The sequence below is a fragment of the Sphingomonas brevis genome, assembly GCF_023516505.1.
In the GTDB taxonomy this organism is placed as follows: domain Bacteria; phylum Pseudomonadota; class Alphaproteobacteria; order Sphingomonadales; family Sphingomonadaceae; genus Sphingomicrobium; species Sphingomicrobium breve.
Genome location: NZ_JAMGBB010000001.1, coordinates 554,301 through 610,730, shown reverse-complemented (window position 1 = coordinate 610,730; position 56,430 = coordinate 554,301). Strand labels below are relative to the sequence as shown.

Here is a 56,430-nt window from a genome sequence, read left to right as displayed (position 1 = left end):
AAATGGTCGCGGTCATCGTGGTCGCGGTGATGATCGCTTCGGTACTGCGCGCCAAATATGGCCATCGCCATCGGGGCGACGGCTCGGCGATCTCGGCGGAAGACAAGGCGGAAACCCTCCGGCTTCGAGACGAGGTCAAGCAGCTCAAGGAACGAATTAACGTGCTTGAGCGGATCGCGGTCGAGAAGGAAGACACGCTGACTCGCCAGATTGACGAGTTGCGCGACCGCTGAGGCTAGCGAAGGCGGGTACCACCGCCTAAGTGGCCAACAATGACCGCCCTCCCTGCCCTGTCCGATCTTGCCGGCGAATATGAGTTTCTCGACAGTGAGGACCGCTACCGGCTGCTGATCGAGCTAGGCCGCAAGCTGGAGCCGATGCCCGACGCGCTCAAGACCGATGCAACCAAGGTGCGCGGCTGTTCCTCGTCCACCTGGGTTTATCCAACCCGCCTGCCCGACGGCCGGCTTCACTTCCTTGCAGACAGCAATGCCGCCATTACCAAGGGCGTCGTGGCGCTGATCCTCTCGGCTGTACAGGACAGGCAGCCCGACGAAGTCGCCGCAATGGACGTCAGGGCGCTGCTGGAGCCGTTCAACCTCACCCGCGAATTGTCGTCCAATCGCACGCAGGGCGTTCCCAATATGATCGCACTGGTGCGCGAGACCGCCGCCCGGCTGGCTGCGGCATGAGCGAGACGCCGGAAAGCGACGCTGCCAAGCGCGAAGCGTTCGACCCCAAACGCTTTTTCGAGATTGTCCGCACCCTGGGCCATGGCCGGGCACTTGCGCTCGAGTATCGCAATTCCGCGGACAACTGGATCGAGCTCGCCTTGCCGTGGCGCGAGGAGCTGGTGGGGATTCCGGACCAGGGCATATTGGCGTCGGGTGCAATCGTCAGCCTTCTCGACACGTGCGGCGGCGCGTCGGTGTGGATGGCGCTCGGCCATTTCCAGCCGCTCGTCACGATCGACCTGCGCCTCGATTACCTCCGCCCCTCCCTGAAGGGAGAAACGGTGATCGCGCGCTGCGAATGCTACAAGCTGACCCGGCAGGTCGCCTTCATCCGCGGCACTGCCCATGGCGGCGATCCGGGCCGGCCGATCGCCCAGGCCACCGGAACCTTCATGCTGAACCCTTAAAGCTTGGTCCCGGACTTCCGAGAGCGGTGCTCGGCCGTCAAGCCGGACGGCCTGTGCGCCGCTCTTCAGCTTTGCGAAGGACTTCATAGGCCGCCTGAACCGCATGGAACCGCTTGGCCGCTTCCTTGTCGCCCTTGTGCCGATCGGGATGATGTTCCTTGGCGAGCCGGCGATAGCTGGCCTTGACCGCTTTGAAGTCGGCGTCGGCCTCCAGTTCGAGCATATCCAGCGCGCGCATTTCATCGCGGGTGCGGGTGCCATCGCCGGGACCGGCCCATTGATAGTGGGCGCTCTTGCGATAGGCGTTGGCGCCGCTTTCTTCCTCGGCCGCACGCTTGGCGGCTTCCTCGGCGGAAAGGCCGGCGAAGTAATTCCAATTCTTGTTGTATTCGGCCGCATGCGCCTCGCAGAACATCCAGCGCTCTGGGCTGTTAGGCGCCTTGGGCGCGGGCCGGTCGCCCGGCTCGTTGCAGCCCTCGCGATCGCACAGGCGCACCCGGGTCGCGGCACGACTTTTGGCGCCATAGGGGCGCCAGCGGGGAAATCCCCAGTCGTCGGATCGGGTCGGCTTGGCCATCACTTCCTTCACTAGACACAGTCTGCCGTCATTGCGAGCGGAGCGAGGCAATCCAGGGAAACGTGGATTGCCACGTCGCCTTCGGCTCCTCGCAATGACGAAAAAGCAATTTGCCAGGGGACCTGTAAGCCGGGTTCTGTATCTCCGCTTGCGCGGAGATGGCGACCATTCCTCTAGGACGAAGGTTACCCTTCGCCTCCAGCGACCAACCCGGGCGACGAGCCGGAACAGGCCCATGTGCCGCCCCTATTCGGTCTTGCACCCGGTGGGGTTTACCGTGCCGCCACTGTTGCCAGTGACGCGGTGCGCTCTTGCCGCACCCTTTCGCCCTTACCCGCCCGAAGGCAGGCGGTATGCTTTCTGTGGCACTTTCCCTGATCCCGACCGAAGCCGGAACCGCCGGGCGTTACCCGGCACCGTTATTCCGTGGAGCCCGGACTTTCCTCGCCCCCGCATCAAGTGCGGGGCCGCGGCCGCCCGATCCCCTGGCGGCGCGCGATATGGGCTATTGCGGCCGTGGCAGCAAGAGCGCGAGCAACTTGGCGGCATGCCCCGTCGACGATCCTGTCCAACAGGTCGCAATCAGATCGATCAGCGCGAAAAGACGGCGCCGTGAGGGCTCCCTTCCCCGGTCCAGCCCGTCGGCCAGGTTCGCTTCGCGAAGCTGAAACCCACCTGGCCATCGATATCGCGGAACGTTTCGTCGATTGTCAGCGCGCCCGTCGTCCCGTCGAGCTTCAGCAGGTACATCCGGTCGCCGGATTTGCCTGACGTTACAACCAGCCGCTTCGCTTTTGCGTCCCACCCGGTCCAGTGCGGATCATATTTGTCGTTGATCACCAACCGGGACACCTCGCGCGCTTTTGCACCATCGGAAATGTCGAGCACGATGTAACCGTGGATACTCGGCACGCTCTGCACCAGGTAATGGCCAACAATGGTCGGCACGCCGCAGAAGTCGCCGGGGAATTTGTGGACCATCCTGGCCGACGGCGACGGCCCGTCCATGCCGGTCACGCGCTGGATGCCGCAAGACAGCGTCTGGACGTAGGCCGCGCCGTCCGGGCCGATCCGGGCCTCTTCGGGCGCGATATGGCCATTGAGCGTTGGGCCGGGGTCGAGCCGGTAAGTGCCTAGCAACTTGAGGTCCGACAGACGGAACAGCTGGTAGCTGTTGCTGCTCAACAGATAATCATCGCCCATTGGCGAGTTTGTAACGATCACCCGGTCGATCTTCGGCAGGACGGCCAGGCTATAGGGTAGCAGGCCTTCGTCCGCGAGGGCTGGGTCGGCATTGCTGACCGACCGCACCACCTTGCCGCTATCGTCAATCTCGACCAGCCCGCCGGTCTTGCCGCTCATCGTCATATGGTCGCCGTGAGCGGCGAACTGGAAGGACGCCAGCACGTGGCCATTGGGCAGTCGCAGGAAGCTGTGCGGCATGCTGAACCTGTCCATATTTTCGAACGACGCCGCGATCCTGGGCTCCAGCGGTTTGCGGAGGTCGAAGATGAACGTGCGGTTCGCACCATGGTCATTGGCAAACAGCATGCCGCTTGCGGGCATTTCATATTCGGTGTGGTGGATGCGCACGCTCTTCTGATCGGTGGCAAGGCCGGTGAGCAATTTGCCATAGGTCGGCGACACCGGGTCCGCGTCGATAACGATCAGGAAGTCATTTGCTTGCTTGGCCTGATCCCCCGTCCATACGAATAGATAATGGCCGGAATTGCGGGCAGTTTGCGCCGGTGCGGCGGCCATAGCCAGCAAGGTCGCGGTTATTCCGATCAGTCCGCGCAGCATCGCCCCTGTCTCCCCCCGGTTGGTGCCCACTCCCTGGATTACGCGAAACAAGCCTATTGCGGCCGAGGCAGCAAGAGTGCGAGCAACTTGGCGCGGCATTCGCCGTCGACGATCCCGTCGATGAGATCGGGCCGGAAGCGCCGCTGAAAGGCGATCACCGCCTTTTGCGTATCGGTCACGTCATAGCCGAACCGCTCCAGCGCCAGCAGGAAGCCGGCATCGGTCCAGTACGGGTCCATCAGGTCGCGTGTCGGGCTGGGCAACGCCAGCCGGCGCTTGGCCAGCGCTGCCCAGGGGAACAGCTCTCCGGGGTCTTCCTTCCGGGCAGGCGCGATATCGCTGTGGCCGACAACATTGCCGCGGCCGATACCGTGCCGTTCCTTGATATCCGCCACCAGCGGGATGACCGATGCGATCTGCTCGTCGGGAAACGGGCGGTAACCAAATTCATGGCCGGGATTGACGATCTCGATCCCGACGCTCGCGCTGTTGACGTCGGTAATCCCGCGCCAATAGCTTTTGCCGGCGTGCCAGGCGCGCTTTTCCTCATCGACCAGCTGGAACACCTCGCCTTCCTCGCTGACCAGATAGTGGGCGGATACCCGCGCATCCGGTGAGGTCAGGCGGTTCAATGCCCCTTCGGCGTCGGGCATGCCGGTGTAATGAAGGACAATCATCGAAACCGGCAGTCCGCGCTCATCGAAGTTGGGCGAAGGGCGGCGCGTCACGTCCATTGCCGCATGGCACATGGGATTGGGTGCGGGGTCAAGCCCCTAGACCTTGATCGTTTCAGCTACGGCTGAAACGTGAATCAAGGTCTCGATTAAATTGTTGACTGATTCACGCCTCGATCGACCGACTTCGGCCCGGTCGAGGCGATCAGGCAACCGCAATTCCCCGCGGTTCCTCCTGGTCGACCATACGATAGAGCCCGCGCGAATCCGGGTCGGCCCAGAAGCGCCTGGTCTGCCCGATGACCGTCTCCCCGGCGCCGAGCATCAGGGAGCCGTCGGGCGCGATCGCATCGGCGATGCGGTCGAACACCTGGGCCCGGCGGTCGCCGTTCAGGTAGAGCAGGACGTTGCGGCACAGGACGATGTCGAACTTGCCGGGATGCGGTGGCGGTTCGAGCAAATTATGCACCTGGAAGCGAACCATCCGGCGTAGCGGCTCGACCGCGCGCCAGCCATTGCCGGTTTCCTCGAACCAGCGGATCATCTGGGTAATGCCAAGGCCTCGCTGCACCTCGAACTGGCTGTAGGTCCCTTCGCGGGCACGGCGGACGACGCATTCGCTGACGTCGCTGCCGAGGATGTCGATCGTCCAGCCAGCCCATTTCACCGGATCTTCCGCAAACAGCATCGCCAGCGAATATGCTTCCTGCCCTGTCGAACAGCCGGCCGACCAGATCGACAGCCGCTTGGTCTGTTGGCGGCGCTGGGCCAGCTTGGGCAGCGTAGACTTGGTCAGCAGATCGAACGGAGAGCGATCGCGGAAGAAGTAGGTTTCGTTGTTGAGCAGCGCTTCGACGACCTGAGTGGCCAGGCTTGGTTCCCGGCCCATCACCAGGATCGTGATCAGCTCGTCCAGCGTCGGAATGCCGCGTTCGCGAAGCAGCGCGGCAAGCGCTGTTTCGATCCGCCAGCGGCGGCTCATCGTCAATTGCTGTCCGGTACGGGCCTCGAGCAGGCCGGCGAGGATTCGGCTCGAACTATCGCTTACTTGCACGAGGCCTCCTCGCTCCGCACGCCAACTCGCCGCGCCAGCTTTTCGGGCGGAAGCACGGCACAGGCCAGGCCGGCCTCGGCAACGGCGCGCGGCATACCCCAGATTGCCGAGCTGGCTTCATCCTGCGCCATGACGGCACCGCCGGCTTCGACCAGCCGCCTGGCACCCTCAGCCCCATCACGGCCCATTCCGGTAAGCACGACGCCGAGGGCGGCCGGACCGAGGATCGCGCCGGCCGAGGCCAGCATCGGGTCGACCGACGGCAAGCAGCCGCTGGCGACCTTGGTCTTGAGCAGTCGCGCGACCAACCGACCGTTGACTTCGTCCACCAGCAAATGAGCTTCGCCTGGCGCAACCACGATCCGGTCGGGAAGCAGCTTCGTTCCGTCTTCGGCGACCACCGCTTCCCGCCCGGCCACGGCCGACAATTGGCGGGCGAACACGGTCATGAAAGCCGGCGGCAAATGTTGGGTTACCAGGATCGGCACACCGATCCGCTTGGGCAGCGCATCGAAAAAGGTAGCAAGCGCATGAATGCCGCCGGTCGACGCTCCGATCGCCAGCAATCGAAGCGGCGTATCGCTTTGAACCGGCATTGGCCGATGCGGGATGGTAACCGGCCTCGCCGGGATCGAACTGCGGTCGGCATAGCCAAGCTCTCGAAGCTTCCCGAGCAGTACTTCCGAGAAGCGCCCATTGAACCGGCCGGTGCCAGGCTTTGGCAGCGTGTCGGCGGCACCCAGCGCCAGGGCCGCGACCGTTTCCTCGGCGCCTTCCTCGGCAAGGGACGAGACGATCAGCACCTTGGCGCCCTTGGCCGCCTCAAGGATATGCGGAATCGACTTCAGCCCGCCAGCACCAGGCATTTCCAGGTCGAGCAGGATGGTATCGACCATTACCTGGCCGAGCGCTTCAACGGCGTCCTCGCCAGTGCCGGCAATCGCCGCGATTTCGAAATTGCCGTCGGCGTCGATCATCCGGCTGAGCACCGCGCGGGCGACCATCGAATCGTCGACGATCATCACCCGGATCGGCCGGCGCAGTTGCCGGCCGGCCCCAGCCCGATCGCTGGCCCGGGAAGTGGCGAGCGCCCCGCTCATCGGATTCTCAGGCTACGCCGACGAGTTGCAGCTTGATGTGCAGCGTTTCGCGGTCGAACGGCTTCATCACATATTCGTCCGCGCCCGCTTCAAGTGCCGCGCGGATATGAGCCATGTCGTTTTCCGTCGTGCAAAACACGACCTTCGGCTGGTCCGCATGTCCGCGCTGCCGAAGGAGCTTCAAAAACTCCATTCCGCTCATTACCGGCATGTTCCAATCGAGCAGCACGACGTCGGGCATTTTTGCTTCGCAGCGGTCCAGCGCCTCGCGCCCATCACCGGCTTCGTCAACCTGGAACTCAAGCGTTTCCAGGATATGCCGCGCAACCTTGCGGATGACCTTGCTGTCGTCGACGATGAGGCAGGTTTTCATAATATCAATTCCGTCAAATGTTAGCGCAGTTACTAAGCGATAAGGGTAACGAACCTCTTAAGCCGCGCGGGCCTCCGAGACTGGGCCGGCGATGATGGCGGCAATGTCGACGAGCAGAAGCGGGCCCTCTTCGGTTTCGACCATCCCCTTGGATACTCGCTCCCAACCTTCTCCCATGGCGGCGCGGATCGGGGCCGCTTCGGACAGGGCCTCGACGACATCCTCCACCGCATCGACCGTCAGGGCATAGTGATGGCCGTCGAGCTCAACCACCGCGGCCTCATGAAGGTCGCCATTGTTAAGGTCGGTCGTGCCGAGCTGGAGCGAACGCTGGCAATCAATCACGGTCAAGACGCGGCTACGAAGCGCCGACAGGCCGGCGAGATGATCCGGCGCGCGAGGCACCGGGATCAGCGCCTCCAGCTCGACCACGCTCTCCACTGCCACCGCGGGCAGTGCAACGCGGCTACCGGCAATCGACACGATTAGCAGCAACTCGTTCATCAACGCCTCCCTGCGCTCGCGCTCGATGCCTTGAGCGCCATCAGCAGGCCGGCCCGATCGTAGCGATAGATACTGTCCTCGCCGTTGGCGGCGTCCGGATCGGCCGCCAGGCGCAAGATCCGTCCGCCCTGGCCGGGTTCGACGTCCTTGCCTTGCGAGACGATGGTTACGTCGGCTGCCAGTTCATCCTGCTCGCCGATCACCAGATAGCCAGCGGCCTCGACGATCGGGCGCAACATATTCTGCATCCAGGCGTCGTTTTCCGGTAGCCGGCAGACCAGCTGCGCGTGCGGCCGAACCGCAGCGCCGAGATGCTCGGCAAATAGCCAGTGGGCGTCGATCAATTCGGCAGGTTCGCCATCGATCAGGGTGACGCCGCTGACCGCTCCCGGCACGTCGGCGGGAATCACGTCCCGGTCGATCGCCATCAGGTCGATTACCTCGCGGAAGGCGTAGCCAAGCTCATGGCTACCGTCATTCAGACGGAAAACGCGGATCTTGCCGTTGATTTCCTCCGCATTGGCAACACCGGCCAATGGCAGGATTGCTTCGCCGAGCTGGACCCGCAATTGCCCGGCGGTAGTGCGGATCGCATCCGGCTCGACCTCCTCGATCCGGTCGACCACGCCCAGCCTCAGCGCGCGGCGTGCGCCATCGAGGCCGCGGAACAGCAGCACTGGTACTTCACTGGAATTGATTGCGACCGGCGCATCGACACCTCGGCCGGCCCGCTCAATCGCCTCGAGCTTGACTCCGCCGACCTGCGCAATGCCGGCAGGATCGAACAACAGAATCGGGCTTCCGTCGTCGGCCAGAGTGGTACCGGCATAGAGTCCGGTCGCCATCACCGCCGGAGCGGCCGGCTTCACCACCAGTTCCTCATGGTCGTGGATCTTGTCGACGGCCAGCGCGTAGACATCGCCGCCGGCCGGACGGAGCACGACCAGGGTGCGGTCCTCGTCGGCCATCGTGTTGGGCAGGCCAAGTACATTGGCCAGCGCGACCTCGGGGACGCGGCGACCGCGGATCGTTGCGACCCCCGCGCCGCCAATCTGCTCCAGCGTCACGCTGCTGCCGTTGGCACGGACAATTTCCTCGATAGCCGAACGCGGAATTGCAAAATGCTGCGACCCGATCGACACCGTAAGCGCCGGGATGATGGTCAGGGTCAGCGGCACTCGGAGGATCATCCGCGTGCCCTTACCGGGAGTGGAATCCACTTCGACCAGCCCGCCGATCCGCTCGACGTTGGATCGAACCACGTCCATGCCGACGCCTCGCCCGGAAATGGCGGTCACCGACTGAGCGGTCGACAGTCCGGCCTCGAAGATCAGCGCCAACTGCTCGCCGCGAGACATTTTCTGGGCCGCTTCGCGCTCGATCACGCCGTTGGCAACGGCCTTCTCGACCAGCTTCGCGCCGTCGATGCCTTTGCCGTCGTCCGCAATTTCGATCAGGATCTGATTGCCGGACTGGCGCGCCGACACGGACAGTAAACCGATTTCGCGCTTGCCGGCTTTGATCCGGTCAGCCGGCGCCTCGATGCCGTGGTCGACGGCATTGCGGATAATGTGGGTCAGCGGATCGCGGATCATTTCGATCATCTCGCGATCCAGCTCGACGTCGCCGCCGTCGATATCGACAAGCACTTGCTTGCCGAGCTCCGCCGAAAGGTCGCGGACCATCCGCGGCAGCGCGACGAACAGATTTTCGATTCGCTGCATGCGCGTGCGGGTGATCGCATCGCGCATCTCGGCAATGATGCCCGACAGCCGTTCGAAGGCGCCGTCGACCGCAACTTCGGTCGGTGCCTCACGCAGGCGGCGAGCTAGCTCGTTGCGGGCCAGCACCATGTCACTGACGCCTGACATCACCCGGTCGAGCAACTCAACGGAAAGGCGGATCGTGCGGGGCGCGGCCCCGGCCTTGCCCGTCGCATCCGTCATCACCGTTGCGCTGGCCTGCACCGCAGGGCCTTCTGCACCGGGAGCCAAGGCTTCGATCAACTGGGTGTCGTCGCCAGCCGGCACACCTTCGCCGGCATCGATCGAGGCAATCATCTCACCAATGCGGTCGATCACCGCCAGCACGGCGCTGACCAGTGCGGAATCCGGAGTCCGGCGCCCGGCGCGGCAGTCGGCGAGCGCGTCCTCGGCGGCATGGCTCAGTGCCTCCAGGCGCGGAAAATCGAAGAAGCCGCAGTTGCCCTTCACGGTATGGACGAAGCGGAAAATGCTATCGAGGCGGGTGCGATCGTCGGGATTGGCTTCCCAGGCGACGATTTCGCCGCCCAGCGCTTCAAGCATTTCCCGGCACTCGGCCACGAAATCGGCAATTAGGTCATCCATCGGCGGCGGGGCCCCACGCAAAATAGTTGCTTGAGTCCTCTATGCCGCCAAGGAGTTAACGCCCCGTTAGCCCTGTCCTGAGTTTATCGAAGGGCCTGAACCATCAGATGTTGGGCAGGGTGACGCCGATCAACAGCACCTGGTCGGCCGGATCGCTGAGCTGGATCGTGCCGCCGGCTTCCGCCGCCAAGCTGTGCGCCAGCCATGCGCCCGCCGCGCGCGGTTCGACTTCTCCGCCCGATTGGCCGGTCGCGATGGTCTCTCGCAGCTTGGGGTCGAGCAAGATCCGCTGGCCTTCTGCGCGGATCACCATTTCCAGCTTTCCGTCGCGGCGTTCCGCGCCAACATCCAGCCGGCCGCCACGAACCAGCGCGTCCCCAGCGATCATCGCCAGGTTCAACAGCAGCTTGATCGCTCCCTTGGGCAGCTTGTCGTCGGCCACCATCCAGCCGAGCTCCGTCTTTCCCTCGGAGCCGTACAATCCCTCCAGCGCCGTCCTGGCCTCCCGCGTGTCGATTTCGTCGCCGAATCCGCCACCCGCCCCGAATGCCAGGCGAAAGAATTTGAGCTTGTTGGCGCTTGCACGGGCGCTTTCCGCCAACAATTCGAGGCACTTTTCGCGCATTTCCGGGTCTTGCTCGTCGGCGAGCAGCTCGATCCCGTTGTTCAGCGCACCGACCGGCGACATCAGGTCATGGCACAGGCGGGAACACAACAGGCTGGCAAGTTCGATCGCGTTCATGGGACGCTGATGCGCGAGAGTTTAACCTGAAGCAAGTGTCCCCCGGCCCCATTGAAACTCGACGGTCAAATCACCATTTCCTGGCTACATGTCCGGGGGGGATATCAGCATCGCAATAGCGCTCGACGCCAGCCATGCCGGCTGGCGGCTCGACAGGGCATTGGCCGCACAGGTTCCAAGCCTCTCGCGTGAGCGATTGAAGGTGCTGACCAAGGCCGGCGCGCTGACCCGCGACGGCAAGGCGGTGCGCGACCCCGCGACCAAGGTGAAAGGCGATGAGCGCTACACCTTGGCGGTGCCAGCCCCTGAACCGGCCCACAACGAGCCGCAGGAAATCGCGCTTCCGATCGTCTTCGAGGACGAGCATTTGCTGGTGGTCGACAAGCCGGCCGGGCTGGTAGTCCATCCGGCGGCGGGGAATCGTGACGGGACACTGGTCAACGCCCTGCTACATCATTGCGGCGGATCCCTGAGCGGAATCGGCGGAGTCGCCCGGCCAGGCATCGTGCATCGCATCGACAAGGACACCTCGGGCCTGCTGGTCGTCGCCAAGCATGACAAGGCCCATGAAGGGCTGGCCAAGCAGTTCGCGGCCCATTCGATCGACCGCCGCTACCTGGCCATTGTGTCAGGTATTCCGCGTCAAGCCGAGGGAACGGTCGATGCGCCGCTGGCGCGGTCGCCGCAGAACAGGAAGAAGATAGCAATTGTTCAGGAAGGTCGTGGAAAACGGGCTATAACCCACTGGAAACGGCTAAAACTTCTCGACGATGCTGCATTGGTCGAATGCCGGCTGGAAACCGGACGGACCCACCAGGTGCGGGTGCATATGGCCTCGATCGGCCATCCGCTGGTCGGAGATCCCGTCTATGGTCGCGGAAAAACCGGTCACAGAAAGTTGCTTAATCAATTGGACTTCAAGCGCCAGGCACTGCACGCCGCTCACCTGGGCTTCGTCCACCCCGTCACAAAGGGTCGTTTGTCGTTTGACAGTGCCCTTCCGTCGGACATGCAGGAACTGTTCAACAGACTTGGTGTATAAGGATAATACAGCTAAGGGGCGTGCCCCCTTGCTGAGGGAGTGAACGAAACGATGGCTAATGGTGCTTCCACGCGTGTTGTGTCGATCCCCGCTTCTGGCGGGGAGGCCGGCCTCAACCGTTACCTCAGCGAGATCAAGAAATTCCCGATTCTCGCCCCGGAAGAAGAATACATGCTGGCCAAGCGGTGGACCGAACATGGTGACACCGACGCCGCCGCGCGCCTGGTCAATTCGCACCTGCGCCTCGTCGCCAAGATCGCGATGGGCTACCGCGGCTATGGCCTTCCGGTCAGCGAACTGATCAGCGAAGGCAATATCGGCCTGATGCAGGGCGTGAAGAAGTTCGAGCCGGACCGGGGCTTCCGCCTCGCCACATACGCAATGTGGTGGATCCGCGCCTCGATCCAGGAATTCATCCTGCGCTCGTGGAGCCTGGTAAAAATGGGCACCACCGCGGCGCAGAAGAAGCTGTTCTTCAACCTGCGCCGGATGAAGAACCAGATCGACGCTTTCGAGGAAGGCGACCTCAAGCCGGAGGCGGTCACCAAGATCGCCACCGACCTCGGCGTGACCGAGGAAGAGGTCATCAGCATGAACCGCCGGATGGGGATGGGTGGCGACACCAGCCTCAACGCGCCGCTGCGCGATACCGATGGCGAGGGTCAGTGGCAGGACTTCCTGGTCGACAATGGGCCGCTTCAGGACGAGGTGATCGCCGACGACGAGGAGCGGCGTGTCCGCCACGACCTGCTGGTCGAGGCGATGGACAGCCTCAACGACCGCGAGAAGCACATCCTGACCGAGCGCCGGCTGATCGACGAGCCAAAGACGCTGGAAGACCTGTCGCAGGTCTATGGCGTCAGCCGGGAACGCATCAGGCAGATCGAGGTGCGGGCGTTCGAAAAGCTCCAGGCGGCATTGATCCGCCTGGCCGGCGAGCAAAGGTTGCTTCCGGCCGCTTAACAAGTCGTCATTGCGACCCCGGATCCAGTCCGGGGGAAGCAATCCAGCGACGTTCTGGATTGCTTCGTCGCGTCTGCTCCTCGCAATGACGGCTGCGCTTCGTTGCACCCTCTTGCCTTCCTGACCAAAGAGTCCGACGCTGTGCGTTTGGAGAGCGCTGGCCGCTCGACATGCGACTCGCGCCCCCGTCAACTCGGAGGAAGGGAGAGTCGCATGCCTGGAGAAACCAAGGGCACGAGGGTTATCGCGCTGGTCGGTCCGGCCGGCGCGGGTAAGACTAGCCTGGCGGAGGCCTTACTTTTCGCCAGCAAGACTACCGACCGGCAGGGTTCCGTCGCCAACAAATCGAGCATCGGCGACAGCTGTGAGGAAGCCCGCTCGCGCGGCGGTTCGACCGAAACCAACCTCTACAATTTCACCTACCTCGGCGACAAATATGCGATCATCGACGCGCCCGGCTCGATCGGTTTCGCAGCCGACGGCAATCGCGGCGTAGCCATCGCCGACGTCGCAATCGTCGTGGTCGATCCGGATCCGGCCCGCGCCGCGCTTGCCGCGCCGGCCCTCAGGATGCTCGACGAGCTCGGCATCCCCCACCTCCTCTTCGTCAATCGCATCGACCAGGCGCATGGCCGCATCCGCGACCTGTTGACCGCGCTTCAGCCGATGAGCGTGTCGCCTCTGATCGCCCGCCAGATTCCGATCCGCGACGGCGAAAAGGTCACCGGCTTCGTCGATGTCGCATTGGAGCGCGCCTATCATTATTCGCCGGGAAAGGAGGACGAGCCGATCGCCCTTCCCGACGAGCTGGCAGAGCGCGAGGCCCAGGCCCGCACCCAGCTCCTCGAACAGCTCGCCGACCATGACGACAATCTGCTCGAGCAATTGCTGCTGGACCAGGTACCTGAGCCCGGTACGATCTTCGCGGACCTCCGCCGCGAGACGAGCGACAACCTCGGCGTGTCGGTGCTGTTCGGCTCCGCCCAAAACGGCTGGGGAGTTGGGCGCCTGCTCAAGGCGCTGCGCCACGAAGCACCGGGACCGGAATCAACCGCGGCCCGGTTGGGAGTCGATTCCCCTGCCCTATACGCCTTCAAGATCTACCATGGCGGCTCGGTCGGACGGCTCGCACTGACCCGGGCTGTCGGCGGTGCGGTTCATGAAAATAGCGATTTCAAGAGCAGCAGCGGCGAGCATGGCCGGCTTGGGGCGCTATTCGCGGTCCAGGGCGACAAGACCAGCAAGATCGCCGAAGCCGCCAACGGCGACGTCGTCGCCGTGGCCAAGGCGGATGCGGTCAAGTCCGGCGACTGGCTCGGTGCCGGAAAGCTGCCGCCCCCGGTCGAAACCGACCTGCCTTCGCGCAACTGCGCGCTGGCGATCGAACCTGCCGACCGAAAGGACGACGTCAAACTGTCGGGTGCTCTCGCGCGTATCCTTGAGGAGGATCCCAGCCTGACTTTGGAGCAGGATGAAGCGAGCCATGAGATGCGGCTGCGCGGCGTCAACGACGAGCATTTGAAGACGGCGCTGGCCAAGCTCAAGCGGCGCTACGGCGTTGAGGTCAAGCACCATGCTCCATCGATCGGCTATCGGGAATCGATCCGCCGGCCGGTTACGCAACGCGGCCGCCATAAGAAACAGTCAGGCGGTCACGGCCAATATGGGGATGTCATTATCGAGATCCGGCCGTTGCAGCGCGGCGAAGGCTTCCAGTTCGACGAGAAGATCCATGGCGGGGCGATCCCCAAGCAATGGATCCCGGCCGTCGAGCAGGGGGTCAAGGACGCGATGCAGAAAGGCCCGCTCGGATTCCCGGTGGTCGATGTCGCGGTGACCTTGACCGACGGCAGCTACCATAGCGTCGATTCAAGCGAACTCGCGTTCCGCCTGGCGGGGCGCGTTGCGATGCAGGAAGCGCTTGGCGGCGCCGTTCCTCACCTGCTCGAGCCGGTGCAGAAGCTGGTGCTGGTTACGCCCGCTTCGGCGACGAGCCGCGTCTCGTCGGCGGTCGCAGGGCGCCGCGGTCAGATGCTCGGCATGGGACCGCGCGACGGCTGGGCCGGCTGGGACCGGATCGAGGCGCTGATCCCCGAAGCCGAACTAGGCGGGCTCGAAGCGGAGCTGAGGTCGATGAGCCAGGGCCTCGCGAGTTATGAGGCCGAGTTCGACCATCTGGCTGAGCTAAGCGGGCATTTGGCGGAAAAGGTAGTCCAGCAGCACGAGGCCGAGCCGGCCTAGGCCAGGCTTTCAACGGTCAATATCGGCCGCCAGCTTCCCAGCCCGTGGCCCGACGCAAAACCGTCGGGCACGGGCTCGCCGGCGTGGATGCCGTGGCTGACATAGATCGCATCGATCCCGTAGCTCGCCGCCCCCAGCATGTCGGTCGGCAGGCCGTCGCCAATTGCCAGCATGGCTGATTTGGGTGGGTTGCCAGCGAGCGAGCGAGCATGGTCGTAAATCGCCGGATATGGCTTTCCATACCATAAAACCGTGCCGCCCAATTGCTCGTAGATGTCGGCCAGGGCACCGGCGCAGGCTTCGCGCCGGCCGCAATGGATCACGATGCGATCTGGATTGAGGCAATGCATGACAACGCCCGCCCCTGCCCACGCCTCCAGCCGCGGCCGATAGTCGGCGGGTTCATCGCCCCAATCGTTGAGGCCGGTGCAAGCAAGCTCGGTGAAATCATCGGCCGCAAGGACGACTCCGCCCCGGACGAGGTCCAACCGGTCGTCGTCTGTACCTAGAAATCCGACGGCACGCGGGGGATCGGTCAACTCGGCAATGCCCGCCTCGCCGCTGCTTGTGATGGCGTCGTAGGCGCCGCGCGGCAGGCCCAAAGCGTCGAGATGAGCCTGCACGGTGTCGGCAGGGCGCGGCGCGTTGGTGACCAGGATGATTCGGCGGCCTTCGGATTTCCATTTCAGCAGCCGTTGCGCGACGCCGGGCAGGATCCGGGCGCCGTCGTGGACCACGCCCCAGATATCGCACAGGATTGCGCGGTAGCGTTGATCCAAACCATCGAGGTCGTTCATTCGGTGCCGATGGCCCGCCGACTGCTGCGTTGGCAAGCCTTGACGCCGCACGGGTCAGCGGCTTGGGTGACGCCGCCATCTGAGGAGCGCTGCGTCTTGGCCAAGAATCTTACCCGCTACATATTGTTCGCACTGGTCCTCGGAATCGTTGCCGGTTGGGCAACAAACACGGCGATCGACGACGGGTCTGCCCAATCGGCGGCCCAACTCAAGGAAATCGCCGACTATCTTTCGATCGTTACCGCGCTGTTCCTCCGCTTGATCAAAATGATCATTGCGCCCTTGGTTTTCTCGACCCTCGTCGCCGGCATCGCCCATATGGGCGACATCGCCGCCCTCGGCCGTGTCGGCCTAAGGTCACTGATATGGTTCATCGGCGCCAGCCTGGTCTCGCTCACGCTCGGCCTCATTCTGGTGAACCTGCTTCAGCCTGGTATCGGCCTCAACCTGCCAATTCCGCCGGTGACGGCTTCCAGCGGGGTCGAGACGGCGGCATTCAATCTCAAGGATTTCATCACCCACCTTATCCCTGCCTCGATTTTTGACGCGATGGCGACCAACGAAATCCTGCCGATCGTCATTTTCTCGATCTTCTTTGGGGTGGCGCTGACTGCCGTCGGCGACAAGGGCAAGCCAATTGTCCGCGGCGTCGAAGCGCTGGTGAGCGTAATGCTGCAGGTCACCAACTACGTCATGCGGTTCGCGCCCTTCGCGGTCTTCACCGCGGTGGCCAGTGCGATCGCCGAAAAAGGGCCAGAGATCCTCTATACCTTCGGCAAATTCGTCGGCAGCTTTTATCTCGGCCTGGCACTCCTTTGGCTGCTGCTGATTGCGGCCTGCTTTGTCATCGTCGGTCCGCGCACCCGCCACCTGCTGCGCTACATTCGCGATCCGATCGTGCTCGCATTTTCGACCGCTTCGAGCGAGGCCGCCTATCCGCGCACGCTCGAAGCACTCGACCGCTTCGGAGTCCCGCCGCGGATTGCCAGCTTCGTCCTGCCATTGGGCTATTCGTTCAATCTCGACGGGTCGATGATGTACATGACCTTCGCGACGATTTTCATCGCCCAGGCTTATGGCATCGACCTCAGCATCGGACAGGAAATCACCATGCTGCTGGTGCTGATGATCACGTCGAAGGGCATGGCCGGCGTTCCGCGCGCCAGCCTGGTGGTCATCGCCGCGACCATGGCGATGTTCAGCATTCCCGAAGCGGGCCTGCTGCTGATCCTGGCGGTCGACCATTTCCTCGACATGGGCCGATCGGCAACCAATGTGGTCGGCAATGCGATTGCCTCAAGCGTGGTGGCGCGCTGGGAAGGCCATCTCAATCCGGAAGAGCCGGCCGACATCGAGCCGGCACATGCGCCATCGCACGTCGCACGGGACAAGCCGATCGACGATCATTTCTAGTGCCGATCAGCCGAACGGCCGGTCGATACTCGGCGGGGGCGTGGTAAACCATTTCGGCCCCGCCTCGGTCATGTGGAAGCAATCCTCGAGCCGTACCCCAAACTTGCCAGGCAAGTAGATGCCCGGCTCGTTGGAGAAGCACATGCCAGGTGCCAGCGGAGTCGTCTCTCCGTGCACCAAATTGACCGGTTCATGGCCTTCCATGCCGATCCCATGGCCGGTCCGGTGCGAAGTTCCGGGTAGCTTGTAGCCCGGACCATATCCCCAGCTTTCATAGGCATGGCGGACCGCATCATCGACGCTGCCGGCCGGCGCGCCGATCCTGGCCGCCGCCATCGCAATATCCTGCCCGCGACGCATCTGCTCCCAAACCTTGCGGACTTCGGGAGACGGATCGCCCAGAATAAAGGTGCGGGAAATGTCCGATTGATAGCCGTGCACCGAGCAGCCGACGTCCATCAGCACGACCTCGCCGCGCGTGACGACGTGCGGCTTCTTGCTGCCGTGGGGATAGGCTGCAGCTTCGCCAAGCAGGACCAGTCCGCCGTCATAGCTTCCGCCCAGCTTCTTGTGGGCGGCTGCGATCATCGCGTCGATCTCGGCCGCGGTCATGCCTTCTTTCGTGCGCTCGCCGGCATAGCGCAGCGAGGCGGCGGTAATGTCGGCTGCCGTCTGCATCAGGGCGATCTCGGCCGGCGACTTGATCATGCGCTGAGCACGAACCACCCAATTGGCGCTGACAATTGACGCCGCGCTTCCAATTTGCTCGCGCAGGCGATCGAGAATGAAAAAGCGATTGGTCTCTTCGAAACCGATCGGTCCATTGCTGGCGTGCTGCTTGATGAAGTCGCCGACAAGCTTCAGCGGCTCCTCGTCCTCGTTCCAGGTACGGATCTCAACCGGGACCTGCAGCATTTCCTGGATGCTGGGTCTTTCGAAGAATGGCGTGACGACGATCGGGTCGCCCTTGACTGGTATGACAGTCGCGGTCAGCCGCTCCGAGCGCCACCATTGAATGCCGGTATAATAGTCGAGACTCGGACCAGCCTCGACGACGACCGCACCCAAGCCAAACTCAGCCATCAGTTTCTGAGCCCGCCGAAGTCGTTGCAACCGCTCGGCCGGCCCGATCGGAGGCGGTATCGGAATGGACGGCAAGTCCGCTGCGCCCTGAACCGCCGCCCAGGCCGCCGAACCGCGGCCTATGAGCGCACTTGCGGCAATGGCCGTCCCACCACCGAGCAGAGCGCGCCTTGAAAAGTCCATCGTCATCCGTTCCTCCCCGCCAGGGCCGCAAGTTCTTTTATCAATTTCGCGGCGACTACCGCGGTCATGCCGTTGATATCGCGGTCTGGATTATATTCGACCAGGTCTGCGCCGACGATCGGCTGTTCGACCCGGTGAAGCACCGAAATAACGTCGCGGACGCTGAGACCACCGGGCTCATGATGTGAGACACCCGGTGCAAATGCCGGATCGAGCGCATCCATATCGATGCTGATGTAAAGCGGCCCTTCCGGAATCGGCACCTGGGCCACGGCGAAGTCGCGCATTTCCATCACCTCGACGCCGAAACGCTGAACCTGCTCTCGGCAATGGCGATTCATCGTGCGGATTCCGACTTGGACCAAGCGCTTGGCCAAGCCCTTTTCCATGATCCGCGCAAAGGGCGATGCGTGGCTCAGCGGATCGCCCTCATAATCGTCGTAGAGGTCGGGATGAGCGTCGAAGTGCAGGATGTTAACCTGACCGATCGCTTCCGCCAGGCCTGCGACAATGGGATAGCTGACCATATGATCGCCGCCTAAAAAGATCGGGACAGTGCCGCCGATCTTCGCCTCGCGTGCGGCAGTCTGGATCAATTCCAAATCCAGCTTGTCCTCGTTGAGCGGCAAGTCGCCCATGTCATCGACCATGATGTCGATACCAAGCTCCAGGCCGGATTCGGAGGCGCTGTTGGCGTGCTCGGAAGCAAGGGCAGCGCGAATAACCGCGGGCGCCCTTGCTGGCCCCCGCTGGAAAGAGGAATGACTGTCCGTCGGCAGGCCGACCAGCCGGATCTTCGGGCGCGCATCGGGCATCTTCGAAAGTGAATGTTGCATGGCACGTCGCAATAGGCCAGCAGCGCCGTCCGATGTTTGACACCGCCTTCAACGACCATAAGAAGCGGCCCGGATCGCGAGAGATGACCGCAATGCTCGCGGGGCTGATGGCGCTCAACGCCTTTGCCATCGACGCGATGATCCCGGCGCTGCCGGACATCGGCCGTTCGCTCAATGTGGCGCAAGAGAATGACCGCCAGTTGGTGGTGATTGCCTATTTCATCGGTTTTGCCTCGACCCAGCTATTCTGGGGCCCGCTGGCCGACCGGTTCGGGCGCAAGCCGATCCTTGCCGCCGGAATCATCCTCTATGGCGTGTTCGCGACGCTATGTGCCTTTGCCGGCAGCTTCCCGCTGCTGATTGCCGGTCGCGTAGCGATGGGTGCCTCGGCCGCGGTCACGCGCGTGCTCGTTGTGGCAATGGTCCGGGATCTGTTCGAAGCCGAAGCCATGGCCCGGGTGATGAGCCTGGTGTTCATGGTATTCATGCTGGTGCCGGTGCTGGCGCCCAACATCGGCCAGGCAATTCTGCTGGTCGCTTCATGGCGGGCAATCTTCCTGGTGCTCGCGGCCTATGCGCTCACCATGCTGACCTGGACATCGCTCAGGCTGCCCGAGACGCTGCATCCTGAATACCGCCGGTCCTTGAAGTTTGGCGATATGGCCAGAGCGATCGGCCAAACCGTGCGCGAGCGGCAGTCGCGCGGTTACACCCTGGCGCTGACCGTCACCTTTTCGGCACTGATCGCCTACATCTCGTCGATTCAGCAGATTATTTTCGACGTGTTCAAGACGCCGCATTTGATCGGGCTGGTATTCGCGGCAATCGCTGCGCCGATGGCGCTGGCGTCCTGGTTCAACAGCCGGATCGTCGAACGGTTCGGGCTGCGCCGAGTGGGCCACACCGCCTCGCTTTGCCTGGCGATCGTTACCATTGCCCATGCGACGCTGGCGCTTAGCGGCGGCGAGACGTTGGGCAGCTTCATTGTCTTGCAGGGGCTGACAATGGCCTGCTTCTCGCTCACCTCCTCCAACCTTGGGACGCTGGCGATGGAGCATATGGCGCCGATCGCCGGCACCGCTTCTTCGGTCCAGGGCGTCACCGGCACGCTTGGAGCGGCGATCCTCGGCTTTCTGATCGGACGCAGTTTCGACGGGACGGCAACACCATTCATCGTCGGCACGGCGATCTGCACCAGCCTTGGCTTCCTGCTGATCGTGCTGACCGAGCCGAAGCGGCTGTTCGCCCCGATCGAGGCCGATCCCGACGAGCAGGAGGCAGCCAGGGAATCGACAGCGCTGCCCGAGGACCTTTGCTAGCGGATAGAAAAAGGGCGGAGTTATTCCCCTCCGCCCTTCAATCATCCGGCATTTAAAGGCCTAGGCTTCGACCAAGGCGGGTCGAAATAGCGCCCCGCGGCAATCGGCCAAGAACAGCTCCCGGCTGCTCTCTTTCGATTACTCCGCTCCCACCTCGTCGTCATCTCCGTCCGGACCGACCATCAACGCCTCGCCGACTTCCTCGGTGCGCCCACGGATCGCATTCTCTATCCGCTGGGCGACGTCGGGATTGTCCTTGAGATATTGCTTGGCGTTCTCGCGGCCCTGGCCGATCCGGGTCGAGTCATAGCTGAACCAGGCGCCCGACTTCTCGACCAGACCGGCCTTGACGCCGAGATCGAGAATTTCGCCGACCTTGCTGACGCCCTCGCCATACATGATGTCGAATTCAACCTGCTTGAACGGTGGCGCGACCTTGTTCTTGACGACCTTCACGCGGGTCGTGTTGCCGACGATATCGTCGCGGTCCTTGATCTGGCCGGTGCGGCGGATGTCGAGCCGGACCGAGGCATAGAACTTCAGCGCATTGCCGCCTGTGGTGGTTTCCGGATTGCCGTACATTACGCCGATCTTCATCCGCACCTGGTTGATGAAAATAACCGTGCAGCGCGAGCGGCTGATCGATCCGGTCAGCTTGCGAAGCGCCTGCGACATGAGGCGAGCCTGGAGGCCGACATGGCTGTCGCCCATCTCGCCTTCGATTTCGGCCCTGGGCACCAGCGCGGCGACCGAGTCGACCACCAGCACGTCGATCGCGTTGGAACGGACCAGCGTGTCGACGATCTCCAACGCCTGCTCGCCGGTATCCGGCTGCGACACGATCAGCTCGTCAATGTCGACGCCCAGCTTTTTGGCATAGGCCGGGTCAAGCGCATGCTCGGCATCGACGAAGGCCGCGGTGCCGCCGGCTTTCTGCGCCTCGGCAATTGCATGCAGCGCCAGCGTGGTCTTGCCCGAGCTCTCCGGGCCGTAAATCTCGATCACCCGGCCACGCGGAAGACCACCGACACCCAGCGCTATGTCGAGCCCGAGCGAGCCGGTTGAGACCGTCTCGATCTCCATCTTCTCGCGGCTGCCGAGCTTCATTGCCGAGCCCTTGCCGAACGCGCGATCGATCTGCGCGAGCGCGGCTTCCAATGCCTTTTGACGATCCGTGTTCACGCTATCCCCATCCAAGCCGACGACTTTAAGCTGCGCTGCCATGGCCCTTGTCCCTTCGTCAATCGGAAGCTCATCGCCCCCTTGAAGGAACTATTCGTATCCTATCTGTTCCATAAGAACAAGAGTAGAACATTCATCGGTTCAACTATTGGTCGGCGCCGGCCAGAACTGCCTCAATAATTGGCGTAACCCTATCGATTGTATAGGGTTTCTCGATAGTCGGAACGTTGGCGAATTCGGCTGGAGGCGGATCGACATGGCCGCCCGTGGCCAACACGAATGGGGTGCCCCGTCCGCGCAGCGCCGCCGCAACCGGCCAGACGCTCTCACCCTTCAAATTAACGTCAAGGATAGCGAGATCGAAATCGCCCTTTTCAACTTCCTTCAGCGCCGTTCTGACGCTGTCGCAGTTGCCGCTCACCCGATGGCCAAGCGACTGGATGAAATCTTCGAGCATCATCGCAATCAGCGGCTCGTCTTCGACGATCAGGATGGAACGGGGCTCCGTCATGTACATGGAAATAGCAGCCACGCCGCCGGATGAAAGGACTAATTGCCCACCAGGGCCTTGCGGACTGCCTCGGCCAGTTCCTGGACCGAGAAGGGCTTGGGCAGGAAAGCGACATTGGCGATGTCGATCGATTTCCTGAGCTGCTCTTCGGCATAGCCGGACATGAACAGGATCGGCAGCTGGGGCCGGGTCTTGCGTGCCTCGCGCACCATGGTCGGGCCGTCCATCAATGGCATCACCACATCGGAGATGAGCAAGGCGATTTCATCGCCGCGCTCGATAATCTCCAATGCTTCCTCGCCATTGTTGGCGGTCAGGACCTTGTATCCATGCCGGGTCAGCGCACGCTCGGCCACGGTACGGACCATCGCTTCGTCCTCGACCAGCAATATGGTGCCCGTGCCCCAGAGCTCGCCCTCGCCTTCCTTCTTGGCGGACCGCGTGCCGGCCTCCTTGTCCTCTTCGACATGGTGGACCGGCAAATAGATGGTGAAGCGCGTACCCTCTCCGACCTTGGAATCGGCAAAGATGTAGCCGCCCGACTGCTTGACGATGCCATAGACGGTAGAGAGGCCAAGGCCGGTTCCCTTGCCGACTTCCTTGGTGGTGAAGAAGGGCTCGAACACCTTGCTCAAAATCGATGCGGGAATGCCGGTTCCGGTGTCCGCGATCGATACCGCCGAATAATCGGCCACCGGGAGTATTTCGCTGCCCAGATCGGCCACCTGGTCGGCGCGAACGGCATAGGTTTGGATGGTCAGCGCGCCGCCGCCTTTGGACGTCATCGCATCGCGGGCATTGACGGCCAGATTGACGATGACCTGCTCAAGCTGTCCGGGGTCGGCACGGACCGGGCCAAGGTCGCGGCCATGCTTGACCACCAGCTGGACGGTTTCACCGAGCAGCCGCTTCAACAGGTGCGACACTTCGCTGATGACATCAGGAAGCTGCAGCAGCTGCGGCCGAAGGGTCTGCTGGCGGGAAAAGGCCAGCAGTTGGCGGGTCAGGCCGGCAGCCCGGTTGGAGTTCGATTTTATCTGCTGGATGTCGTCGTAATCGGTGTCGCCCGGCGTGTGCCGCATCAGCATCAGGTCACAATGGCCGATGATCGCGGTCAGGATATTGTTGAAGTCATGGGCCACGCCGCCGGCCAGCTGCCCGACTGCCTGCATCTTGGTCGCCTGGGCGATCTGCCGCTTGAGCTTGGCTTCCTCGCTATTGTCCTTGAGCAGGAGGAGCACCGCGGCATCGCCAAGGCCGCGCAGGCCGGCGACAGTCATCGCCACCGGCTCGGCCGGCTGGACCGCGAGCCGCACCGCTAGGTCCTGCGACATCGACGGACCGCGGGCGTTGCGACGGACCGCGTCGGCCACCGCCGCCTTGTCTTCCTTGACCACCAAATCACCGGGGTAGGACGGCATCTCGGCATTGCCGATGCCACCGGCCACGCGAAAGGCGTTGTTCATGGTCAGAAAGCGGCCGTCGCGATCGACCAGCGCCAGCCCGATCGGCAGCATTTCCAGCAATATCTGGACGTTGGACGAGCTGGCAAGGCTTGGCCCCTCCTCCCAGTCGAACATCAGCAATGTCGCCGCGCCCTTGTCAGCGCCAGGCTCGAGCGGGATGCTGACCATGCGAAGCGGCCGGCCGTCGGAGCCCTCGGTCAGCAACCGGATGGCGCCCTCGGTCGAGGTCTCGATCAAGTCGGCGAACAGCGGCGCCTTGTCCTTGGCCGGCACCGCCGTCAGCGCACGATCGCTAAACAGGCCATTGGCGGCCAACAGCCGGCCCTTGGCGTCGATCAGCGCAGCCATGACCCCCGCCGCGGCCAGGCGCTCACCGGTTGCACCCGATACTCGCTTGGCCGCAACCGCAAGCACGTCGGTCGGCGCTGCTCCGACAAATCGCCAAAGGAGCAGGTCGCCGTCAACGCCGGCACGATTCACGCTGACGGTCACCGGACCGCCGGTCAGCGGCACGTCCGCTGTCGTGGCTTCGCCATCTTGCAATGCGGCTTCGGTGAGCTCGGACAGCAGTTTGGCCCCCTGCTTGCCCTTGCCAAGTTCGATCGGCGACTTTTGCCCGAAGCGCGCCTTATAGGCCGGGTTGACCGACCTCAACGCACCTTCCGCGCCGGTCAGCGCCGTCGGATCGCTTGCCAGGCTCAGCGCCGACCCGACCAGTGCCAGGTCCGGTAAAATCACGGGCGGCGTTTCGACCCGCTTCGCCCCGCGACGGTCGAAAATGAACGCAGCGACCAGCATGGCGACAAAGCCAGCCAGGAACAGCGCGCCGTAGAATTGCTGCCCGATCAGGAAAAAGAGCAGCGCCCCGCTGGCCGCGGCTGCGGCAACCAGCGCCGGCACAAGCCAGCGCAGGTTGCCTTTCAGAGGCTCGGCTTCAGCAAGGTCGAACTGTTCGTATAACAAGGCTCACCATATGCGGACGCGCTGTTCCGGGGTCAGATACAGTTTCTGCCCCGGCTGCACGCCGAACGCGGGATACCATGGATCGAAGTTCCGCACGATCCATGAGCGCTGCATCGACGGCGCATGCGGATCGGTCAGCAACCGGGAGCGGAGGTTGGCTTCGCGATAGTTGCGCCGCCAGACCTGGGCCCACCCTAAATAGAAGCGCTGGTCGCCGGTAAAGCCGTCGATCACGGGCGCTTCCTTGCCGCCCAGCGTCAGCTGGTATGCGTCGTAGGCGGAAAGGATGCCGGCCAGGTCGCCGATGTTCTCGCCGAGCGTGAATTCACCTTTCACATGCGCGCCGGGGAACACTTCATATGCGTCATATTCCTTGACCAGATTCTGGCTGAGTGCCTTGAAATTCTTGACGTCTTGGGGCGTCCACCAGTCCGTGAGATTACCGTGGGCGTCATATTTCGAGCCCTGGTCGTCGAAATGGTGGCTCATTTCATGGCCGATCACCGCGCCGATGCCGCCATAATTGATCGCCGGATCGGCGTTCGGGTCGAAGAAAGGCGGCTGGAGGATCGCCGCCGGGAAGGTGATCGCGACCAGCTGGAAATTGGCCTGGGCGTTGACCGTCATCGGATCGAGCCCCCATTCCCAGCGCATCACCGGCTTGCCAAGCTTGCCGATGTTCCAGTCGTGCGCCCACTGATTGGCTCTCCATGCATTGCCGAACAGATCGTCGCGGCGGACGTCGAAGGTATAGTCATGCCATTGGTCGGGGTAGCCGATGCGCGGGGTAAAGGCGGCCAGCTTGGCCTTGGCCTTGACCTTGGTCTCGGGCGCCATCCAGCTGAGATTGTCGATCCGGCGGCCCATCGCCGCGACGATATTGCCGACCAGCTGCTGCATCGCGGCCTTGGATTCCGGCGGGAACCACTTCGTCACATAGACCTTCGACACTTCGTCGGTGAGGATGTTGGTGGTGAAATCGACCGCACGTTTCCAGCGCGGCTGATTCTCCGGGGTGCCGTTGAGCTTGGTGCCGTAGAAGGCGAAGCTTTCGTCGGTAATCGCCTTCGGCAGGACGTCCGAATAAGTATCCAGCGACTGGACGATCATCTGGTCCTTGAGCACCTGGAGCGGCGCTTTCGCCGACAAGGCGGCAATCGCCTTGAATGCGCTCGGTTCGGCGACCAGCAGCTCGTTGGCGTTGATGCCACGGCTCGAAAGATAGCTCGCCCAATCGAAGCCAGGCGCCAGCTTCTTGAGCTCGGCCCGAGTCATCCGGTTGTAGGTCTTGGTAGCGTCGCCGACGTCCTCGCGCGTCCAGGAGGCTTGGGCGATTTTGGTTTCGAAAGCCATCACCGCCTTGGCTCGCGCGGCGGCATTCTGCTCGCCGGCCAAGGTCAGCATCTTCGTCAAATGGTCGACATAGGCGGCGCGCAGCGAAACCAGGTTAGGCTCATTGACCAGGTACATGTCGCGGTCGGGCATGCCGAGACCGGCCTGGCCGAGGCCGGTAATATAAGCCTCGCTGTTACGGTCGTCCTGAGCGACTCCGCCGGCGAACAGGCCGGTCACGCCGTTGCGGGCGGCGCGCGCCTGAAGCGCCGCATAGCCGCTGCGGTCCTTGAGCGCGCGAATTTCGGCAAGCCAGGGATTGATCGGGGCAAGACCTTTCGATTCCACCGCTGCCTCATCGAGAAAGCTCGAATATGCGACGCCGACCCGGCTACCGCTATCGTCCTTGGCAGCGTCGAGCAGGTCGCGGACGCGCTGCTGGCTCTTGTCCTGCAGGGCCGTAAACATGCCGTAGTTCGACTTGTCCGACGGGATGGTCGTATTCTTGGCCCAGGTGCCGTTGGCGAATTGATAGAAATCGTCACCAGCTGCGACCGCGCGGTTCATCCCCGCCTCGTCGAACCCAAAAGCACCAATCTCCGCCTTGGGCGCGGGCGGCGCTTCAGGGGCAGTTGGGACGGCGGGCGCCGCATCGGATACTGGTGGTGCGGGTGGTGGCGACGCCGTCGTGCATCCGGCGAGAGCCGTGCTGGCGGCCAAAAGAAAATGCCAACGATTCATCTTATTTCCTCCCCGGATCAGACCCTTAGCGCGAATCAAGTCACTAGCGCGCGTAACGCTGCCGCCACTTGCGGGCGATCCACCAGCGCCATCCGACGAGCGACACGAAATATCCTATGAGCGCCAGTACCAGGCCGATCAAAAACAGACCGCTGACCAAAGCGGGGGCAGCATCCGACAGAAGCCAGGACATCCATTGAGCAACGCTCTTGCCCCTCAGCGCATAAAAGGCCGCAAGGTCGGTTTGAAATCCGATGCGGCTGCCAACTTCCATCGCAGCCCCGAGGAAAAAAGGGGTCGTAAGCGGATTGGACAGGAAGGTCATTCCTGCCGCGACCGGGATATTGGCCCGCATCGGGATCGCCAGCAACGCCGCGCCCACTATCTGCAACCCCGGAACCATCAGGAAAATGCCGACGAACACCCCGGCGAACACCGCCCGCGGCACCGAACGACGGGTGAAGCGCCATAGCTCGCTGTGCCGGATGCGACTGCCGAACGGCTTCAGCCACGGGCTTTTCAGCACTTCCTCGCGCGATGGCGCATGACGGTGGATCATGCGCTGCCAGAAATTGGGGCTACTAGCCATGGTTCCTCAACAGCCTGCCCTGCTCGCGCTTCCAGTCGCGTTCCTTGATCGTTTCGCGCTTGTCGTGCGCCTTCTTGCCCCGCGCCAGCGCCAGCTCGACCTTCGCGCGGCCGCGCGAATTGAAATAGAGCGACAGCGGCACCAGCGTCAGCCCCTGGCGGGTAATGGCGCCCTGCAATTTGTCGATCTCCTTGGTGCGCAACAGCAGTTTCCGCTGTCGCCGCGGCTCGTGATTCATCCAGCTGCCTGCGCCATATTGTGGAATATGGCTGTTGATGAGGAACACTTCCTCACCCTCGACCAGTGCATAGCTCTCAGCGATCGACCCCTCGCCGGTGCGGAGCGCCTTTACTTCAGTGCCCCTCAGTTCGATGCCGGCCTCGAACCGCTCCTCGACGAAATAGTCGAAACGCGCGCGCCGGTTCTCGGCGACGACTTTGGCTTTATCAAATTCCTGGATGGCGGCGGGCTTGGACATCGTGATTCTGCGGACCGCCTACGCGGTGATTGGGTCTTAAGCGAGTCCGGCGTGTGCCAGCGCGTCATCGACCGCCTTTTTCGAAGCCGCGGACGGTTCCGTCATCGGCGCGCGAAGTTCGGCCGAAAAGCCATTCCTGACCCGCGACAAGGCATATTTGACCGGCCCCGGCGACGCGTCGGTGAACAATGCGACGTGGAGCGGGTACAGCCGATCCTGAAGCTCCAGCGCTTCATCCCAGCGCCCCTCTCGCGTTGCTTCCTGAAAGCGCGAGCAAAGTTTCGGCGCGACATTGGCGGTGACCGAAATGCACCCCACCCCGCCCATGGCATTGAATGCGAGCGCGGTCTCGTCATTCCCGCTGACCTGGATGAACTCCCTGCCGCACGCTCGGCGCTGGTCGGAGACCCGGCCCAGATTGCCGGTGGCGTCCTTCACCCCGACGACATTGGGCAGACGCGACAGCCTGCCCATCGTTTCGACCGATATGTCCGTAATCGTCCGCCCCGGAACATTGTAGAGGACAATCGGGATATCGAGATCCGCGACGGCAGCGAGATGGCCGTAGATCCCCTCCTGATTGGGCCGGTTATAATAAGGAGGGACATGCAATGCGGCGTCCGCACCGGCATCCTTGGCTGCTTTGGTCAGCTCGATCGCATGGGCCGTATTGTTGGAGCCGCAGCCGGCAATTACCGGCACCCGGCCGCGCGCGACCTCGACCGTGATTTCGATCACCCGCCGATGTTCCGTGTCGGTGAGGGTCGCGCCTTCCCCGGTCGTGCCACACGGCACCAGGGCATTGGACCCTTCGTCGATTTGCCATTCGACCAGGTCTCGGAATGCCGCTTCATTGACTCGGCCTGCCGCAAACGGAGTCACCAGCGCTGGTATAGACCCGAAAAACATGAAACTTTTCCTTCGCATAGGCAGGATCGCGAATGATGGCGATGCGTTTGTTCAGCGGCTGATAAGGACTTGGGGGTGATAATGTCCAGCATGAGGACATTGGGGATTATCGGGACATTTTTTCTATCGACCATGGCGGCCGCCTCGATGCAGCAGGCGCCGGCACCAGTAGCGGCGACAGCCGCCACGCAGCTCAATGGCCAGGGTTCGGTTTACGACATCAACTACGCGATCGCGGACTGGCGCCGGTTGCGGGCCAGCGAGGGCTATAGCTTCGGCGACTACGCGCGCTTCGTAAGCGCCAATCCAGGCTGGCCAGGCGAAAGTGGGATCCGACGCAGCGCTGAAAAGGCGATGCGGCCAGGCGAGAATGCCAACACGGTGCTCGCTTTCTATCGGTCGACCGAGCCACAAAGCGGCAGTGGGTGGGCAAGGCTGGCGGAGGCCAACCTGGCCCTCGGTCGGACGACCGAAGCGCTGGCTGCCGCAAAAGCCGCCTGGGTATCGAGCGACCTCAGCCAATATGACGAACAGTCCCTGTTCGCGAAATTCGGCAGTCAGTTCACCGCGACTGACCATGACAGGCGCGTCGACGCGCTGCTGTTCGACAAGAAATATAGCGACGCATACCGAATGATGGCCTGGTCCAGCCCTAGCCGCAGGGCGGCGTTTCAGGCGCGGATTGCGATGCAGTCCCGAATGGGCGACGCGGAGCAGCGCTACCAGGCGGCAATCGGTCAGGTGACGAGCGACGCCGGGTTGATGATGGACCGGGCTCGCTACCTGCGCGACAGCGGTTACACCCAGGCGGCGCGCGATCTGTTCGCAAGGGCGCACAATTTCACCGCCAAGCCGGCCAATCCGGAACGGTTCCTCGACATGATGTCGATCCTGACCCGAGAGGCGGCCGGCGACCGTCAATGGCAGACGGCCTACAATATCGGCAGCCAGGTCGATGACCTGTTCGCCCCCGGCGTTGACATCAGCCTGAAGAGCTATGGAATTCGGGACGAATATACCACGATCGTGTGGACCGCCGGGACGGTCGCGCTGGAACGGATGAACCGTGGCCGCGACGCGATTGCCCTGTTCGACAAATATGCCGCCGCCGGCCGTTCTTTGCAGGTCAAATCCAAGGGCTGGTACTGGGCCGGAAGAGCTGCCTTCCAAAGCGGCGATCCGATGCGTGGCCGGGCCTATTTCGAGCGCGCGGCTGCGACGCCGGAGCTATTCTACGGCCAGTTGGCGCTCGAACGGTTGGGACGGATCGTGCCGCAACCGGCGGGAACGCCGTCGCTGCTAGTGACTGACGTCCAGCGCCAGGCCTTCGCGCAAAAGAGATTGGTGCGGGCGGTGAAGCTGCTCGGCCAGCAGGGCCAATGGAGCGATCAGACCCTGTTTATCCGCGCTTTGTCGGAGAATCTGGATGGCGATGCCGAGCGGCTGATGGCGGTCGACCTGGCAACTCAGGTGTGGCGCCCGGACCTGGCGGTTTGGACCGCGCGCTCGGCCCGCAACGCCGGCAACGCCTTTTATTACAAGGCGACTTACCCGACCCATCCGGCCAATGTGCCGTCGGGAAGGATGTGGTCGCTGGTCCATGGCATCACCCGGCAGGAATCCAGCTTCGACCGCGCGGCGGTCAGCGGCGCCAATGCCCGCGGCATGATGCAGCTGATGCCCGGCACGGCGCGCGAGCAGGCCGGGAAGATGGGCCTTAGCTACGACTATGGCCGGCTGACAGCCGATCCGGCCTATAACGTCATGCTGGGCAGCGCCTACTTCCAGCGGCTGGTCAACACCTGGGACGGCAACTATCCCCTGGCGGTAGCGAGCTATAACGCCGGGGCGGGCAATGTCCGCAAGTGGGTCAACGCCTATGGCGATCCGCGCGGCAACGTCGACATTGTCAGCTGGATCGAGAAAATCCCATTCGAGGAGACCCGGGGTTATGTGCAACGGGTGCTGGAGAACAGCGTGGTCTATGACCGGCTCAATCCGTCGCTGCCGGCGCCGCAGCCCGTGCATATTTCGGCCTATCTCGGCAAATCCTCGCGACCGGGCTAAGGCTCGGCATCCGTCATTGCGAGCCGTTGAAGACGGCGTGGCAATCCAGAACGCTTGGCTGGATTGCTTCGCGATGCTCGCAATGACAAAGGCGCTGAGGTGAACGACCGCCCTCCCCGCTTCATCACGCCGCAGGGTTTCGCGCGGCTGCGCGCGGAATATGAAGAGTTGTTCGCGGTCGAGCGGCCAAAGATCGTCGAGACGGTTTCATGGGCGGCCTCATTGGGCGACCGGTCGGAAAATGCCGACTATCTCTACGGCAAGAAGAGGTTGCGCGAGATCGACCGGCGGCTGTCCTATCTCGCCAAGGTGATGAAGGCCGCCAAGGTGGTCGATCCAGCCACTCAGGAGCAGCGCGACACCGTCCGGTTTGGCGCGATCGTCGAGCTGGCCGACGAGGATGATAATCGTCGGGTAGTAACCCTGGTCGGCGAGGACGAGGCCGACGCCACATCCGGACTCATCAGTTGGGCGGCCCCGATCGCCCGGGCGCTGGTCGGCGCGAAAGTTGGCGACGAACGAATTGTCCGCCTTCCGGCCGGCGAGAAAAGCTATGAAGTGATCAATATTCGCTATCCGTCACAGACTTAGGTCGTGCGGCGGATGGCGAGGCCGGGGTGCTAGGCGCTGTTGGTTTCCGATGCCTTCGGAGTGCGGAATGGGACGATCGTCTCTCCCATCGCCGGCGGTTCAGCCGGCATTGTCTTTTCCATCTGGTCCGCGACCGCCGTCAACGCCGCGATACAGCCCGCCATGTCGTCATTGGCATCGATCGGGGTCCATGGCGCCCACCGGGTATTGGTGTGCGCGAAGAAATCCTGCAGGACTTCGTTGGCCCGCTCACGATTGGTCGGGCCGATGATCGGCTGAAAATCGCGCAGGTGGCGGAGCCAGGGGTCTTCCTGACGGGCGCGCAGGGAAGCGGCCTGCTTCTCCGGCGTCACATGGAAGAACAGCTTGGCGATCATTGTGCCGTGGTCGCGCTGCTGCGCTTCGAACTCGTTGATTTCATCCAGCGCGCGGGCCCAGCGCTTGTCGTCCATATTGCCCAACATGCGCTGCTCAAGCACCAGCCGATACCAGCTGCGATAGAAGATGGTCGTGTTGCCCGCGGCCGGTAGGCGGCTCCAGAAGGGCGCGAGCCAGTGGCGCTCGTCGTCCATGTCGTCGCTGCCGGCCACCTTGACCACGCGCACGTAGGTCGGGTCGAGCGAACCGACCAGACGCTTCAGCACTGCGCGCTTGCCAGAGCCCATCCAGCCTTCGAACAGGATGATCGCGCGCTTGCGATGAACGATTTGCGACAGCTGCAGGCGCGCCAAGCGATGGCCAAGCGCCTCGAGCGCTTCGGCAACGTCCCCGGAGAACGGCACCCCCCGTTCAAATTCCGTTAAATCAATCGGCACGCGGGAGGCCTAACCCAAAGGTCGCAAGGCCGCAATTGGGCGAGGCCGATTGTCCGACAATGGGGCGGTTGGCCCGTGGCGCGAACGCCGCGAACTGTTCCTAGGCCTTGGGAACTCCGTCGGCGATAATGCGGATCGACAGCTCTTTTAACTGCTTGTCCATCACCGGAGCCGGTGCGTTCATCATCAAATCCTCGGCCTTCTGGTTCATCGGGAAGACGATGACCTCGCGGATGTTGGGCTCGTCGGCCAGCAACATGACGATCCGATCGATGCCCGGCGCCGAGCCGCCGTGCGGCGGAGCACCAAATTTGAACGCGCCGATCATGCCCGGGAAGTTCGTATCGACCTCCTTGCGGCTGTATCCCGCGATTTCGAACGCCTTGTACATGATGTCGGGGCGGTGGTTGCGGATCGCGCCGCTGCTGAGCTCCACACCGTTGCAGACGATGTCATATTGCCAGGCGAGGATGTCGAGCGGGTCCTTCGTCTCCAGCGCTTCCATTCCGCCCTGCGGCATCGAGAAGGGATTGTGGCTGAAGTCGATCTTTTTTTGCTCGTCGTTGAACTCGAACATCGGAAAGTCGACGATCCAGCAGAAGCGGAATGATCCCTGCTCGATCAGCTCGAGCTGCTCGGCAACGCGGGTGCGAGCAAGGCCGGCGAGCTTGGCGGCTTCCTCTTCCTTGCCGGCGGCGAAGAAAATGCCGTCGTCGGGGCCAAGGCCCATCGCCGTTGCAATCTTGTCCATGCCTTCGGTGCCATGATTCTTGGCGATCGGGCCGCCCCACTCGCCGCCCTTGCGGGTGGCGTATCCAAGGCCGGCGAAGCCTTCTCCGCGAGCCCATTCGTTCATGTCGTCGAAGAATTTGCGGCTTTTTTCCGCCGTTCCCGGCGCCGGGACAGCGCGGACGGACATGCCCTTTTCGACAAGTCCGGCGAACAGGCCGAAGCCCGAACCCTTAAAATGGTCGCCGACATCGCTGATCAGCAGGGGATTGCGGAGGTCAGGCTTGTCCGAACCATATTTGAGCAACGCTTCCTTGTAGGGGATGCGCGGATACTCGCCAGCGGGTGTCACGAACTTGTTTTCGCCGAACTCCGAGAAGACGCCCGACAGCACCGGCTCGATCGCTGCGAACACGTCGTCCTGGGTCACGAAGCTCATTTCGAAATCGAGCTGGTAAAATTCGCCTGGGCTCCGGTCCGCGCGAGCATCCTCGTCGCGGAAACAGGGCGCAATCTGGAAATAGCGGTCGAAGCCGGCGACCATCAGCAGCTGCTTGAACATCTGCGGCGCCTGCGGAAGCGCATAGAATTTGCCAGGATGGACGCGGCTCGGCACCAGATAGTCGCGTGCACCTTCGGGCGACGAGGCGGTCAGGATCGGCGTCTGGAACTCCGTGAAGCCCTGGTCGATCATCCGGCGGCGGATCGAGGCTATGACTTTCGATCGCAGCATGATGTTGGCGTGGAGCCGTTCGCGGCGGAGATCGAGATAGCGATATTTGAGGCGGATATCCTCGGGATATTCCTGCTCGCCTGCCACCGGCATCGGAAGTTCGTTGGCAGAGGACTGGACGGCGACTTCCTTGGCAACGACCTCGATGTCGCCCGTCGCAAGTTTCGGATTGACCGCGCCGCCTTCGCGATCGACCACTTCGCCGGTGATCGTCACGACCGACTCAAGCTTCAGGTGATCCAGCAGTTTGAGTGCTTCGCTGCCTGCCGCGCAGACCACCTGGGTCAGGCCATAATGGTCGCGCAGATCGACGAACAGCACGCCGCCATGGTCGCGCTTACGGTGAATCCAGCCGGACAGGCGGACAGTCGAACCGACGTCGCCTTTCCGGAGGTCGGCACAGCTATGGGTACGGTAGGCGTGCATGAATTGCTCTTCTTCATTTCGTCATTCCCGCGAAAGCGGGAATCCCGCTGCCTCTCTCTTGCCATTCAAGGAAGAAGCGGGGCCCCCGCTTTCGCGGGGGTGACGCTGTTGGGATTTCGAGGTGGCGCTTCATATCCAAACAGGACTTTGTCAAGGCGCGAGCATGTCGCTATGGCGCGCGACAGATGAAGATTCACCCGCTTATCACCACCACCAAAGAGCTTTCCGCCCTCGTCTCCCGAATGTCGACCCAGGACTTCGTCACGGTCGACACCGAATTCATGCGCGAAAATACCTATTGGCCGGACCTTTGCCTGATTCAGGTCGCGACGACGGAAGAAGCCGCTGCGATCGACCCAAAGGCGGATGGCATCGACCTGACGCCGCTGCTCGATCTCCTGGTCGACAATCATGACGTGCTGAAGGTTTTTCATGCCGGCGGGCAGGATCTGGAAATCATCCATAATCTCACCCGCAAGGTGCCCAATCCGCTGTTCGACACGCAGATTGCAGCGATGGCCCTCGGCTATGGCGAGCAAGTCGGTTACTCAAATCTCGTTGAAAGCGTGCTTGGCCACACGCTCGACAAAGGAGCCCGCTTTACCGATTGGTCGCGGCGTCCCCTGGACAAGCGGCAGATCGATTATGCCATCGCCGATGTGACTCACCTGGCGGAAATATTCCCACGGCTGGTCAAGAAGCTGATCAAAACCGGCCGGGGCGCCTGGCTCGACGAAGAGATGGAGCGGCTGGCCGACCCGTCGAGCTTCGCATTCGAAGCGGAGGACGCCTGGAAGCGTCTGAAGCTGCCAAGCCGCAATCCGGCCGTGCTCGGCAGGCTTAGGGCCTTGGCTGGCTGGCGCGAGACTGAAGCACGCTCGAAAAACCTGCCGCGCGGCCGAATCGTCAAGGACGATACGCTCAACGAACTGGCCAGCCATCCGCCCAAGACCCAAGACGATCTTGGCAAGGTCCGCGGGCTGTCCTCGGGCTGGCGGGCGAACGATATCGGCGCCCGCCTGATGTCGGCGATTGCCACCGCCAAGCCGCTGGAGGGCGACGAACTGCCCCAACGGGAACCGAGTCGCCCTGGCCTGACCAAGGATGCGGCGCTGGTCAGCGATCTGTTAAAGCTGCTGCTCAAGATCCGCGCCAAGGAAGCTGGGGTAGCCGCGAAGCTGATCGCCCGGTCCGACGAATTGGAAGCATTGGCCGCTGGAGTCCGCAACAACCTCAACATCCTCGATGGCTGGCGGTTTGAGGAATTCGGCCGGGATGCCGTAGACCTGGTCGAGGGGCGGCTGGCATTCGCGACTGAGAATGGCAAGCTCAAGCTGAGCCGGATTCCGGTTGATTCGGGAACTCTCGAGACGGTTTAGCGCTTGATTAGCCAGACAAACCGGAGGGACCGATGCGACTTTGGATTGCGAGCATTGCACTTCTCACGTTGAGCGCTTGCATGGTTGCCCAATCGGATGGGACTGCCCCGGGCCCCCTCCGCGGAACATGCCGCCCCGCTGCACTGGATCAGTTTACCGGCCAGCCGGCATCGCAGGAACTTGGCGCGCGCATCCTCGCTGCTTCGGGAGCTCGGCTAATTCGCTGGGTGCCGAAGGGAAGCGTGATCACCATGGAGTTCAGCGCCGAGCGCGTGACCGTGCTCCTTGATGAAAACAACAAGGTCGTGCGGGCCAACTGCGGCTAGGTGAACCTTACGTCGGCGACCCGGCCAAGTGCACGCGCCAACAAGTGCAGCCGCCGATCGACCGAATCCGCATAAAGCTCGTGATGCTTCCTTGGGATCGAGAGAACGACCCGCCCCGGCTCAAGCCCGATGCTGGTTTTCCGAAGCAACGCCTCGGTGCCGCCGCTTAGCCGTTGCGCCAGCCGGATCGCCCGACCCCAGGCGCTGACCCGGGCGTCCTCGCCGGGCCGCAGCAGCGTAAGTATTTCCGGGCTGAAACCGCTGTCGCCGCTGAAGGCGCTGCATAAGGCCCTTCCAAGTACCGCACGGCCGTTGGCATCGATTCCAACCCAATTGCCATGAATGGCGAGATCGACCGCCCTCTCGGCGCGATAATCCGGATGCGCGTTCCAGGCGATGTCGCCGAGCAGACAGGCCGCGAGACGATATCGCTTCAATTCCCTGCTTTCGTCGGGAAACAGCGGGTCCATCCATTGGTCGAGCGCGGCACCATGATCGCCGAACCGTCCCAGACGGTCGCCAATCTCCAGCGCCGCGGCCAATAACGGGTCCTCATCGCGTGTTGGCTGGTCGAGATCGCCGTAAAGCAGCCCTTCGCGCAGACCGAAGGCTGACACGATCGCGCGCCGCGGGCCGAGCGTTTCGATCATCGCCTCAAGGATCGTCACCGCGGCGGGAAGTGTCGGCAGGCGGGCCAGGGAAATGCCCGTCAAACGCTTCAGCTCTTCGACATCCAGGGTTGCCAGGATCGCCCTCAAATCGGCGAGTCGCGCGGGGTTTATCCGATAGTGATGGACAATCGGCAGCGGGTGGCCCTGCGTTTTCATATCGAGCAGGGCAAGCGCGCGAAACGAACCGCCTACCAGGTAAAGTCCGCTATTCTTGGCCGCATCCTTGAGCCGGCTCTTCTTGATACCGGCCTTGATCGCGGATGAAATATCCTCGCGCCGCGGATCGGCACCAACCCGCAGCACGCCTAGTGGCAATGAAATTCCGGCACCCGCTGCTCCGCGCGCAACCCCGATCAGTTCGAGGCTGCCGCCGCCCAGGTCAGCCACCACGCCCTTTGCGTCGGGGACGGCCGAAATCACGCCAAGCCCGGACAGGGCAGCCTCTTCGGGACCAGACAGCAGCCGGGGCCTTAGCCCAAGTTCGGCAACCTGCTTCAGAAAGGCCTTGCCGTTCTTGGCGTCGCGGACTGCGGCCGTGGCAACCGTGTGTAGCTTTTTCAGCCGCATTTCGCGCGCCAGCTGCCGGAAACGGGCGAGCGCTTCCAATGTTTTCGCGACGCCCTCTTCCTCAAGACGGCCATCGCGCGCGACGCCGCGGCCAAGCGCCGCCATGATCTTCTCGTTGAACAAAGTCGACGGCACTCGGGCGGCGCCGCCATAAGCGACGAAGCGCACGCTGTTGGATCCGATGTCGATGATCCCGACCGGGCCGAACCGCTTGACCATTAGGCCGACGGGAGAGCCGATTAGCCCCGTTGCGTCAACCGCAACTTGGGCACCGCCTTGCCAGCCAGCGCCTGGCCGCGACCCGACAGCGAGGGATTAGTCATGAAGTAACGATGTAGGTTGAAGTGCCGCTTGCCCGGCTTCAGCCGGGTATAGCTGCCATCCGCATTCAGGACCCAGCTCTGCTCGTTGTCGATCAGATTTGCGATCATTACCTGGTCGAGCACCTGGGCATGTACCGTCAGATTCTCTATCGGCATCATATATTCGACCCGCCGGTCGAAATTGCGCGGCATCCAGTCGGCCGAGCTGATGTAAACCTTGGCATTGCGGTGAGGCAGCCGGTCCCCGTTGGCGAACACGAAGATGCGGCTGTGTTCAAGGAAGCGGCCAATGATCGATTTCACCCGGATATTGGACGACAGGCCGGGCACTCCGGGACGGAGGCAACAGACGCCGCGCACGATCAATTCGATCGAAACGCCCGCCTCGCTGGCCTCGTAGAGCTTTTCGATAATCTGGCCGTCGACCAGGCTGTTCATCTTTGCCCAGATCGCTGACGGCTTCCCATTCCGGGCATTGGCGATTTCCGTGTCGATCAACGAGACGATCTTCTCGCGCAACCCGATTGGCGAGAGCGTCAACAGCTCGAGCCCTTTTGGGCGAACATAGCCTGTCGTGAGATTGAACAGCTTGGCCGCGTCGCGGGCCGCCCTGCGCGATGCAGTGAAATAGCTGAGATCGGTGTAAATCTTGGCGGTGGTCGGATGATAATTGCCAGTCCCGAAATGGCAGTAGGTCCGCATGATGCTGCCTTCGCGGCGGATCACCATCGACATCTTGGCGTGGGTCTTCCATTCGACGAACCCATAGATGACCTGCACGCCGGCGCGCTCCAACCGGCTGGCCCAAAGCAGATTTTGTTCCTCATCGAAGCGGGCCTTCAACTCGACCACGGCGGTAACTGATTTGCCGGCCTCGGCGGCGACCACCAGCGCGTCGATGATCGCCGACTGCTTGCCGGCGCGGTAGAGCGTCTGCTTGATCGCCACGACATCCGGGTCCTCGGCGGCCTGGCGGAGGAAGGCGACCACCACCTCAAAGCTTTCATAGGGGTGATGGACCACGAAGTCCTTGGCCCTAATGGCGGCGAAGCAGTCGCCGTCATGTTCCTTGATCCGCTCGGGGAAGCGGGGCGTGTATGGCGGGAATTTGAGATCGGGCCGGTCGACCTCGACCAATTGGCCGAGATCGGCAATGCCGATCAGCCCGGCGCTTTCGGCAACCAGCGCGGAGTCCGCGCCAAGGCCCTCACGTACCATCGATTCCAGGTCGGGCGGCGTGTCTGCCGCGAACTCAAGGCGGATGACCCGGCCTCGACGGCGGCGTTTGATCGCGCTGCGAAAGTAGCGGACCAGATCCTCGGCCTCTTCCTGCACCTCGATATCGCTGTCGCGGATCAACCGGAACGCACCCGCTGCCACCTTCTCGAAACCAGGGAAGATCTGGTCGAAATGGGCGGCGATTGCCGTCTCGATGGCGATGAAGTTGAGCTTGCCGCCCGGTAGGCGGATAAATCGCGGCAGCGTCGACGGGATCATCAGCAGCTCGACCACCGGCTCGGCCGCCTTGCCGCGCCTCAAGTCGAACACCAGGCTGAAGCCGCCGTTGGGAATGAATGGAAACGGGTGCGACGGGTCGATCGCCTGCGGGGTCAGCACCGGCAGAATCTGCTCGCGGAAGTGGTCAGCGAGCCATTCCTTCGCCGCCGGCTCAAGTTCCTCCTCGCCGACCACTGACAGGCCCTCATCGGCCAGCGCCTCATGCAGCAAGATCCACTCCGCCTGCTGGGCGACAACAAGCGAATCGGCCTCTGCGGCAATCGCATCGAGCTGCTGCGTTGCAGTCATCCCATCGGCGCTCAGATCTTCGACACCCTGAAGCTGATGCCCCTTCAGCCCGGCGACGCGCACCATGAAGAATTCGTCAAGGTTGGTGCCCGAAATCGACAGGAAACGCAGCCGTTCCAGCAAGGGATGCGCTGGGTTGGTGGCTTCCTCGAGCACGCGCCGGTTGAACCCCAACCAGCTCAGTTCTCGGTTGAACAGGCGCGGGCCCGTTTTCACCATTTTGGGCTGGACGTTCATGCTGCGCCCCGCGCATCGATGATGCCGCCGTCACTGAGGGCGCGCCTTATGGTCGGCAGACTCAGCCTTGCTCGTTCGGCGATGGCGAAACGGTCGATCGTTTCCACTACTCGCTCGGCCATGAAATAGCTCCGTTCGACCCGCTCGCCGATAAACCTCAGCGCATCGTCCGGAACGTGCAGCCCGCGATCCGCGAACAGCAGGCGGATGATGGATCGAAACAGCCCATCGTCCGGCTGCTCGATGCGGGCAATCGGGGTAATCGCCAGTCGGGTTCGAAGATCGGGCAAAGCTACCTCCCAAACCGGAGGTACATCGTCCACAATCATGACAATTGGGCGACCATCGTCCTGCGCTGTATTCCAGGCGTGGAACAGCGCTTCCTCGTCATGGCCCTGGGCGTCGTCGAACAGGCGACCGCCGACCCGGGCAACGAAGGCGCGGGCGAGCAAGGAACGGCCCGATCGTCGCGGGCCGGTCAGCATGGTCGCCTTGACCGGCCACAGGCTCCAGCTGCGGAAATGTTCGAATGCGGCCGCGTTGGCCTCGGAAAGTATGAAGCGGCTGGAGTCCTTGGCTTGCGGCCAGTCGAGCGGCAGCGCGATCTGGTCCGCCGGCTGCTTCATTGGGTTGGGCTTACCCCCGGCGCGGCTCCCCTGGTCACATAGAGGACGCCGCCACGGTTGGTGACCGACCAGCCGCGCGAGTAAAGCGCCGACCCCAAGGCGTTGATGTCGCCGCGATAATTGACCGACAGATTCGCGTTGCCGTTGGGCAATGGCGCCTGGGTTACCCAAATGACACCGGCAAGTCCGCGGATTTGTGCCACCGATTGTGCGACAGCGGCTGCTTCACCGCGCTCGATCACCAGAACCTGGATAACGGTCGGTGCGATCTCTGCCGCTACCGGCGCCTCCTCCTCTTCCTTGGGCGGTGGAGGTGGCTGGATAATAAGGTCGGGATCGCCGCGAACGATACCCGCGGCCAGCGCCTGGGTGAAGAGATCGTCCATGCGCTGGACACCTTCGTTCATCATCCGCGGCAGATCGTCGCTGTTCCGCGCAGTCAGCTCGAAACTGCCCAGCGTTCGCCCGTCGGGTCCGAACCGGCCGACGAATAGCGCCTTGCTTGGCCCGCCGGGATAAAGCCGGTCGAGCCTAACCTCGGCCACCAGGATATTGGCCGCGCCATAAAGGTCGAGGATGTTGCGCCACCAACCGCGGCCCGGCCGCCGGGTCTGGGCCGCGTTGACCAGCAGGGGGTCGACGCCAAGCCCGCTGACCCGCACATAATCGATCGCGCTTTGAGAAGTACGGAACTGGGCCCAGGCGCGTTGCCAAGGGTTACGCAACTCAACGCTGGTTGCCGTACCGCCCGAGATCAGCACGGGGATCAGCAGCATCGGCGCCGAGCGGCGCACTTCGCCGGCGAGGCCGAGCAATTCGCCGGCGCGCTGCCGATCGAACAGCAAGCCTAACGTCGCGATGTAACGGTTGGGGCCAATCTGTTCATTCTCGACAACGATCGAGCTGACCAGATTATCAAGCGTCGAATCCGAAAGATTCGGAGCTTCACCGGCCGGGCGCTTGTTCATCTTGGCCCAAAGCGCCTTGAAGCCCTCTCTCTGGGCGATGCGCCAGCCGGAATAGCGGGCCGAATCCGCGTCCTTGCCGCCAACGTCGACCTTGATCCCGGTGATTTCCAGCGTTCCGGAGCTGTCGATCGGCAGAATTCCCCGCTCGCCGCTCTCCATTTGCGCGACCAAGACCCCGCCCATTCCGGCAAGGGCAAGCAGTGTGGCGGCAATGAGGACAGCAGGCCGACGAAGAAGCATCTGCGCGCTTTTGGCGACAATGGCGTGGAATTCCAAGCGCGATATGGCCCGACCTTGATCGTTTCAGGCTTTTCAGCCTGAAGCGTGAATCAAGGTCACGACCATGTCCGAGAGCACGATTCACGTATGAAATGGAAGCGGCCCTCGCTTCCATTTCATACAATCAGGCTCTAGTCGCACCGCCATGTCGTCGAACTCCAAGCCGCTGACCTATGCCGATGCCGGCGTGTCGATCGCTGCCGGCAATGCGCTGGTGAAGGCAATTGCACCGCTGGCCAAAGCCACCGCCCGCCCAGGCGCCAACGCCGAGCTGGGTGGATTCGGAGGCTTTTTCGACCTTAAAGCCGCGGGCTATGAAGATCCGCTGCTGGTCGCGGCCAATGACGGTGTCGGCACCAAGCTCAAGCTCGCGATCGATACCGGCAAGCATGACGGCGTCGGCATCGACCTGGTGGCGATGTGCGTCAATGACCTGATCGTCCAGGGTGCCGAGCCTCTCTTCTTCCTCGACTATTATGCTACCGGCAAGCTCGACAATGAGGTGGCCGCCGCGGTGGTCGCATCGATCGCCGCGGGCTGCCGTCAGGCCGGTTGCGCGCTGATCGGCGGCGAGACGGCAGAGATGCCGGGAATGTATTCGGAAGGCGATTATGACCTTGCCGGCTTCTGCGTCGGGGCGGTCGACCGCTCCAAGGCGCTGACCGGCACTCGGATCGCCCAAGGCGATGTCATCCTGGGTCTCGCCAGTTCAGGCGTGCACAGTAACGGCTTCTCGCTTGTCCGCCGGCTGATCGAGGTCAACGACTGGAAGCTCGACCGCCCTGCCCTGTTCGAGCAGGATCGGCTGCTGGGCGAAATCCTGCTCGAGCCGACGCGAATCTATGTGAAGAGCCTGCTGCCGCTGGTGCGCGAGGGGAAGATCGGCGCCCTTGCGCACATCACCGGTGGCGGTTTGCTGGAGAATATCCCGCGCGTGTTGCCCGAAGGCGCCCACGCGATGGTCGATGCCGACAGTTGGCCCCTTCCCCTCCTGTTCGCCTTCCTCCAGGCCGGCGGAGCGATCGAACCGGACGAGCTGGCGCGGACATTCAATTGCGGGATCGGAATGGTTGCGATCGTTGCGCCGGACGATGCGGCGGAAGTAACCCAAAGGCTGGAAGCAGCGGGCGAGATCGTCCATTGCATCGGCCGGATCGAGCCCGGCGATACGGGCTGCACGGTCCATGGCGGCGCCGGGACCTGGAGCGCGCTGGCTGACTGGTCGGCCAGCCATCATGGCTGAGCGGTCGCGTGTCGCCGTACTGATATCGGGCCGCGGCTCAAACATGGCCGCGCTTATCTATGCCTCGCGCGCCGAGGATTGCCCCTACGAGGTCGCGATGGTGACCGGCGACAAGCCTGATGCAGACGGCTTTGAAATTGCGCGTGCCGAGGGCGTGGCGACCGAGGCATTGAATGCCAGGGAGCTTGGCGCCTCCTATTGGACCCGACTGCAACAGCTGCTGGAGGCTGCGAGCATCGACCTGGTCGCCCTCGCCGGCTTCATGCGGATCATTCCCGAGGAATTCGTCGCAAAATGGGATGGCCGTATGGTCAACATCCACCCCTCGCTTCTGCCCAGGCACAAAGGCCTGAAAAGCCATGAGGCCTGCCTTGCCGCCGGAGATAAATTCAGTGGCGCGACCGTTCATCTGGTCAGCCCGGACGTCGACGGTGGCGAGATCCTTGGCCAGGTCGAGGTTGCCGTTCTTTCGAACGACACGCCGGATTCGCTCGCCGAGCGGGTGCTGATTGCCGAGCACCAGCTCTATCCGGATACCGTCATTCGCTATCTCAACCGAACGCGCGATTTCGACTGGATCACCAACAAGGTCGGCGAGCTTGCGCTGGCTTTGCCCGAAACCGGTTTCCAGACGAGCCATGGCTCGCCCGGCTGGAAGGTCGGCAGCAAGAGCAGCAGCAAATTCTTCGGAATCATGTGGAACCGACACCATGGCGAGGAAAATGTCGGCGTGCTGGTCAAGTGCAGCGGCCAGGACGAGATGGCCCAGCTGATCGAGGCCGAGCCCGAGCTATATTTCCGTCCCGCCTATTACGGCCCGTCCGACTGGATCGGGATCAAGCTGGACCGTCCACGAGTCGACTGGGATCATGTCGCCGGCTGGCTGCAGCGCAGCTGGGCCGCCATGGCCCCGCCGCGCCTCACCAAGCTGCTGCGCGTCGCGAACGAATTTTGATCGACGTCGATTCTGCCGGCGAGTAGCTTCTCCGCCGCAAAAGGGGGAGCGAGCCGATGATCGCCTTGATGATGCTGGCCGAAGCCGCCGTCGCCGCACCGGTCGCCATGCCGGCCTTTCTATCCGGCTGCTGGGAACAGCGGACGGAAGCCGGGCAATGGACCGAAGAGTGCTGGACCGACACTCGCGGCGGCGTGATGATCGGCTCCGGCCGGACCGGCACGGGCGACAGTGTCGGCCATTGGGAATGGATGCGGATCGAGCGCGGCACGGACGGATCGATAACCTTCTATGGCTCGCCAAAGGGCGCTCCGGCAGTCGGCTTCAAGGCGACCGAGGCGGACGCCAAATCGGTAACCTTCATCAACGCGTCTCACGATTATCCGCAACGACTTCGCTATGTCGCGACCGACACCGGTCTCGATGCGGAAGTTTCGCTGGCGGATGGCAGCAAGCCCGAACGGTGGAGCTACAAGCGTACGGCGGGCGCGGCCGGCAATTGAGCCCAAGTCTCGCAGCTGCGACTAAACTTTCGAAACCTAACCGAATTTAAACCACATTAGTGCATTGCCGTCCGAGGACTGAGGCACGAGTGGGAACGATCGGAAAATTTTTGAGACCGGGGGCCAGTTCGGCCCAGGACGATTCGCGTCCCCAATCGTCGCGCGCCGAAGGCCTCATCCAGGAGTTTGAGAACAGCGAAAAAGGCTGGTTCTGGGAAACCGGGCGTGACGGAACGCTTTCCTACATTAGCGACAATGTCGCCCGCGCCCTGGGGCGGGAACCGGAAGACCTGCTGAATCGGCCCTTCTCCGACCTCACCTTCTCGGAGACCGCTGACGGCGCCGGAACGTCGGAGCGGACGCTCGGCTTCTACCTGTCGTCGCACGTGGCTTTCCAGGACCTGATCGTCCGGGCCAAGACAAAGAACGAGATTTGGTGGTCGATCTCGGGCCGGCCGGTCCACGATGAGGCTGGCCGTTTCTTCGGGTTCAGGGGCTATGCTTCCGACCTTACGAAAATGCGCCAGTCGGAGGTCGAACTCGACCGCCTGGCCCGGCAGGATTCGCTGACCGGCCTTGCCAACCGCGAAGCCCTCCGGCGCGCGTTGGACGACGCGCTGGTTGGAGCAGTGCGGAGAAAGCACCGCTGCTCGGTGTTCCTGCTCGACCTGGATCGCTTCAAGGCAGTCAACGATACGCTTGGTCACCCGGCCGGAGACACGCTCTTGCGGTTGGTCGCCCTGCGACTGACTGACGAAGTCGGCAAGGCCGGGCAAGTCGGCCGTCTTGGCGGCGACGAATTCCAGGTGGTGCTGCCAGCCATGTCGTCGAACGATGAGCTGTCGAAGGTCGCCCAGGGCATTATCGACAGCCTGTCGCGCCCCTACACGATCAACGGCACGCTGGTTTCGATCGGCGCTTCGGTCGGGATCGTCACTTCGGACTATGACGATCGGACTTCCGACGATCTGATGCGCGACGCCGATCTTGCGCTGTACGCGGCAAAGGCAGCCGGCAAGGGATGCTTCCGCTTCTTCGCGCCGGAAATGCACGAAGCAGCGCGCGAGCGTCAGCTGATGGAGTCCGACCTGCGGGTCGCTCTCGAAAAGGGTCAGCTCAGGGTCGTCTACCAGCCCCAGGTCGATGCTTCGAGCGAGGAGGTAACCGGCTTCGAAGCACTGATCCGCTGGGACCATCCAGAGCATGGCCCGGTCAGCCCGGCAGTATTCATTCCCCTGGCCGAAGAGATTCGGTTGATCGACGAGATCGGCGAATGGGTGCTTCGGACTGCCTGCGCAGAAGCGGCGAACTGGCCGCCGCATATCTCGGTCGCGGTAAACCTGTCGCCGATCCAGTTCAAATCGCCGGCGCTTACCTCGACCGTGCGCATGGTGCTTGGCGACACTGGCCTTCCCGCCAAACGGCTGGAACTTGAGATTACCGAGGGTGTGTTCCTCAGCAATGACGATCACGTCCACGACATGATCCGAGCCCTCAAGGATATTGGGATCAAGCTGGCGCTCGACGACTTCGGTACCGGCTATTCAAGCCTCAGCTACCTGCAGCGCGTTCCGTTCGACAAGATCAAGATCGATCGGTCCTTCGTCAACGGCGCATCCGACCCGGAAAGCCGCAACGCCGCGCTCATCCGGGCGATGGTGGGCCTGGCATCCGACCTCAAGATGCGGACCATTGCCGAAGGGGTCGAAACGCCAGAGGAACTGCAGCTGGTGCGCGACCTCGGCTGCCCACTGGTCCAGGGCTACATCTTCGGCAAGCCCATGCCTGCCGAGGAAGCCCTGGAGCTGGCCAAGAAAGGCGCGGCAACCCTGCCTGCACAGTTGCCGCCGCGCGAACCGCGTATCCGGATTATCAGGGCAACACTGCTCCATCACCTGGGGCAGGTAAAAGGCGCCCGCCTCAGGAATATCTCGTCGGGCGGGGCGCTGGTCGAATGCCGCGAAGAAATGACGGTTGGGGCGGAAATCCAGCTCGATTTCGCCGCCGGCGGATTGATCGACGCGGAGATTCGCTGGGTGAAGGGCACGCAATTCGGGGTCCAGTTCAGGGAGAAGTTCGACCTCAGGCTGCTCCAACCCGCCAAACCGGCGCCCACTGGATCAACTGTCATGAAGCCCGATTACCTCACGTCTGGCGATGCATCGGAAACTGGCTGAGGCGATTAAGTTCACGGCGGCTACAAAGCTGAGGCAAGGGCCGCTAAGCAGTCGACAAACTCCCCAAACCGGGTTTGCACGACGATGAGTGAAGCTGAAGTCAAGAAAAAATCACGGCTGCGCTGGGTGACATTGGGCGAGGCGATTGCCATTGCCGCCCTCGTTGTCTCCGGCCTTGGGCTGTGGCGCGAATATACCAAGCCCGATGAGAAGCCGCTGGTGGTTGAAAAGCAGGCGTCGATCCCGCTGAGGCTCGGCGGTCATGTGGCTGACGAGGGCCGCGTACTCGAAATCACACCGGTCGAGGGCAGCCATGCGCTCCAGTCGTTGGCGATTGCGGTTGGTGCGTCCAAGATCGAGCTTGGCGGCGACGGCGAGCTGGGCGCCAAGGCATTGGAAGATGCGCTCGGCAAATCAGCCGAGGAAGGCGATGGCATGCATCGCGTCCGCGTACGGATCGACGCCAAATATGTCGAAGCCGGCGCGGACAAGTCCGCCACCGGCTCCTACGTGATCAGCTACAATTGGGACGGCGGCGGCCTGTTGGGCGGCCGCTCGCTCCGGCTGGCCGGTCTCAGCCGTTAGCCGCCAATCGCCGGACTTCAGCTGTCCCCCGGACAGCTTAGCCGACGATTTCGTTGGGCTGGAAGAAGAAGGCAATCTCGATCGCCGCATTCTCGTCGCTGTCCGACCCATGGACCGAATTGGCCTCGATCGATTCGGCATAGAGCTTGCGTATGGTGCCTTCGGCCGCGTCAGCCGGATTGGTTGCGCCCATCACGTCACGGTTGCGCTTGACCGCATCCTCGCCCTCGAGAACCTGGACCACCACCGGGCCCGAGGTCATGAACGTGCAGAGGTCGTTGTAGAATGGCCGCTCCTTGTGGACCGCGTAGAAGCCCCCGGCCTGGTCGCGGGTCATGTGGATCCGCTTCGAAGCGACCACACGCAGGCCCGCTTCCTCGAGCAGCTTGGTGACCGCGCCGGTCAGGTTGCGACGGGTAGCGTCGGGCTTGATGATCGAAAAGGTGCGGGTAACCGCCATCGTGAAGGCTCCAGGATTGTCAGGGGTTGGAATTGGCCGCGCCCTAGAGCCTGATCGTTAAAAATGGAAGTGCCGCCGCTTCCATTTTCACCGTGAATCAGGCTCCAGACCTTAGTGCGGTCTAGATTCACGTTTCAGGCTGAGCCTGAAACGATCAAGACCGTGCGGGCTCAGGGGACGAGGGCAAGGCTCAGGCCTTCTTGACCCACTTTCCGTCTTCATTTGACCAGTAGTTGCGCTCGATACCCTCGCGGCCCGCAAGAAGCTTCCAGGCCAGCCGGGCACCTTCCAGCGTTGCTTCGTCGAACAGATAGAAGGCGCGGTCGTAACCCAGCGCCGCCTCACGCCATTCGCCGTCGGCGATCAACATGTTGCGGGCAAGATTGGGCGCGTCGGTTCCAGTCGACAGCAGGATCGGCTGGGCCGCATCGTCCGAACCGCCCGCCAAACCATGCGGCAAGAAGCTGGCTGCGCCTTGGTCCCATAGCTGACGGTCGAGCCGGGCAAGCAGCCCTTCGTCCCCGGCGACTACGAGCAGGCGTTGCTGTTCGCCGACGAGCTTGGCTGCGATTGCGGCAATCACGCTGTCGGGCTGCGCCGCGCCGAGTTGGTAGAAGTCGACGCGCACCGCTTCTGATCAGCCCTCGGCCGTATCGGCGATATACTGGTCGAGCAACCGCACTCCATAGCCAGTCGCGCCCTTGCCATAGGTTGGCTTGTCCTTGTCCGACCACGCCATGCCGGCGATGTCGAGGTGCGCCCAGGCGACGCCATCATCAACGTAGCGCTGCAGGAATTGCGCCGCAGTGATCGACCCCGCCTCACGCGGGCCGACATTCTTCATGTCGGCAATCTGGCTGTCGATCAGCCGGTCATAAGCCTCCGCCAGGGGCTGGCGCCACAGCTTGTCGCCGCTGGCGTCCGCCGCCTTGATGAGCGCCGCTGCGAGAATCTCGTTGTTGGCAAAGATGCCGGCATATTCATGGCCAAGCGTGATCACCATTGCGCCAGTCAGGGTCGCGAGATCGACGATTGTCTTCGGCTTCAGATTTCTCTGCGTCCAGGTCATCGCATCGCACAGCACCAGCCGGCCCTCGGCGTCGGTGTTGATTACCTCGACCGTCTGGCCGGACATGGTGGTGACCACGTCGCCCGGCCGCTGGGCGTTTCCGTCGGGCATGTTCTCGACCAGGCCGCAGACGCCGACGACATTGGCTTTCGCCTTCCGCCCGGCGAGCGCCTTCATCGCGCCGACCACGGCACCGGCACCGCCCATGTCCCACTTCATCGCTTCCATGTTGGCGGCCGGCTTGATCGAGATGCCGCCGGTATCGAAGGTCACGCCCTTACCGATGAAGGCTACCGGGGCATCGCCCTGCTTGCCGCCATTCCACTTCAGCACCAGCAGCCTGGGCTCGCGCACCGAGCCCTGGGATACGCCCAGCAGCGCGCCCATGCCGAGTTTTGCCATCTGCTCGCCGCCGAGCACCTGCACCTCGAGGCCGAGGCCTTCGATGCTCTTCTGCACCCGCTCAACGAAAGTTTCCGGGTAAATGATGTTGGGCGGCTCGGTAACCAGTTCGCGCGTCAGCGACACGCCCTCGACCACGGCGGCGTAGCGGCTGGCATAGCGCTTTTCGGCATCTGCTCCCGCTCCGACGATCGTGACCGATGTCAGGGTCGGCTTCTGCTTGTCCTTGAGCTTGGTCCGGTAGCGGTCGTAGCGCCAGCTGCGCAGCGCTGCGCCGAGCGCGACCCGGGCAGCTGCATCGGCGTCATAGTTGAGCCCGCTAAGATCGATCACCGCGCTGGTTTCGCCAGAGGTAAGCAGGCGTGCCACTGCGCCGCCGCCCAGCTTCTCCGGCCCCTCGCCCAAGGTTGCGTCGTCACCGGTGCCAACTACGAGCAGCCGGCCGCCCTTATCGCCCTCGACAAAATGTTCGACCATCGCGCCGGACTCGCCCTCGAAGCGGTTGCGCTTCAACGCACCTTCAACGGCGCTCTTGGCGTCGCCAATGCTGTCGAGGCCGGGTCGCGTCGATCCGGCGGCAGGAAGCACCAGTGCAAAATCGCCGCTCGGGCGAGTGTCGGAGAAGCGGATTTCCATGAAATTCCTCAGCGTAATGCGTTCAAAGTTGGCCGCTCCTTAAGACCTCCATTGCGTCATGGCAAAGGGGCGGCCCGTCGGCTCCCGTCGCAAGGCGGATTGCCGCCCTTGGAACAAGGTGCAATAGGCACTGGTTCCATCTTCTTCGGACCTTGCGGGGCGTGTTGGCAGTGCGATCGATTGGCCTGTGTTTGACGGCACTGCCCCTGTTCATGGCCTTGCCCAACGCCGCGCTGGCCCAGAGCGCGCCGGCGGCGGCCGAGCCGGCGGCCGAGCAAGTAATCGATTTTAGCTCGGACCAGGTAACCTACGACACCAGCGGCGACATCGTCACTGCCGAGGGGCAAGTGCGCATGTCTCGCGACGGCAACTACCTCGCCGCGGACCGGGTCAGCTGGGACCGCAACAGCGGCCGGGTCGTCGCCGAGGGCAACGTCGTCGCAATCAATCCGCAGGGCGACAAATTCATCGGCGACCGGGTGGACCTCAGCGAATCGCTCAAGGACGGCACGATCGAGAATTTGCTGATCGTGCTCGAAAGCGGCGGCCGGATCGCCGCCGTGCGCGGTACGAGGAGCGGAAACCAGACAGAGCTGGTCAATGCAGTCTATTCAGCCTGTCCGGCCACCACTGCCGCCGGCTGCCCGGCGAACCCCAGCTGGAAAATTACCGCTGCACGGATCAGCCGGGACAGCACGACAGGCCGGATCCGCTTTGCAAGCGGCCGGCTGACTATCCTCGGCCTGACCCTGCCGTTGTTGCCGGTATTCAGCATCGGTGACGGCTCGCGGGAGGGCGCGTTCAGCGGGACGCTGGTGCCGGGCATCCGGATCGACAGCAATAACGGCCTTGAAGTGAACCTGCCCTATTACTGGCGGCTTGACCGCAACCGCGATCTCACGGTCACGCCGCATCTCTACACCGGCTCGGCGCCGGCGCTGGAAGGCCGGTGGCGGCACCTCACGTCCACCGGCGCCTATCAAGTCGGCGCGTTCCTCACCTATGGCAACATTCCGGAAGCGGACGCAGTCGACCCCACGCCTGCGGACGGCCATGGGCTCCGGGGCTATTTCGAGGCCAATGGCCGTTTCCAGCTCGACCCCCACTGGACATTGACCAGCTCGCTGCGGGGCGCGACGGACAAGACCATCACCCGCCAGTATGACATCAGCCGGGACGACCGCCTGCGCAACTTCGTCAGTGCCGAGCGAATCGACCTCGACAGCTATGTCTCGATCGAAGGCTGGGCGTTCCAGGGTCTGAGAAGTACCGACGTCCAGAAAAGGATTCCGATCGCGTTGCCGGCGATCGATGCCCGCTTCCGGCTCGAAGATCCGGTGCTGGGCGGACAGGTTGAGTTGCAGGCGAACAGCCTGGCGATCCTGCGCGTCGATGGCCAGGACACGCAGCGAGCCTTCGCCAGCGCCCGCTGGGACCTGAAGAAGCTGACCCAGATGGGCCAGGAGCTGACCTTCACCGCCTATGCCCGGGCGGACGCCTATCACACCGACGATTCCGCCGAGACAACGGTCGACATCTATCGCGGCCAAGAGGGCTGGCAGTTTCGCGGAATCGCGGCGCTCGCCGCTGATCTTAAATGGCCGTTGGTGGGCTCCCTTTGGGGCGGCACTCAGACGCTGACGCCGAGGCTCCAGCTGGTCCTCACGCCCGCCCTCGACAATCTCAAGATACCCAATGAAGACGCCAGGGCGGTCGACCTGGAGGATAGCAACCTTTTCGCCCTCAACCGTTTCCCGGGATACGACCGGTGGGAGGACGGGTCGCGCGTAACCTACGGCTTCGAATGGGCGCTCGATCGTCCCAAATGGTCAATCTATACCGTGATCGGCCAGAGCTATCGCCTCACTCGCGAGCCGGGCATATTTCCTAACGGGACCGGCCTTTCCGATAGATTTTCTGACATCGTCGGCCGAACCCGAATCCGTTTTGGCCGGCTGGTCGACATCACCAACCGTTTCCGGATCGACAAGGATAATCTGGCCCTTCGCCGGAGCGAGGTCGATCTTACGGTGGGTACCGACCTGACCTATATCCAGGCCGGCTATCTGAGACTCAACCGAGACATATCGCCGACCGTCGAGGATCTCCGCGACAAGGAAGAGCTGAGGCTCGCTGGCCGCTGGCAATTCCACCCCTATTGGTCAGTGTTTGGATCGACCGTGCTCGATCTGACGAGCAAGGACGAAGACCCGATCAGCCTGGCCGATGGATTCGATCCAGTCCGGCATCGCGTTGGAATAACATATGAAGATGAGTGCCTTGAGCTTGGCGTGGCGTGGAAGCGCGACTATGAGCGCATCGGGGAGTTCCGCAAGGGCAGCACTTTTTCGATAAATTTCGCATTGAAGGGCATCGGCCGCTAAGCTTCGGTTCAGCCCGCAGCGATAAAGGCAACTCCCTATAGCGTTGGCTACAAAGGAATTTTAGGGGTGGTAGTGAAGCATTTGGATCGTTCGACCTGGTTGACGCGGATCGCTCCGTTGGCGATCGGCCTCACCGTTGCGGCAGCAGCGCTGGCGCAGGGCACCGGACAGCAGCCGACGGTGGATTCGACCGCAACCTTGAAGCTGCCGGAAAATCCGCAACTGTTCGGTTCCGCCATGCCGTCGGTGGTCAAAGCGACTGCCATCGTCAACGGTGAGGTCATCACCCAGACCGACATCGACCAGCGACTCGCCTTCCTGTCGATCGCCAACAATACGCCAATCCCGCAAGACCAGATCGATCGGCTGCGCCAGCAGATCCTCAGCAATCTCATCGACGAGACCCTTCAAATCCAGGCAGCGAAGGCGGAGGAGATCGAAATCTCCGATGCGGACATCGACAAGACCATCGCGCGGGTTGCCAACACTGCGAAGCAAACGCCGGACCAGATGGCGAATTATCTGAAAGCGCGCGGCTCCTCGATCCGCTCGTTGCGCCGCCAGATCCAGGGCGAAATCGCCTGGCGCCGGCTGCAATCGAAGAAGATTGAAAGCAGCGTCAGCGTCGGCGACGAAGAGGTCCAGGCGGTCATCAAGAAGCTCGAAGCGTCGAAGGGCGCCGAAGAGTATCGCGTGGGCGAGATCTTCCTCGCCGCGAACAGCAGCAACGACGCCGAAGTCCAGGGCAATATGGCCAAGATCTTCAACGCCCTGCAGCAAGGGGCTTCGTTTGTCGGCTACGCCCGTCAATTCTCGCAGTCGTCGTCGGCGGCCGTTGGCGGCGATCTTGGCTGGGTCCGGCCCGAGCAGTTGCCCGACCAGCTTGCGAATGCCGTCCGCCAGATGCGGCCGGGGACGCTCTCCGCCCCGATCAAGGTTCAGGGTGGCTATTCGATCGTCGCTGTCCAGGATGTCCGAAAGATACTGACCGCCGATCCGCGCAACGCCGTCCTCAGTTTGAAGCAGCTCACTGTCGCCTTTCCCAAGGGATCGACCCGGGCGTCAGCGGAGCCGATCCTTGGGCGCTTCGCAGCGGCGGTGCAGAATATCGGCGGGTGCGGCGGCGCTGAGCGCATTGCCGGCGAATTCAACGGAGAAGTCGTCCAGTCGGACGATGTAAAGATGCGCGACCTGCCGCCGCAGCTGCAGGAAATGATGTTGCAGATGCAGGTCGGCCAAGCCACCCGTCCATTCGGCTCGATCGAAGAAGGCGTCCGGGTGCTCGTGCTATGCGGCCGGGACGAGGTCGACCCCAGCATGCCCAGTTTCGATCAGGTCTTCGCCCAGATCAACGAGGAGCGGATCAACCTGCGCTCGCGGCGTTATCTGCGCGACCTGCGGCGTGACGCGGTGATCGACTTCCGTTAAGGCGGCCCCATGGCCAGCAGCTATCGTCCACTGGCGGTTTCGCTTGGCGATCCCGCCGGTATCGGCCCCGAGGTTGTCGGCAAATGCTGGGACCATCGAGCCCGGTTTGACCTGCCGCCGTTCGTCGCAATCGGCGATCCGCGCAGCCTTGCCGCTGTATGGGACGGCCCCATCGCCACGATTGACGATCCCCGCGAGGCGGACGCCGCGTTTGATGTCGGTCTGCCGATCCTGCCGATCGCGTCGGTCGCGGCTGACATTCCCGGCCACCCGAGCGTCGCGGGCGCCCATTGCTCGCTCGATGCACTTGAGCTTGCCGTCGGACTGGCCCGCTCGGGGTCGGCCTCGGCAGTGGTGACCGGGCCGGTATCGAAGCATCAGCTTTATGCCATCGGATTCACTCATCCTGGCCAGACCGAATTTGTTGCCGAACGCTGTGGCGTCTCTCCTACCAACGTGGCGATGATGCTGGCCGGTCCGACGCTGCGCACCGTGCCGGTTACGACCCACATCCCCCTGGCCGAAGTGATCGGCGCGCTGTCGCCCGCACTGATCGAAGCTCGCGGCCGCGCCGCGCTGCGCGGATTGCAGCGCAGCTTCGGCATTGCCGATCCACGGCTGGCAGTTGCGGGCATCAATCCTCACGCCGGCGAAGGCGGATCGCTCGGGCGCGAGGAAATTGAATTGATCATGCCAGCGATCGAGGCCCTGCGCGCCGAAGGCTGGAGGGTAACCGGTCCCCACCCCGCCGACACCATGTTCCACGCTGCCGCCCGGGCGAACTATGACGTGGCGTTGTGCATGTATCACGACCAGGCATTGATCCCGTTGAAGGCCCTCCACTTCGAGGAAGGGGTCAACATCACGCTTGGGCTTCCGATCGTCCGCACGGCGCCCGACCATGGCACGGCATTCGACATCGCAGGCCAGGATCAGGCTGACCCGCGTGCGATGGCCGCGGCGATCCGATTGGCGGCCGAAAGCGCTGTTCACCGCGCGGCAGTGGCTGCTTAATTGGCAGGGCCGGAACCCCTGCGCGAGGTCATCGCCCGCCATGGGCTGCAAGCTGCCAAGTCCCTCGGCCAGAATTTCATCCTTGACCGTCAGCTGTTGGCGAGGATTGCGGCGATCCCCGGGCCGTTGGACAATGCATCGGTCTATGAGGTGGGGCCAGGCCCTGGGGGCCTGACACGAGCTCTGTTGGAAACGGGGGCCAAGGTTGTCGCGGTCGAGCGCGACCGGCGCTGCCTGCCCGCGCTGGCCGAGCTGGAGGCGGAGTTTGCCGAGCGCCTTCACGTCATTTCCGGCGATGCGCTGGAAATCGACGAGCGAGCCGAGGCCGGCGACGGGGCGCATATCGTCGCCAACCTGCCCTACAATGTCGGAACCGCGTTGCTGCTCCGATGGCTTGCAGGCCCCTGGCCGCCTTGGTGGTCGTCGCTGACCTTGATGTTCCAGCGCGAAGTAGCGGAGCGGATCGTCGCCAAACCTGGAAGCGAGCATTACGGCCGCCTGTCAGTGGCCGCGCAATGGCGCGCGACCCCTCGCATCGCAATGGCTGTTCACCGCTCGGCGTTTGTGCCGTCGCCCAAGGTGGCCTCGGCGGTCGTGCATGTTGTTCCTGCTGAAGAACCGGACGGAGTCGATGCAGGCCTGTTGGAGCGGCTCACGGCAGCGGCGTTCGGCCAGCGGCGCAAGATGCTTCGGTCAAGCCTGAAGGCCATGCCTGACGCGCTCGACGCCCTGGCGGCTCTCGGAATCGATCCCGCGCGCCGGGCTGAAACGGTCAGCGTCGCGGAATTTGTCGCCCTCGCGAGGGCGCTCAGTTCTTCTTAGGGACTTCCGGCGCCTTGGCCGCGGCCAGCGCCGGCCCCTTGGCGATCGCCGTGGAAAGCACCGCTACCTGCGGGCAGCCGGCCGTTCCGCACAGCTTCTGCAACTTGGCGAGATTGTCCCTGGCGCGCGGAAGAGCACCCAGCTCGACCATCGCTTCGCCCTGGACCGCCAATGCATCGCGATCGGTCGGCTCAAGCGCCAGTGCCTTGTTGGTAAGGCGGATTGCCTGCCCGAACAGTTTTTCCTTGATCGCGACCCGAGCCATGACCGTGAACGCCGCGCGGTTCTTCGGATCGACCGCAAGCGCCGTTTCCAACGCGTCGTCGGCCTCGACATATTTGCCCTGGGCCAGCAGCGTTTCGCCTTGCTTCATGAGGGCCAGCGATTGGGGAGCGATTTGGTCGTCTGGACGCTGGCCGACCACAGCGACCGGCAGGGCCGAAGCGGCAAGACCAAGGCAAAGGACAAACGGAGTGAGGCGCATCAAAATCTCCAACCAATCGCGCTCGCCTATCATGATCGAACGAAACGCGCGACGAAAAAGCCGTCGGTGGAGTCATGCGCGGGGGTCAGGAGCCGTCCCGGCCCGTCGGCACGCCCACCAACGAATGACACATCCTGCACCATGCAAGATGAATGGCGGCCTAAGAAGCTCCGCGCCTGGTCGGCGCCTTCGGCACGGATGATCGAGCATGTGGCGTAGATCAACGCTCCTCCAGGCCGAACCAGGGGTGCAGCGAGGTCGAGCAGGTGCGCCTGCAGTCGGGCAAGGCGGTCGAGCCTGCCCTGCGTCAGGCGCCAGCGCCCTTCCGGGCTGCGCCGCCAGGTACCCGACCCGCTGCAGGGTGCGTCGACCAGCACTACATCGCATTGACCTTCGAGATCGGCCAGTTGTGCTGCTTCACGCCCGCCGTCGAGCAGGCGGGTGGCGATCGCTGCGCCCGCCCGATCCGCGCGCGGCCGGAGCTGCGACAGCCGAGCGCGATTGGTGTCCGAGGCAATGATTTCCGCGCCGGGAGCGGCCGCTGCCAGCGCCAACGCCTTGCCCCCTGCCCCTGCGCACAGGTCCAGGATGCGCATTCCGCTTTCCGGCCGGCATGCCAAGGCGATCAACTGACTGCCTTCGTCCTGCACTTCGATCAGCCCATCGAGGAATGCCGGATGATCGTCGACCTTGCTGTCAGACGCGAGGCGGAGGCCCCAAGGACTAAGCGGCGTCGGCACGGCGCCGTCAAATTGGCCGAGCAGGTCGTCGCGGCCGATCTTCGCGATGTTGACCCGAAGATCGAGCGGAGCACGTTCCAGCAACGCCGGCCATTCCGCCGCGCCGACATGTTCCGAGAGCATAGGGCGAATCCATTGCGGAACATCGGAAGCATCAGCCGGCGCTTCGGCTGGCTGGCGTGCTGCCGGCCCGTGCGGCGAACCGTCGAACAGGTCGAGCAACTGCGCATCGTCGTCGGCCAGTCCGATCATCGCCGCCCGGCCGCTGTCGGGCCGATCGCCGCTGCGACGGATGGCGCGAAAGGCGAGCTCGCGCACCGCGCGACGATCTTTCGACCCGGCGTAGCGACGGGTCTTGAAGTAGCGTTGGATGATCGTGTCCGCCGGCGGCCCGTCATCGCGGGCCGAAGCGATCACCTCTTCGAGGATCTCGATCGCCGCCTGGACTCGCGCAGCCGGCGTCATCGCCTACCGTGTGGGGTAGTTGGGGGCTTCACGCGTAATTGCGACGTCATGGACATGGCTCTCGCTGAGGCCCGCATTGGTGATTCGAACGAATTTGGCGCGCTGCTGAAGTTCCTTGATGGTGGTCGAGCCGGTGTAGCCCATCGCCGCCTTTAC

The 56,430-nt window shown here is 63.1% G+C and carries 52 protein-coding genes and 1 other RNA gene (2 of these 53 running past the window's edge); 21 read left to right on the top strand and 32 right to left on the bottom strand.

Annotation, left to right across the window (positions count from 1 at the left end; all coding sequences use genetic code 11):
• The 3 genes in view from LZ518_RS03225 to LZ518_RS03215 are tightly spaced (at most 39 nt apart) and all read left to right on the top strand, a layout consistent with a single transcriptional unit that may run on beyond the window.
• Window positions 1–233, top strand: partial view of a hypothetical protein gene (locus LZ518_RS03225; RefSeq protein ID WP_249914598.1) — the 3' portion only. Its footprint begins 13 nt before the window's first position; only the last 233 of its 246 coding nucleotides appear in the window; the start codon falls outside the window, past its left edge; its stop codon occupies window positions 231–233.
• Window positions 234–272: 39 nt separating this feature from the next.
• Window positions 273–692 (top strand): SufE family protein, encoded by a 420-nt coding sequence (locus LZ518_RS03220; protein WP_249914597.1) that lies wholly within the window; start codon window positions 273–275, stop codon window positions 690–692.
• The gene (locus LZ518_RS03215) at window positions 689–1,141 is read left to right on the top strand and encodes a PaaI family thioesterase (RefSeq protein ID WP_249914596.1); all 453 of its coding nucleotides are present in this window, start codon (window positions 689–691) and stop codon (window positions 1,139–1,141) included. Before LZ518_RS03220 ends, LZ518_RS03215 begins: the two co-directional genes overlap by 4 nt.
• 37 nt (window positions 1,142–1,178) lie before the next feature.
• On the opposite strand, the gene LZ518_RS03210 is transcribed toward LZ518_RS03215, so the two are convergent.
• The 10 genes from LZ518_RS03210 to LZ518_RS03165 form a co-directional block, all read right to left on the bottom strand.
• On the bottom strand, window positions 1,179–1,718 hold the full coding sequence (locus LZ518_RS03210; RefSeq protein ID WP_249914595.1) for a J domain-containing protein: 540 nt from the start codon (window positions 1,716–1,718) through the stop codon (window positions 1,179–1,181).
• 109 nt (window positions 1,719–1,827) lie between these two features.
• An RNA gene (gene rnpB / locus LZ518_RS03205) (RNase P RNA component class A) lies at window positions 1,828–2,207 on the bottom strand.
• Between the two features lie 102 nt (window positions 2,208–2,309).
• Window positions 2,310–3,572: a selenium-binding family protein gene (locus LZ518_RS03200; protein WP_249914594.1), complete on the bottom strand. Its 1,263-nt coding sequence runs from the start codon at window positions 3,570–3,572 to the stop codon at window positions 2,310–2,312.
• Between the two features lie 2 nt (window positions 3,573–3,574).
• Complete coding sequence (locus LZ518_RS03195; protein ID WP_249914593.1) at window positions 3,575–4,255, bottom strand: N-acetylmuramoyl-L-alanine amidase; 681 nt, start codon at window positions 4,253–4,255, stop codon at window positions 3,575–3,577.
• Between the two features lie 145 nt (window positions 4,256–4,400).
• Window positions 4,401–5,249 carry a CheR family methyltransferase gene (locus LZ518_RS03190; protein WP_249914592.1) on the bottom strand — a complete coding sequence of 283 codons (849 nt, stop codon included), beginning with the start codon at window positions 5,247–5,249 and terminating at the stop codon, window positions 4,401–4,403.
• Window positions 5,240–6,349: a chemotaxis-specific protein-glutamate methyltransferase CheB gene (cheB, locus tag LZ518_RS03185; RefSeq protein WP_249914591.1), complete on the bottom strand. Its 1,110-nt coding sequence runs from the start codon at window positions 6,347–6,349 to the stop codon at window positions 5,240–5,242. Before cheB ends, LZ518_RS03190 begins: the two co-directional genes overlap by 10 nt.
• Window positions 6,350–6,356: 7 nt before the next feature.
• Window positions 6,357–6,722 (bottom strand): response regulator, encoded by a 366-nt coding sequence (locus LZ518_RS03180; RefSeq protein ID WP_025502836.1) that lies wholly within the window; start codon window positions 6,720–6,722, stop codon window positions 6,357–6,359.
• Between the two features lie 57 nt (window positions 6,723–6,779).
• The gene (locus LZ518_RS03175; protein ID WP_249914590.1) at window positions 6,780–7,226 is read right to left on the bottom strand and encodes a chemotaxis protein CheW; all 447 of its coding nucleotides are present in this window, start codon (window positions 7,224–7,226) and stop codon (window positions 6,780–6,782) included.
• Window positions 7,226–9,574: a chemotaxis protein CheA gene (locus LZ518_RS03170; RefSeq protein WP_249914589.1), complete on the bottom strand. Its 2,349-nt coding sequence runs from the start codon at window positions 9,572–9,574 to the stop codon at window positions 7,226–7,228. Before LZ518_RS03170 ends, LZ518_RS03175 begins: the two co-directional genes overlap by 1 nt.
• A gap of 103 nt (window positions 9,575–9,677) precedes the next feature.
• Window positions 9,678–10,316 (bottom strand): histidine phosphotransferase family protein, encoded by a 639-nt coding sequence (locus tag LZ518_RS03165; RefSeq protein WP_249914588.1) that lies wholly within the window; start codon window positions 10,314–10,316, stop codon window positions 9,678–9,680.
• An 88-nt stretch (window positions 10,317–10,404) separates the two neighbouring features.
• On the opposite strand from LZ518_RS03165, the gene LZ518_RS03160 reads away from it, so the two are divergent.
• The 3 genes from LZ518_RS03160 to LZ518_RS03150 all read left to right on the top strand — a co-directional run bounded on the left by LZ518_RS03160 (window position 10,405) and on the right by LZ518_RS03150 (window position 14,562).
• Window positions 10,405–11,358, top strand: a complete 954-nt coding sequence (locus LZ518_RS03160) for an RluA family pseudouridine synthase (RefSeq protein WP_249914587.1) — start codon at window positions 10,405–10,407, stop codon at window positions 11,356–11,358.
• A gap of 51 nt (window positions 11,359–11,409) precedes the next feature.
• Window positions 11,410–12,321 (top strand): RNA polymerase sigma factor RpoH, encoded by a 912-nt coding sequence (rpoH, locus tag LZ518_RS03155; protein ID WP_249914586.1) that lies wholly within the window; start codon window positions 11,410–11,412, stop codon window positions 12,319–12,321.
• Between the two features lie 213 nt (window positions 12,322–12,534).
• The gene (locus LZ518_RS03150; RefSeq protein ID WP_249914585.1) at window positions 12,535–14,562 is read left to right on the top strand and encodes an elongation factor G; all 2,028 of its coding nucleotides are present in this window, start codon (window positions 12,535–12,537) and stop codon (window positions 14,560–14,562) included.
• Here the strand turns inward: LZ518_RS03150 and LZ518_RS03145 are convergent.
• Window positions 14,559–15,359 (bottom strand): TIGR01459 family HAD-type hydrolase, encoded by an 801-nt coding sequence (locus LZ518_RS03145; RefSeq protein WP_249914584.1) that lies wholly within the window; start codon window positions 15,357–15,359, stop codon window positions 14,559–14,561. The two genes, LZ518_RS03150 and LZ518_RS03145, sit on opposite strands and share 4 nt — an antisense overlap.
• A 96-nt stretch (window positions 15,360–15,455) precedes the next feature.
• Here LZ518_RS03145 and LZ518_RS03140 point away from each other — a divergent pair, with 96 nt between their 5' ends.
• The gene (locus LZ518_RS03140) at window positions 15,456–16,772 is read left to right on the top strand and encodes a dicarboxylate/amino acid:cation symporter (protein WP_249914583.1); all 1,317 of its coding nucleotides are present in this window, start codon (window positions 15,456–15,458) and stop codon (window positions 16,770–16,772) included.
• Between the two features lie 6 nt (window positions 16,773–16,778).
• Here LZ518_RS03140 and LZ518_RS03135 read toward each other — a convergent pair whose 3' ends face one another.
• Window positions 16,779–18,038 carry a M24 family metallopeptidase gene (locus LZ518_RS03135; protein WP_249916484.1) on the bottom strand — a complete coding sequence of 420 codons (1,260 nt, stop codon included), beginning with the start codon at window positions 18,036–18,038 and terminating at the stop codon, window positions 16,779–16,781.
• A gap of 2 nt (window positions 18,039–18,040) precedes the next feature.
• Window positions 18,041–18,874 (bottom strand): agmatinase, encoded by an 834-nt coding sequence (speB, locus tag LZ518_RS03130; RefSeq protein ID WP_249914582.1) that lies wholly within the window; start codon window positions 18,872–18,874, stop codon window positions 18,041–18,043.
• A 32-nt stretch (window positions 18,875–18,906) separates the two neighbouring features.
• Between speB and LZ518_RS03125 the strand changes: the two genes are divergently transcribed.
• Window positions 18,907–20,193 (top strand): multidrug effflux MFS transporter, encoded by a 1,287-nt coding sequence (locus LZ518_RS03125; protein ID WP_249914581.1) that lies wholly within the window; start codon window positions 18,907–18,909, stop codon window positions 20,191–20,193.
• A gap of 138 nt (window positions 20,194–20,331) precedes the next feature.
• Here the strand turns inward: LZ518_RS03125 and recA are convergent, their stop codons facing one another.
• The 7 genes from recA to dapA form a co-directional block, all read right to left on the bottom strand.
• Window positions 20,332–21,417: a recombinase RecA gene (gene recA, locus LZ518_RS03120; protein ID WP_249914580.1), complete on the bottom strand. Its 1,086-nt coding sequence runs from the start codon at window positions 21,415–21,417 to the stop codon at window positions 20,332–20,334.
• A gap of 103 nt (window positions 21,418–21,520) precedes the next feature.
• Window positions 21,521–21,886, bottom strand: coding sequence for a response regulator (locus LZ518_RS03115; protein ID WP_249914579.1), 366 nt, complete (start codon window positions 21,884–21,886; stop codon window positions 21,521–21,523).
• A 38-nt stretch (window positions 21,887–21,924) separates the two neighbouring features.
• Window positions 21,925–24,315 carry a hybrid sensor histidine kinase/response regulator gene (locus tag LZ518_RS03110; protein ID WP_249914578.1) on the bottom strand — a complete coding sequence of 797 codons (2,391 nt, stop codon included), beginning with the start codon at window positions 24,313–24,315 and terminating at the stop codon, window positions 21,925–21,927.
• A 3-nt stretch (window positions 24,316–24,318) separates the two neighbouring features.
• Complete coding sequence (locus LZ518_RS03105; protein WP_249914577.1) at window positions 24,319–26,388, bottom strand: M13 family metallopeptidase; 2,070 nt, start codon at window positions 26,386–26,388, stop codon at window positions 24,319–24,321.
• A 43-nt stretch (window positions 26,389–26,431) separates the two neighbouring features.
• Window positions 26,432–26,977, bottom strand: coding sequence for a DUF2062 domain-containing protein (locus tag LZ518_RS03100; protein WP_249914576.1), 546 nt, complete (start codon window positions 26,975–26,977; stop codon window positions 26,432–26,434).
• Window positions 26,970–27,455 carry an SsrA-binding protein SmpB gene (smpB, locus tag LZ518_RS03095; RefSeq protein WP_249914575.1) on the bottom strand — a complete coding sequence of 162 codons (486 nt, stop codon included), beginning with the start codon at window positions 27,453–27,455 and terminating at the stop codon, window positions 26,970–26,972. Before smpB ends, LZ518_RS03100 begins: the two co-directional genes overlap by 8 nt.
• A 36-nt stretch (window positions 27,456–27,491) precedes the next feature.
• Complete coding sequence (dapA, locus tag LZ518_RS03090; protein ID WP_249914574.1) at window positions 27,492–28,364, bottom strand: 4-hydroxy-tetrahydrodipicolinate synthase; 873 nt, start codon at window positions 28,362–28,364, stop codon at window positions 27,492–27,494.
• Window positions 28,365–28,445: 81 nt separating this feature from the next.
• On the opposite strand from dapA, the gene LZ518_RS03085 reads away from it, so the two are divergent.
• Together LZ518_RS03085 and greB are read left to right on the top strand one after the other, a co-directional pair.
• Window positions 28,446–30,431 (top strand): lytic transglycosylase domain-containing protein, encoded by a 1,986-nt coding sequence (locus tag LZ518_RS03085; protein WP_249914573.1) that lies wholly within the window; start codon window positions 28,446–28,448, stop codon window positions 30,429–30,431.
• Window positions 30,432–30,530: 99 nt separating this feature from the next.
• The gene (greB, locus tag LZ518_RS03080; RefSeq protein ID WP_249914572.1) at window positions 30,531–31,022 is read left to right on the top strand and encodes a transcription elongation factor GreB; all 492 of its coding nucleotides are present in this window, start codon (window positions 30,531–30,533) and stop codon (window positions 31,020–31,022) included.
• Window positions 31,023–31,051: 29 nt separating this feature from the next.
• On the opposite strand, the gene LZ518_RS03075 is transcribed toward greB, so the two are convergent.
• Together LZ518_RS03075 and aspS are read right to left on the bottom strand one after the other, a co-directional pair.
• The gene (locus LZ518_RS03075; protein ID WP_249914571.1) at window positions 31,052–31,837 is read right to left on the bottom strand and encodes a polyphosphate kinase 2 family protein; all 786 of its coding nucleotides are present in this window, start codon (window positions 31,835–31,837) and stop codon (window positions 31,052–31,054) included.
• Between the two features lie 100 nt (window positions 31,838–31,937).
• Window positions 31,938–33,725 (bottom strand): aspartate--tRNA ligase, encoded by a 1,788-nt coding sequence (gene aspS / locus LZ518_RS03070; protein WP_249914570.1) that lies wholly within the window; start codon window positions 33,723–33,725, stop codon window positions 31,938–31,940.
• A gap of 185 nt (window positions 33,726–33,910) precedes the next feature.
• Here aspS and rnd point away from each other — a divergent pair, with 185 nt between their 5' ends.
• Together rnd and LZ518_RS03060 are read left to right on the top strand one after the other, a co-directional pair.
• Complete coding sequence (rnd, locus tag LZ518_RS03065; protein ID WP_249914569.1) at window positions 33,911–35,104, top strand: ribonuclease D; 1,194 nt, start codon at window positions 33,911–33,913, stop codon at window positions 35,102–35,104.
• Between the two features lie 80 nt (window positions 35,105–35,184).
• Window positions 35,185–35,430, top strand: coding sequence for an I78 family peptidase inhibitor (locus tag LZ518_RS03060; RefSeq protein WP_249914568.1), 246 nt, complete (start codon window positions 35,185–35,187; stop codon window positions 35,428–35,430).
• Here LZ518_RS03060 and LZ518_RS03055 read toward each other — a convergent pair.
• From LZ518_RS03055 to LZ518_RS03040, 4 genes are read right to left on the bottom strand one after another with little or no spacing between them, the layout of a single operon-like run.
• Entirely contained in the window at window positions 35,427–36,887 is a 1,461-nt protein-coding gene (locus tag LZ518_RS03055) for a Ppx/GppA family phosphatase (RefSeq protein ID WP_249914567.1), read from the bottom strand. The two genes, LZ518_RS03060 and LZ518_RS03055, sit on opposite strands and share 4 nt — an antisense overlap.
• 20 nt (window positions 36,888–36,907) lie before the next feature.
• Complete coding sequence (locus tag LZ518_RS03050; protein ID WP_249914566.1) at window positions 36,908–39,016, bottom strand: RNA degradosome polyphosphate kinase; 2,109 nt, start codon at window positions 39,014–39,016, stop codon at window positions 36,908–36,910.
• Window positions 39,017–39,030: 14 nt separating this feature from the next.
• Window positions 39,031–39,660 (bottom strand): P-loop NTPase family protein, encoded by a 630-nt coding sequence (locus tag LZ518_RS03045; protein WP_249914565.1) that lies wholly within the window; start codon window positions 39,658–39,660, stop codon window positions 39,031–39,033.
• Window positions 39,657–40,868, bottom strand: coding sequence for a heavy-metal-associated domain-containing protein (locus LZ518_RS03040; RefSeq protein ID WP_249914564.1), 1,212 nt, complete (start codon window positions 40,866–40,868; stop codon window positions 39,657–39,659). Before LZ518_RS03040 ends, LZ518_RS03045 begins: the two co-directional genes overlap by 4 nt.
• A gap of 184 nt (window positions 40,869–41,052) precedes the next feature.
• On the opposite strand from LZ518_RS03040, the gene purM reads away from it, so the two are divergent.
• The 5 genes from purM (at window position 41,053) to LZ518_RS03015 (ending at window position 46,370) form a co-directional block, all read left to right on the top strand.
• Window positions 41,053–42,150: a phosphoribosylformylglycinamidine cyclo-ligase gene (gene purM / locus LZ518_RS03035; RefSeq protein ID WP_249914563.1), complete on the top strand. Its 1,098-nt coding sequence runs from the start codon at window positions 41,053–41,055 to the stop codon at window positions 42,148–42,150.
• Window positions 42,143–43,105 carry a phosphoribosylglycinamide formyltransferase gene (gene purN, locus LZ518_RS03030; protein ID WP_249914562.1) on the top strand — a complete coding sequence of 321 codons (963 nt, stop codon included), beginning with the start codon at window positions 42,143–42,145 and terminating at the stop codon, window positions 43,103–43,105. The genes purM and purN overlap by 8 nt, the downstream gene beginning before the upstream one ends.
• 56 nt (window positions 43,106–43,161) lie before the next feature.
• Window positions 43,162–43,608 carry a DUF6265 family protein gene (locus LZ518_RS03025; RefSeq protein WP_249914561.1) on the top strand — a complete coding sequence of 149 codons (447 nt, stop codon included), beginning with the start codon at window positions 43,162–43,164 and terminating at the stop codon, window positions 43,606–43,608.
• A gap of 110 nt (window positions 43,609–43,718) precedes the next feature.
• Complete coding sequence (locus tag LZ518_RS03020) at window positions 43,719–45,785, top strand: EAL domain-containing protein (RefSeq protein WP_249914560.1); 2,067 nt, start codon at window positions 43,719–43,721, stop codon at window positions 45,783–45,785.
• Window positions 45,786–45,869: 84 nt separating this feature from the next.
• Complete coding sequence (locus LZ518_RS03015) at window positions 45,870–46,370, top strand: hypothetical protein (protein ID WP_249914559.1); 501 nt, start codon at window positions 45,870–45,872, stop codon at window positions 46,368–46,370.
• Between the two features lie 37 nt (window positions 46,371–46,407).
• Here the strand turns inward: LZ518_RS03015 and ndk are convergent, their stop codons facing one another.
• The 3 genes from ndk to LZ518_RS03000 form a co-directional block, all read right to left on the bottom strand.
• A complete protein-coding gene (gene ndk, locus LZ518_RS03010; RefSeq protein ID WP_249914558.1) occupies window positions 46,408–46,830 on the bottom strand; it encodes a nucleoside-diphosphate kinase in 423 nt (140 codons plus the stop codon).
• Window positions 46,831–47,020: 190 nt separating this feature from the next.
• Window positions 47,021–47,458 carry a DNA polymerase III subunit chi gene (locus tag LZ518_RS03005; protein ID WP_249914557.1) on the bottom strand — a complete coding sequence of 146 codons (438 nt, stop codon included), beginning with the start codon at window positions 47,456–47,458 and terminating at the stop codon, window positions 47,021–47,023.
• A 9-nt stretch (window positions 47,459–47,467) separates the two neighbouring features.
• Window positions 47,468–48,937: a leucyl aminopeptidase gene (locus tag LZ518_RS03000; protein WP_249914556.1), complete on the bottom strand. Its 1,470-nt coding sequence runs from the start codon at window positions 48,935–48,937 to the stop codon at window positions 47,468–47,470.
• 212 nt (window positions 48,938–49,149) lie between these two features.
• On the opposite strand from LZ518_RS03000, the gene LZ518_RS02995 reads away from it, so the two are divergent.
• The 4 genes from LZ518_RS02995 (at window position 49,150) to rsmA (ending at window position 54,585) form a co-directional block, all read left to right on the top strand.
• The gene (locus LZ518_RS02995) at window positions 49,150–51,321 is read left to right on the top strand and encodes an LPS-assembly protein LptD (RefSeq protein WP_249914555.1); all 2,172 of its coding nucleotides are present in this window, start codon (window positions 49,150–49,152) and stop codon (window positions 51,319–51,321) included.
• Window positions 51,322–51,393: 72 nt separating this feature from the next.
• Window positions 51,394–52,749, top strand: coding sequence for a peptidylprolyl isomerase (locus LZ518_RS02990; RefSeq protein ID WP_249914554.1), 1,356 nt, complete (start codon window positions 51,394–51,396; stop codon window positions 52,747–52,749).
• 9 nt (window positions 52,750–52,758) lie between these two features.
• Window positions 52,759–53,763 carry a 4-hydroxythreonine-4-phosphate dehydrogenase PdxA gene (gene pdxA, locus LZ518_RS02985; protein WP_249914553.1) on the top strand — a complete coding sequence of 335 codons (1,005 nt, stop codon included), beginning with the start codon at window positions 52,759–52,761 and terminating at the stop codon, window positions 53,761–53,763.
• A complete protein-coding gene (gene rsmA / locus LZ518_RS02980) occupies window positions 53,764–54,585 on the top strand; it encodes a 16S rRNA (adenine(1518)-N(6)/adenine(1519)-N(6))-dimethyltransferase RsmA (protein ID WP_249914552.1) in 822 nt (273 codons plus the stop codon). It abuts the gene before it with no gap.
• On the opposite strand, the gene LZ518_RS02975 is transcribed toward rsmA, so the two are convergent.
• The 3 genes in view from LZ518_RS02975 to guaB are tightly spaced (at most 29 nt apart) and all read right to left on the bottom strand, a layout consistent with a single transcriptional unit that may run on beyond the window.
• Window positions 54,572–55,069: a tetratricopeptide repeat protein gene (locus tag LZ518_RS02975; RefSeq protein WP_249914551.1), complete on the bottom strand. Its 498-nt coding sequence runs from the start codon at window positions 55,067–55,069 to the stop codon at window positions 54,572–54,574. The two genes, rsmA and LZ518_RS02975, sit on opposite strands and share 14 nt — an antisense overlap.
• Window positions 55,070–55,098: 29 nt before the next feature.
• Window positions 55,099–56,274, bottom strand: a complete 1,176-nt coding sequence (locus LZ518_RS02970) for an RsmB/NOP family class I SAM-dependent RNA methyltransferase (RefSeq protein ID WP_249914550.1) — start codon at window positions 56,272–56,274, stop codon at window positions 55,099–55,101.
• Between the two features lie 3 nt (window positions 56,275–56,277).
• Window positions 56,278–56,430, bottom strand: partial view of an IMP dehydrogenase gene (gene guaB, locus LZ518_RS02965; RefSeq protein WP_249914549.1) — the final stretch only. The gene runs 1,323 nt beyond the window's last position; the window shows 153 of its 1,476 coding nt (coding positions 1,324–1,476); the start codon falls outside the window, past its right edge; it ends in the stop codon at window positions 56,278–56,280.

What these genes read in the sequence shown, in the direction of transcription:
- rpoH (WP_249914586.1), top strand. Translation starts at nt 11,410, where the DNA reads ATGGCTAATGGTGCTTCCACGCGTGTTGTGTCGATCCCCGCTTCTGGC.
- LZ518_RS03000 (WP_249914556.1), bottom strand. Translation starts at nt 48,937, where the DNA reads ATGGAAATCCGCTTCTCCGACACTCGCCCGAGCGGCGATTTTGCACTG.
- ndk (WP_249914558.1), bottom strand. Translation starts at nt 46,830, where the DNA reads ATGGCGGTTACCCGCACCTTTTCGATCATCAAGCCCGACGCTACCCGT.
- LZ518_RS03170 (WP_249914589.1), bottom strand. Translation starts at nt 9,574, where the DNA reads ATGGATGACCTAATTGCCGATTTCGTGGCCGAGTGCCGGGAAATGCTT.
- LZ518_RS03025 (WP_249914561.1), top strand. Translation starts at nt 43,162, where the DNA reads ATGATCGCCTTGATGATGCTGGCCGAAGCCGCCGTCGCCGCACCGGTC.
- speB (WP_249914582.1), bottom strand. Translation starts at nt 18,874, where the DNA reads ATGCAACATTCACTTTCGAAGATGCCCGATGCGCGCCCGAAGATCCGG.
- LZ518_RS03160 (WP_249914587.1), top strand. Translation starts at nt 10,405, where the DNA reads ATGTCCGGGGGGGATATCAGCATCGCAATAGCGCTCGACGCCAGCCAT.
- LZ518_RS03210 (WP_249914595.1), bottom strand. Translation starts at nt 1,718, where the DNA reads ATGGCCAAGCCGACCCGATCCGACGACTGGGGATTTCCCCGCTGGCGC.
- LZ518_RS03100 (WP_249914576.1), bottom strand. Translation starts at nt 26,977, where the DNA reads ATGGCTAGTAGCCCCAATTTCTGGCAGCGCATGATCCACCGTCATGCG.
- LZ518_RS03125 (WP_249914581.1), top strand. Translation starts at nt 18,907, where the DNA reads ATGTTTGACACCGCCTTCAACGACCATAAGAAGCGGCCCGGATCGCGA.
- LZ518_RS03045 (WP_249914565.1), bottom strand. Translation starts at nt 39,660, where the DNA reads ATGAAGCAGCCGGCGGACCAGATCGCGCTGCCGCTCGACTGGCCGCAA.
- LZ518_RS03175 (WP_249914590.1), bottom strand. Translation starts at nt 7,226, where the DNA reads ATGAACGAGTTGCTGCTAATCGTGTCGATTGCCGGTAGCCGCGTTGCA.
- LZ518_RS03150 (WP_249914585.1), top strand. Translation starts at nt 12,535, where the DNA reads ATGCCTGGAGAAACCAAGGGCACGAGGGTTATCGCGCTGGTCGGTCCG.
- aspS (WP_249914570.1), bottom strand. Translation starts at nt 33,725, where the DNA reads ATGCACGCCTACCGTACCCATAGCTGTGCCGACCTCCGGAAAGGCGAC.
- purM (WP_249914563.1), top strand. Translation starts at nt 41,053, where the DNA reads ATGTCGTCGAACTCCAAGCCGCTGACCTATGCCGATGCCGGCGTGTCG.
- LZ518_RS03105 (WP_249914577.1), bottom strand. Translation starts at nt 26,388, where the DNA reads ATGAATCGTTGGCATTTTCTTTTGGCCGCCAGCACGGCTCTCGCCGGA.
- LZ518_RS03085 (WP_249914573.1), top strand. Translation starts at nt 28,446, where the DNA reads ATGTCCAGCATGAGGACATTGGGGATTATCGGGACATTTTTTCTATCG.
- dapA (WP_249914574.1), bottom strand. Translation starts at nt 28,364, where the DNA reads ATGTTTTTCGGGTCTATACCAGCGCTGGTGACTCCGTTTGCGGCAGGC.
- LZ518_RS03180 (WP_025502836.1), bottom strand. Translation starts at nt 6,722, where the DNA reads ATGAAAACCTGCCTCATCGTCGACGACAGCAAGGTCATCCGCAAGGTT.
- LZ518_RS03055 (WP_249914567.1), bottom strand. Translation starts at nt 36,887, where the DNA reads ATGGTCAAGCGGTTCGGCCCGGTCGGGATCATCGACATCGGATCCAAC.
- LZ518_RS03145 (WP_249914584.1), bottom strand. Translation starts at nt 15,359, where the DNA reads ATGAACGACCTCGATGGTTTGGATCAACGCTACCGCGCAATCCTGTGC.
- LZ518_RS03015 (WP_249914559.1), top strand. Translation starts at nt 45,870, where the DNA reads ATGAGTGAAGCTGAAGTCAAGAAAAAATCACGGCTGCGCTGGGTGACA.
- LZ518_RS02975 (WP_249914551.1), bottom strand. Translation starts at nt 55,069, where the DNA reads ATGCGCCTCACTCCGTTTGTCCTTTGCCTTGGTCTTGCCGCTTCGGCC.
- smpB (WP_249914575.1), bottom strand. Translation starts at nt 27,455, where the DNA reads ATGTCCAAGCCCGCCGCCATCCAGGAATTTGATAAAGCCAAAGTCGTC.
- pdxA (WP_249914553.1), top strand. Translation starts at nt 52,759, where the DNA reads ATGGCCAGCAGCTATCGTCCACTGGCGGTTTCGCTTGGCGATCCCGCC.
- LZ518_RS03060 (WP_249914568.1), top strand. Translation starts at nt 35,185, where the DNA reads ATGGTTGCCCAATCGGATGGGACTGCCCCGGGCCCCCTCCGCGGAACA.
- LZ518_RS03215 (WP_249914596.1), top strand. Translation starts at nt 689, where the DNA reads ATGAGCGAGACGCCGGAAAGCGACGCTGCCAAGCGCGAAGCGTTCGAC.
- LZ518_RS03165 (WP_249914588.1), bottom strand. Translation starts at nt 10,316, where the DNA reads ATGAACGCGATCGAACTTGCCAGCCTGTTGTGTTCCCGCCTGTGCCAT.
- LZ518_RS02995 (WP_249914555.1), top strand. Translation starts at nt 49,150, where the DNA reads ATGGCCTTGCCCAACGCCGCGCTGGCCCAGAGCGCGCCGGCGGCGGCC.
- recA (WP_249914580.1), bottom strand. Translation starts at nt 21,417, where the DNA reads ATGGCAGCGCAGCTTAAAGTCGTCGGCTTGGATGGGGATAGCGTGAAC.
- LZ518_RS03135 (WP_249916484.1), bottom strand. Translation starts at nt 18,038, where the DNA reads ATGGACTTTTCAAGGCGCGCTCTGCTCGGTGGTGGGACGGCCATTGCC.
- cheB (WP_249914591.1), bottom strand. Translation starts at nt 6,349, where the DNA reads ATGAGCGGGGCGCTCGCCACTTCCCGGGCCAGCGATCGGGCTGGGGCC.
- purN (WP_249914562.1), top strand. Translation starts at nt 42,143, where the DNA reads ATGGCTGAGCGGTCGCGTGTCGCCGTACTGATATCGGGCCGCGGCTCA.
- LZ518_RS03195 (WP_249914593.1), bottom strand. Translation starts at nt 4,255, where the DNA reads ATGGACGTGACGCGCCGCCCTTCGCCCAACTTCGATGAGCGCGGACTG.
- LZ518_RS03115 (WP_249914579.1), bottom strand. Translation starts at nt 21,886, where the DNA reads ATGACGGAGCCCCGTTCCATCCTGATCGTCGAAGACGAGCCGCTGATT.
- LZ518_RS03050 (WP_249914566.1), bottom strand. Translation starts at nt 39,016, where the DNA reads ATGGTGAAAACGGGCCCGCGCCTGTTCAACCGAGAACTGAGCTGGTTG.
- LZ518_RS02970 (WP_249914550.1), bottom strand. Translation starts at nt 56,274, where the DNA reads ATGACGCCGGCTGCGCGAGTCCAGGCGGCGATCGAGATCCTCGAAGAG.
- rnd (WP_249914569.1), top strand. Translation starts at nt 33,911, where the DNA reads ATGAAGATTCACCCGCTTATCACCACCACCAAAGAGCTTTCCGCCCTC.
- LZ518_RS03040 (WP_249914564.1), bottom strand. Translation starts at nt 40,868, where the DNA reads ATGCTTCTTCGTCGGCCTGCTGTCCTCATTGCCGCCACACTGCTTGCC.
- LZ518_RS03220 (WP_249914597.1), top strand. Translation starts at nt 273, where the DNA reads ATGACCGCCCTCCCTGCCCTGTCCGATCTTGCCGGCGAATATGAGTTT.